Consider the following 57671-nt stretch of genomic DNA (forward strand, 5'->3'; position numbering starts at 1 on the left):
CTACAACAACAGAAGACAAACCAGGTCTTCCATTCACTGGTGAAGCTACAAGTGCTGTACTTGTATTGACAGGTGTGGTAATCTTGTCAGGTACTGTTGTTATGAAACGTAAATTTTCTAAATAATATTAGATAAGTTTCTTTAGAGAGGAGAGAGCATTGCTCTCTCCTTTTTTAAATGTTAAAATGATGGAGTAGTAGATACTATCCTTCCCTTTTCAAGGGGAAACCCCACTTATCACAAAGTCACAAAGCCAACATTACAATACTAGCTAACGTAGCCGGTGGCAAACAACAAACAGAAGTTGGTTAAAAACATAGAGGAGAAATCAATAATGGAAAATTGGTTGACACAATGGCAGAAATTAAAGGAAAAATATCCGAAGGGTGTCCTTTATGTCAGTAGTGCCTTGCTACCAATGACCATCATGCTGGTGGTATGGTTTTTCATGGGGAGTTATCCTTTTGGAAATAAAAGTTTAATGACCGTTGTCTTTGATCAACAGTACATTAGTTTTTATGGATTGCTAAAGAATGCCATTCTATCTGGTGATTTAAGTAGTCTGACATATTCCTTTACTAAATCTATAGGTGGAGATATGGTTGGTGAGTTGGGCTATTATTTGATGAGCCCTTTCAATGTTATTTATGTTCTGCTGCCTTTAAAATATATAGGATTATCTGTTTTTCTAACGATCTGGCTCAGATATGGTGCTTTTGGACTTTCCTTTGCACATCTCTTAATTAAACGTTATAAGGGTGCAGAGTCAAAACGATGGATGGTCCCCTTGTTTGCGACAGCTTATGCCCTGTCGGGTATGTTGGTATCCTACCAGATGAATGTTATCTTTTATGATGCCATGTTCATGCTTCCTCTTGTCATCCTATATCTAGAGCAGTTGTTAGATGGCAAAGCGGCTTATCCATATGCCTTTGTACTAGGCTTAACTGTATTCCTTCAATTCTACATGGGCTATATGATATCGCTATTTGTTGTCTTATATGCCTGCTATTATCTTTCACCTCGTCTTTCTATCGAGGGGACATGGAAAGTAAAACTCAAACATTACGTCCAACCCTTATGGGATGTATTTCTCTACTCTATCCTAGGGGCTACTACGGCTTCAATTTTATTGGTTCCAGTATTTTTCAACTTGATTGAAAGTAAGGGACAAGCAGGAGGAGCCATGACATTTTCCATGGCCTTTCAGATTAATCCCTTAGACATTTTATCCAAACTAACTATCGGGGGCTTTGATGCGCAATCAGGTTGGGCAGCTGGACCAAACCTGCCAAATATCTATATTGGAGCTCTCGGGTTTATCGGCTTTATCTTGTACTTTTTATCAAGAAGGATAGTCAAAGAAAGAAGATGGGCTGCGGGAGTGGTTACTCTCATTTTCTTTACTTCCTTTGTAAATGAATTTGTGAGTAAGATTTGGCATATGGGACAAAATCCTGCCGGATTCTTCTTCCGCTTCTCATGGTTATTCTCTTTCTTCATGCTGCTTCTAGCCTATCAAGCATTAAAAGAGAAATTTAAAATCTCTCGCCGAGGGAAATTGCTATCAGTTGTAGCCCTAGTCTTATCGGCAATCTACCTCTATACTAAAGACTTTACCTATCTACCAAAGAAACAACCTGAGGCTCTAACTCTGTTTATCAATAGCCATTTTATTGCTATTGTGATACTGGTTGTATCAGCTACAGCTATAGGATTTTATCTATACTGGAAACGCTCTGCCAAGTCCCAGAATGAAAAGGAAAGGGTATTGGTGATTGCGGCTGGTTCTGTGGTGGTATTGCTGTTATTATTACAAACAGGTTATCTCTTTTCTCGTGTAGTCTTAACTCTACTCATTTACTTAGCTGTACTGGCCTTGCTACGTCCACGAATGATTCGCTTAGCTGTTGTCTTGTTATCAACTCTGACAGTATTTGAGCTAGGATACAATGCCTATCTATCACAAGTGACCTTTAGTTATGCAAATGTTGATAAATTTGTGGACGGGACGCTCTCGGTTAAACGTGTGACGGATAAAATCCAAGAAAACGCAGATCAACCATTCTACCGAATTGCTACAACCTTTGCCTATTCTCGAACAACTCCATCTCTGATAGGTTATCCAGGTTTGAGTACTTTTAGTTCAAATTTGGAGAGGTCCACTATGAATCACTTTGCCTATATGGGTGATCAAGCGGGCGATGAAGCAATAGAATATGAAAATGGAACTCCTCTAACAGATGCCTTATACGGTGTTCGCTACTATATGGATGTCAAAGACCTGGATCCTACTGAGAAAGAAGCTCATCCTGAGAGAATGTATTTCACACGTTTTGCCAGTCGTTTTGATATGAACCGTTATTTCACGCAGAAGGTCTACGAAGATGAACGTTATACCGTGTACGAAAATCCAAATTCTTTCCCATTAGCCTATGGAACAAATGATTTAGTAAGAAACATCAACTTTGGTAGAAATAACGCTATCCAAAATCAAAATATCATCCTTAACTCTATGGAAGGCGTAAAAAAAGGCGAGGAAAACTACCTCGACTACTTCAAACCATTAGCCTATGGAGATGTTGAAACAGAAAATCTTACTGAGGAAAATGTCGACAAAGAAAAAGGAACTGCAGTCTACAAGCGGGTAGATTCTTCTAAGGATGCAATCGTTCGCTACCGAATTACTCCGCGAACAAACTTGACCTATTACTTCTTCGTACCAGCAAGTCTAAATTCAGAGAAAGATTACTCCGTCCTTCTGAACGGCAAGTGGTTCACTCATTCTAAGAGAAATACGCAACGTCAACTATGGCAAATCGCTGACAATGCAGAGAATCAAGAGTCTGTACTGGAGTTCCGCTTTAAAACAGACAAGGTTGACCTTTCAAATGCAGGAGTTTACCGCGCAGAAATCAGTCAAATTCAAAGTGCTTTAGAAAAGCGGAAGGAACAAGGTCTACAAGTTGAGAAATTCTCGAATACTCATATCGTCGGTTCAGTGAATATTACTGACGACAGTAAATATATGATGACCTCTATCCCTTATAGTGAGGGTTGGAAGGTGAAAGTAGATGGCAAGAATGTCCCTGTGACAAAAGCATGGAACAGCTTTATTTCATTCCCGATTACTTCCGGACAACACAAAGTAGAATTTGTCTTCTCTCAAAAAGGAAGGATTACAGGTGCTGTATTGACTCTCATCAGTCTAACAACGCTTTATATCGTCAGAAGAGATTACAAGAAGGATGATAAAAACCAGCTGAAAGAAAGTCAAGACGCTCCATCAGCTGAGTAAGCAATCTTTTATCAACTATAAAAAAATACGGTCAGGATACCATTCCTGACCTTTTTCTTTTACAAAATGACAAAAATATTAAACTTTTTGACAAATATGCTTGTCAAAAATAAAAAGATATGTTACAATAAAATCAAGATAAGAACAAAGGAGAAAAAAGACATGCTAAAAAATCGTCTAAAAGAGCTTCGGGCTCGCGATGGCCTGAATCAAACAGAGCTGGCCAAACTAGCTGGCGTGTCCAGGCAAACCATCAGTTTGCTAGAGCGGGATGAGTACACACCATCCATCGTCATTGCCCTGAAGATTGCTCAGATATTCCATGAGCCAGTCGAATCGGTTTTCCGCTTAGAGGAGGATGAGTGATGAACAAGTATAAAGTGATTTATTATCTATCTATAGTTGTGTTTATCGTAAATCTTTTGGCTATGATCGGAAGCCTACTTGGTTGGTTTACAATTGTTGAAAGTAAATACCTCTTCTGGATTAACATAGTTTTACTATTAGTCTTTAGATGGGTAGAGAGAAAGATAAAGTTTAAAGAGATCGTAAAAGGAGAAAAGTTATGAAAGAGTTTTTAGCGGGTTTTCAAGTCGATACTGAACACAAAGAACTTGCCGGTGTTTGTGCAGGTTTAGGAAATTATTTTAACATTCAAGCCAATATCGTTCGTTTGGCTACAGTCCTGTTGTTTCTCTCTTCTACAGAGATTGGTATTTTAACAGTTACAGCCTATGCCTATCTAGCAGGTTGGCTTGGAAATGAACCCTTGGGGGATGGAGCAAAAAAAGCTAGAAATCAAGCTATTCTATTACTTGCTGTTTGTTTGATTTTGGTGTCACTTGGAACAGAAGGCTTGACCGCTATTTTTGAATCAGGAAAAGCTTTTGGTCAGTGGTTGTCTGGCTTGTTTTAGAAAGAGGTTTAAAGATGGAAAAGAAACAAATCATTTTTGCACTGAAGATTTTTCTTGCCAGTGCTTTATTAGGAATACTTGCTGGTTTCCTTAGTGTTAATCCTTTAGGTATCAGTCAAGCTCAAGTAATCATTGCCTTGTACTCAATCTTTCTTGGTCTAGGGATGCTTACGGTAATTCTAACCTTTTATTTCATTAGAAAAAGCCATCAGGCTTATCAGAGTTATCAAAGAGAAGAAGAGGACGAAGAAAACGAACAAGACTACCTTGCCATGTATCGTTTCTTAGATTATGGTACAGTAGCTTGGAATGTTTGCCAAATTAGTATGCTATCCTGTCTACTTATAGATTTGGGAGCTTTAGGCCCATCAGTAGCATCCTTGCTTTTGATAGTTTTAGGTATCTGGGCAGGTGTGTACTGTCTCAAAATCACTAGCAAGATTCGTAACTACAAACTTTCTATTATGGCAACTCCCAAGGAAGTTTTAGACTACCTCGATACTTATGATGAGGGAGAAAAACAGGCTGAAATGGAAGAAGCTTACTTGATCTTGTTCAAGGTCAATCAGCTCCTCATTCCTGGTATCTACGTTGTCTTAGTAGTTCTATCAATGGTATTAGGACAAGTTCAGTTGGTTGCTCTGCTGGTGGCAGTTGTTATTCATATGTACATGAATGTGGCACAATTGCGCAAAACAAAACGTTATTTCAAATAGGAGAATATTATGAAAACACTTAAAAATATCGGCTGGTATAGCCTTGCCTTCTTATCATTTCTTATGGTCTATAGTTTTATTCAGGGCGTAGGTTTAGCCGCCTTGATATTGGGAGCACCTAGCTACGTTGCTGTCCCTGTTTATGTCTTATTAGCAGGAATCTTTACCTTCGTTACCTACAAGTGGTATAAGACAGGAACTGTTACAATAGAAAAAACGGCCCTTAACAAATACATCTGGCTACCAGCTTTGGTATGGGTCCTTGTCATTGTTGCAGAAAACTTTTTACCACATGATCCATCAGTCAATCAAAAGATGGTAGAAGAATTGACTCATAATCAACCTCTTTTCTCTTTCTTTATGGTGGTTGTCTTTGCACCTCTGACAGAAGAGTTAACATTTAGAGGTATGTTAGCTCGCTTTGTCTTCCCTCAGCAAGATAACATCAAGCAAACAGCTATCTTTCTTCTTGTAAGTAGTCTCATTTTTGCTCTTGTTCATTTTCCTGGAACTCCACTACAGTTCCTAGTTTATGCTTCACTTGGATTTAGCATGGGCTTGGCTTATATCAGTAAAGGTGGTTTGGCTTATAGTATAGCCCTACATGCTTTGAATAATTTAATCGCATTTTTAATGATAGTCATGCTATAATAGACTCAGGAGGAAATCATGAAACGAGTACTATTATTAGCAGTGATTCAGGCTGTATTTCTCTTCTTTGTCATCGGCCTACTTGTCTATTTCATTAAGGGGGATTTCTTTTATAACAATCTAGCGGTTATCTTTGCTCCTATCGCAGGAGTGATACGATTTGCGACAGCTTATGTGACAGAAATTGTCCTTCCTAAGAAGACAGAAGAGATTGCTGAAAAGCGTAAAAAATAAAGAAAACCCAAATCCAGCGAATGACTTTGCTGGATTTTTTCATTTATAAGAGGAAACTCTCAACTTTTCTGATGATTTTCATGAAGAGCCTGCGCTTTTATGGTAAAATAGTAACAGAATACAAGAGGAGAGAAAACATGAAACGTAGTATGTATGCTGGTCGTGTTCGTGAGGAGCACATCGGACAAGAAATTACCTTGAAAGGATGGGTTGCCCGTCGTCGTGACTTGGGTGGATTGATCTTTATCGACCTTCGTGACCGTGAAGGGATTATGCAGTTGGTTATCAACCCTGAGAAAGTTTCTGCGGAAGTGATGGCAACAGCTGAAAGCCTTCGTAGTGAATTTGTCATCGAGGTTACTGGTCAGGTTGCAGCACGTGAGCAGGCCAATGATAAACTGGCGACTGGAGCGGTTGAACTGAATGTAACGGCTCTTACTGTGCTTAATACAGCCAAAACAACACCATTTGAAATCAAGGATGGCATTGAAGCAAACGATGATACGCGTCTACGTTACCGTTACCTTGACCTTCGTCGTCCAGAGATGTTGGAAAACCTTAAACTTCGTGCCAAGGTAACACATTCTATCCGCAACTACTTGGACGAGTTGGAATTTATCGATGTGGAAACGCCATTCCTTTCTAAGTCAACACCAGAAGGGGCGCGTGACTACTTGGTGCCATCTCGTGTCAATAAAGGGCATTTTTACGCACTTCCTCAAAGTCCGCAGATTACAAAACAGTTGTTGATGAATGCGGGATTTGACCGTTACTACCAAATCGTTAAATGTTTCCGCGATGAAGACCTGCGTGGTGACCGCCAGCCTGAGTTTACCCAGGTCGACTTGGAAACTTCATTCCTTAGTGAGCAAGAAATCCAAGATATCACGGAAGGCTTGATTGCGCGCGTGATGAAGGAAACAAAAGGGATTGAAGTAACACTGCCATTCCCTCGTATGAAGTATGATGATGCCATGGCTCTTTATGGTTCTGACAAGCCTGATACTCGTTTTGAGATGTTGCTTCAGGACTTGACAGATCTTGTCAAAGGTGTTGATTTCAAAGTCTTCTCAGAAGCTCCTGCTGTTAAAGCCATTGTCGTCAAAGGGGCAGCAGACAACTACTCACGTAAAGACATCGACAAGATGACAGAAGTAGCCAAACAGTACGGTGCCAAAGGTCTTGCTTGGGTCAAGGTTGTTGACGGTGAATTAAACGGACCAGTTGCTAAATTCTTGACTAGCATTCAAGGCGATTTAACAAGTGCGCTTGGTCTTGAAGATAAAGACTTGATTCTCTTTGTGGCGGACACGCTTGATGTAGCCAATGCAACACTTGGGGCCCTTCGTGGACGTATTGCCAAAGAACTTGGCTTGATTGATAACGACAAATTTAACTTCCTCTGGGTAGTTGACTGGCCAATGTTTGAATGGTCTGAAGAAGAAGGCCGTTATATGAGTGCCCACCATCCATTTACCCTTCCTCAGGCAGACACTGCTCATGAACTCGAGGGGGATTTGGCTAAGGTTCGTGCTATTGCCTATGACATCGTCTTGAACGGTTATGAGCTTGGTGGTGGTAGCCTTCGTATCAACCAAAAGGAATTACAAGAACGCATGTTCAAGGCTCTTGGGTTCTCAGCAGAAGAAGCAAATGATCAGTTTGGTTTCCTATTGGAAGCTATGGACTATGGATTCCCACCACACGGGGGCTTGGCTATCGGACTTGACCGCTTTGTAATGCTCTTAGCAGGCGAAGAAAACATCCGTGAAGTCATTGCCTTTCCTAAGAACAACAAAGCAACTGACCCAATGACCCAAGCACCATCAACAGTAGCTCTTAAACAACTAGAAGAACTCAATCTACAAGTAGAACAAGATGAAACAAACGAAACAAACTAAGAAGTGGCACTATTATTTGCGTCGCTTTGCTCATCGCGTAAAAATCTTACGTGTCTTACAAGGAATTTCTAAAGAAAAATACGATGAAAAAATCTCAGCTTCTCTGGTATATGGGTTTTTATCAGCTGTAGCCGTCAATTTCTTCTTCCAACCAGGACATGTTTATTCAAGTGGTGCAACAGGTTTAGCACAAATTATCTCAAGCCTTAGTAACTACTGGTTTCATTTCCACATCCCAATCTCTGTCGCTTTCTATTGTATCAATATTCCACTCATGATTTTAGCTTGGCGCCAGATAGGGCATAAGTTCACGATTTTCACCTTTATCACGGTATCCATGAGCTCGCTCTTTATCCAGTTTATACCAGTGGTGGTCTTGACAGAAGATCCTATCATCAATGCCCTATTTGGGGGAGTCGTCATGGGGCTGGGAATCGGATTTGCTTTACGCCACAACATTTCCAGTGGGGGAACCGATATTGTCAGTCTTACCATCCGTAAGAAAACAGGTCGTAACGTCGGAAGCATCTCTTTCTTGGTGAACGGTACAATCATGCTGATTGCAGGATTGACCTTTGGATGGGAATATGCTCTTTATTCTATGATTACGATCTTTGTTTCAAGTCGTGTAACAGATGCAGTTTTCACCAAACAGAAACGCATGCAGGCCATGATAGTCACGAGCAATCCAGATGCAGTCATTGAAAAAATTCATCACAAATTGCATCGTGGTGCGACTGTGATTCATGATGCTGAAGGGACTTATAACCACGAGCGTAAGGCAGTTTTGATAACGGTTATCACTCGTGCGGAGTTTAATGATTTTAAACTAATCATGAAACAAGTTGATCCGACAGCCTTTGTATCTGTATCAGAAAATGTCCATATTCTTGGGCGATTTGTCGAAGTTGAAAACTAGTCGTTCAGGTAAATAGGATACAAAAAAACCAACTCAAAATAGAGAGTTGGTTTTTATTTTTCAACGATTTTGTGGGCAATCAACTGGCGGTAACAAATTTGTTTGTTGTTTTTAGCATCATCGATGATCTGGAGAATAGTTTCAAAGGAAACACGACCAAGCTCCAAACTATTGATATCGACATAGGCCGCCAAGTTGAGCTTGGGATTGATTGAGTCGAAGCTGAGGACAGGGACATCCAGTTGGTGTTTTGCGATGTAATCACAGACCCCTGCAGCAAGGAGACTATCAATGGTAATAATAGCGTCAATATTTGGATTGTGTTTGAAGAGAAGTCTACTAAAGCGATAACCATTATCTTCAAGAAATTCAGTAGCAAAGTAAGTCAGATTAGTATCAAGAGGCAGATTGTGTTCTTGAAGTGCTTGCTCGTAACCTGTCAGACGGTCCTGGGTAACGAAGAGTTTCTTGGTACCACCAATGAAAGCAATGCGACTACAACCTTTTTTGATGAAATATTCGGTCGCATCAAAACCAGCTTGAATATTATCATTGTCAACAAGCGAAATGAAGGGTGATAGTGATTTCCCAAGGATGAGGAAGGGAAATTGTTCTTCAGTAACGAGTTTAACCAAGGGGTCATTTTCTTGGGCATACAAGAAGATAAGACCGTCCACACGTTTTCCGTAGACCATTTGTGAAATGGCGTTTAAACGCTCTTTTTCATCTTTACCAGTCGCAATCTGAATGGCATAGTGATTTTCCGAGGCAACCTGTGCAATCCCTCTAAGAACAGAAGGGAAGAAAGGGTTTTGGTAGAAAACGTCTGAATCATCCGGAAGGACTAAGCCAATAACTTGCGTATAACTGCTAACAAGACTTCGAGCATTTAGATTAGGATGATAATTGAGTTCTTTCATTGCTTTTCGAACTCGTTTTTTGGTTTCGTCACTAATCGTTGATTTGTTTTGAATAACACGGGTTACGGTTGAAGGAGAAACTCCTGCAGCTTTGGCCACGTCTTTAATCGTAACAGGCATAATAATCTCCTACTTTTTGTAGTCTGGATCACGATAATGAGTCTTATAAAAGATAGTGACCAGATATAGAACAAATAAAATGTTTTGAACAGTGATCAAAGTTGCCATATTCTGCCCCAAAAGACCTAGAATCATGGTCAGTAAAGTTGGTAATCCTAAACAGTTCAAAATAAAATGATAGCACTCTTTATAGGTCTTAAATGAGAAGAGACGAGATTTTTTCGTGAAGTAGAGCAGAAGGCTAGCACCTAAAGCTACAATGAAAAAATTAAGTCCAAAGAGAAAACTAGCACCTAAGACCAGGAAGAGGCTGATATAGACGCGGTTCTGTTGATACCAGTCTTTTGAAATAGCCTGAGTCAAGCTTTCCTTGCTTTGGAAACTATCAGTTGTAATAGCGTGATAGCGAATGCTGGTTAGTTCTTTTCCTTGCTTACTGATGACGAGTTGCTCAGGTTCAAAGTTAAGAAGTAATTCTTCAGGGAAACTTGAACTAGCAGTAGCCCCGATTTGTACAGAAGCTTGATGAGGAGTCGAACCAGTATAGCTTAGTTTTCCATCTACAATCTGAGCATTGGTAGCTAGATCCTGAACGACTTCGTCCGTCAATGGAGCATAGACATCATCGATGAACGTCTCTAAAGGATAGGTTTCCTGAGAACTGTTCTGGATAGCAATAGGCACCATGGATAAGCTAATCAAGAAAATACTGGTAAAAATCAGTTGAAACCAGTTTAGACCAAAACGTTGAGATAGGGGCTTACGAAATCCCCAAATACTATTAAAATAAGAAAATGGATATGGTAACATAAATCTCTTTCTATAGGCATTTTTCTATACGAGTATTATATAGAGAAATGTTTTTTATTTCAAGCGGGGATAGTAGAATCCTTGGTAAAAGTGAATGATTGTTATGATTCGTCCACTAACTAACAAGGTAATCTCAGCAAGCTCTTGTTTCTCACCAGACAATCGATGTACAATTTCAAAAATGAAAAAGGGTGGCGGGGGTATATTACCCCTTGTCGCCACCGCTTGTAAGTCCTGAAACGAAGTTCTTTTGCAAGAAGAAGAAAAGTGTACAGATTGGAAGAGCGATGAGGATAGCACCTGCTGAGAAGTAGGCGATCTTCAAGTTCTTCGCATTGCTGACGAATGTTTGTAGACCAACGGCAACTGTATAGTATTCTTTTTCACGAAGCAAGAAACTAGAGAGGATATAGTCTCCGAAAGGTCCCATGAAGGCCCAGAGTGCTTGTACAGCAACCATTGGGCGAACAAGAGGGAGAACGATTTGCCAGAAGCGGCGGAAATGTCCTGCACCATCAAGTTTTGCAGACTCATCAAGAGACATTGGCACGGTGTCAAAGTAACCTTTCATCAACCAAGCATTCATCGGGATACCTCCACCAACGTAGAGGAAGATGAGGAACCAGCTTTGGTTAAGGGCGTTCAACATGAGGGCCATAACGAAGAAGGCAGTCAAAGCGGCCATTGTTGGCACCATTTGGATAATCAAGAAGAAGACCAAACTTTGTTTACGAGCCAAGAAGTTGTAACGGCTGTAGGCATAACCAGCAAGTACGATAATACTTGTCTGAACAACCATAGTGATCAAAGCGATGATCAAAGTGTTGAGGTACCATGTGCCGTACAAGGTTTCTGTAAAGAGCCCTTTGAAGTTATCAAGACTGAAATTAACATTGCTGTCGAGCTTGAAGGCCACAACGTTACCGGCCTTAAAGGCTGACATAATCGTGATTAAAAGAGGATAGATAATAACGATTGAAAGTCCAATTAAGTAAAGATAAGTAAGGGTTTGAGTCAGTCTACGTTTGATTTTGATTGAGTTATTCATCTTAGACGTCCTCCATATCAAATGCGTGTAGTTTCTTGAATGCAATCATAGAAATAGAGATGACAATGATTGAAATAATCAAGGTAACGGCAGCTGCCATAGAGTATTGAGGAGCTGTACCAGTTGTCAAACGGTAGATCCATGAGATCAAGATATCGGTTGAACCAGCTCCACCACCGACACTACCAGGACCACCACCATTGAAGAGATACATGATAGAGAAGTTGTTGAAGTTGAAGGTGTATTGGCTGATCAAAGTAGGTGCCGCAACGGCCAAAATCATTGGGAAAGTGATGTTGCGGAATTTTTGCCAAGCGTTTGCACCGTCGATATAAGCTGCTTCATACAAGTCATTTGGAATAGACTGTAGGATACCGAGAGTCAAGACGTAGATATAAGGGAATCCAAGCCAACCTTGCATCATAATCAAGGCAACCTTAGTCCAAGTTGGGTTTGTCTTCCAAGGAATAAGAACGCCATCTAAGAAAGGAAGAAACTTAGCAAAGATAGGCAATACTTGAGTGTTGATAGCTCCGACACTATCGTTAAACATGTTTGAGAATGTCAAGATAGTGATGAAGGCTGGAACAGCCCAAGGAAGAAGGAAGATAACACCAAAGATACGTTTCCCTTTGATGAATGGTTGGTTAGCAATAATAGCTGTAAAGATACCGAGTACGATTTGCAAAGTAGATGCAGATAAAGCCCAGATAATAGTCCAAGAAAGAACAGAACCGAAGGCTGAACGGAAAGTACTCAAGCTCCAGATGTTTGTGAAATTAGTCAATCCAACCCAATCCAACAATTTATTTGGTGGTAAATGTTGGAAATCATAGTTGGTAAAGGCAATCATCAAGGTTACAATAACTGGGAAGATGATGGCAAATGTCATGGCAACGTAAGATGGAATGATAAGCAAGTAAGGGAATCCATTTTCATAGATACCCTTAATCATATCCTTAAGTGTCAATGGGACAGGGATGCCATTATTGATACGTTTTGCAATAGTATGAGCGTCTTTAATATTGAGAATATAAAAGGCTAGATAAACAATTACAAAAATAGAGTGGAATGCACCACGAATCAACATGAAGAGAGAGTTGTCACGGCCAGGTTTTTCACCAAGCGTGATTAAGTTGCTCAATTCAGGTGCTGCAAGTACTATAAAATAGAGGACAAAAGCCACTGTTACAGCAAGGAAGATAAAACCTTTAGCTTTTTGTTTGTTGTAGATTTGTCCCAACCCAGGAATCAATGAAAGCAAGGCTGCTTTTTTTGGTTGTTGTTCCATGAGTGCTCCTTTCATAAGATACGAGCACTGAGCTCGATGCTAATCAGCAAAATTGCTGAAAACATTGTCAATATATCTAAAAATCAAGGGAGATGTTTAAATTATCTCCCTTGAATCAATCAATTAGTTACCAAATTTTTGTTGGATTGTTTCTTTGATCAATGTTACAGCATCGTTAGCAGCTGTTTTAGCATCTTTCTTACCACTTACAGCTTCAAAGAGCATTGTTTTAGCTGGATCCCAAACTGTTGACATTTGAGAGATGTTTGGCATTGGTTGTGCGTTCTTGAACTGCTCGATAACAGCTGTAGTCAACTCATCGTTTTTACCTTCAGCATAAGCACGAGCTTCAGTGTTAGCTGGGATTTCGTTAGTAGCATCGTAGAATGCTTTTTGTTGTTCAGTTGAAACAAGGAAGTCTACAAATTTTTGAGCGCCTTCAAGGTTCTTAGTGCTTGATGGGATGATCCAAGCTTTACCACCACCAAAGGCTGCGTAGTTTTTGCCGTTTGGAAGAGTTGGGATAGTTGCAACACCGTAGTTTACTTTAGCATCTTTGAATGCTTGAGCTTTCCAAGGACCATCGATGATAGCAGCTGTTTTACCTTCTTGGAATTGAGTTTGGATCAAGTTTCCAGCACCTTCAGTATCTTGCATACCTTTAGGCCATTTTTCGTACCAAGTTTTAGCGTATTCGATTCCTGCGATAGCACCATCGTTAGCAAGACCGATATCTTTAGGATCTTTACCGTTGTCACCAAATACGTAAGCTCCGTTACCAGCAAGAAGTCCGTATGCGTAGTAGAAGTTAGTCCAGTCAGCTAGGAAAGCAGTAGTTTTACCTTCTTCACCAGCGAAAGCGTATTTGCTATCTTTAGCAAGGTTTTCTAAGTCAGCGAATGTTTTTGGAGCTTCTTTGATCAAGTCTTTGTTGTAGTACAGAACAAGTGACTCGATAACAGCTGGAGCACCGTAAACTTTACCACCAACAGTTACAAGAGATTTAGTAGTGTCATCAGTTTTAGCACCGTCGCTCAAAGTTACTTCTGAAAGTTGTCCGTCAGTACCAAGGCTACCTACACGGTCGTATGGAGCCATCATAACGTCAGCGGCTTGACCTGATTGGTTGTCAAGTGAAAGTTTGTCAAGTCCACCAAGTTGGTCACCAGATTTGATGTTAACTTTTGTTCCTGATTCTTTTTCATAAGCAGCAGCAACTTTCTCAGCGTAAGCTTTATATTGGTCTTCAACGTAGAAAGTGATTTCTTGGCTTCCTGATGCAGAAGAATCAGCTGCTTTATCAGCAGTTTTGCTTCCGCAAGCTACCAAAAGCAAGCTAGCAAGAGTAGCAGTACCAAGTACAGCAGCGCTCTTCATGAATTTAGTTGACATAGTGTATTCCTCCTAAAGAATAACAAATTTTAATTTCGAGGAAACGCAAACGTTTTCCCTTATGACCTTAGTATAGCACAAACAGAAAACGGTTGCAAGCGTTTTTTTGAAAAAATTTTAAAAAGCTTGTGACTGGCTAATTCCTAAAATTGTTTGTATAATAGAAGAGAAATAGGAAATCGTGTAAATTTCAATTCAAAAATAATTGCAGGGAAACGATTGCATAAATAGAAGACGAAACAAAGGGAGGGGGAAATTTAAAATATAGGGAATTTCCGATTTCGGAAATAAAAAGTAGGGAAAAAGTTTTTTTTACAAACGCTTGCATTTATTTTAGAAATGGGGTATACTTGACTTAGCGCAAACGTTTGCGCAAAGATTGAAATAATTAACAATATAAACACTTGAGGTGCTAATATGAAAAAACGTCAAAGCGGTGTGTTGATGCACATCTCATCACTTCCAGGAGCATACGGAATCGGATCATTTGGTCAAAGCGCTTATGATTTCGTTGACTTCTTGGTTCGTACAAAGCAACGCTACTGGCAAATCCTTCCTTTGGGAACAACTAGCTATGGAGATTCTCCATACCAATCATTCTCAGCTTTTGCAGGTAATACTCACTTTATCGACCTTGATATTTTGGTGGAGCAAGGTTTGTTGGAAGCAAGTGATCTTGAAGGTGTGGACTTTGGTAGCAACCCAACTGAAGTTGACTACGCTAAAATCTACTATGCACGTCGTCCACTTCTAGAGAAAGCTGTCAAACGTTTCCTTGAAGTCGGAGATGTCAAAGACTTCGAAAAATTTGCTCAAGAAAATCAATCATGGCTTGAACTATTTGCGGAGTATATGGCTATCAAGGAGCATTTTGATAATCTTGCTTGGACAGAATGGCCAGATGCAGATGCTCGTGCTCGTAAAGCTTCAACTCTTGAAAGCTACCGTGAGAAATTAGCTGACAAGCTTGTTTACCACCGCGTAACCCAATACCTTTTCTTCCAACAATGGTTGAAATTGAAAGCATACGCTAACGAAAATCACATCGAGATTGTCGGAGATATGCCTATCTATGTAGCGGAAGATTCAAGCGATATGTGGGCTAATCCACATCTCTTTAAAACGGATGAAAACGGAAAAGCGACTTGCATCGCAGGATGCCCACCAGATGAATTCTCTGCTACTGGTCAGCTTTGGGGTAATCCAATCTATGACTGGGAAGCAATGGACAAAGACGGCTACAAATGGTGGATTGAACGCTTGCGTGAAAGCTTCAAAATCTACGATATCGTTCGTATCGACCACTTCCGTGGATTTGAGTCTTACTGGGAAATCCCTGCTGGTTCTGAAACAGCGGCACCTGGTGAGTGGGTGAAAGGTCCTGGCTACAAGCTTTTTGCAGCCGTTAAGGAAGAGCTTGGTGAGCTAAACATCATCGCAGAAGACCTTGGATTCATGACTGACGAAGTTATTGAACTACGTGAACGCACTGGCTTCCCAGGAATGAAGATTCTTCAATTTGCCTTCAACCCAGAAGACGAAAGTATCGATAGCCCACACTTGGCACCTGCCAACTCTGTTATGTACACAGGAACACACGATAACAATACAGTTCTTGGTTGGTACCGTAATGAGATTGACGATCCAACTCGTGAATACATGGCTCGTTACACGAACCGTAAAGAGTATGAAACAGTGCCACACGCAATGCTTCGCACAGTATTTTCATCAGTTAGCTTCATGGCTATTGCAACCATGCAAGACTTGCTAGAACTAGATGAGTCAGCTCGTATGAACTTCCCATCTACTCTTGGTGGAAACTGGTCATGGCGTATGACAGAGGATCAATTGACTCCTGCTGTCGAAGAAACTTTGCTTGACTTGACTACAATTTATCGCCGAATCAATGAAAATTTGGTAGAATTAAAGAAATAAGACATTATCAGGAGACACAAAAAATGTTACCATTAAAAGAATTTGTACAAAATCGTTACAATAAATCTATCGCAGAATGTAGTAACGAAGAGCTTTACCTTGCTCTTCTTAACTACAGCAAACTTGCAAGTAGCCAAAAACCAGTCAACACTGGTAAGAAAAAAGTTTACTATATCTCAGCTGAGTTCTTGATCGGTAAACTCTTGTCTAACAACTTGATTAACCTTGGTCTTTATGACGAAGTTAAAAAAGAACTTGCTGATGCAGGTAAAGAGTTGATCGAAATCGAAGAAGTAGAGTTGGAACCATCACTTGGTAATGGTGGTTTGGGACGTTTGGCAGCCTGCTTTATCGACTCAATCGCTACACTTGGTTTGAACGGTGACGGTGTTGGTTTGAACTACCACTTTGGTCTTTTCCAACAAGTTCTTAAAAACAACCAACAAGAAACAATTCCTAACGCTTGGTTGACTGACCAAAACTGGTTGGTTCGCTCAAGCCGTAGCTACCAAGTACCATTTGCACACTTCACATTAACATCTACTCTTTACGATATCGATGTACCTGGATACAAAACAGCTACTAAAAATCGCTTGCGTTTGTTTGACTTGGATTCAGTTGACTCTTCTATCATCGAAGATGGTATCAACTTTGATAAGACAGACATCGCTCGCAACTTGACTCTTTTCCTTTACCCAGACGATAGCGACAAACAAGGTGAATTGCTCCGTATCTTCCAACAATACTTCATGGTTTCAAACGGTGCTCAATTGATCATCGATGAAGCAATCGAAAAAGGAAGCAACTTGCATGACCTTGCTGACTACGCAGTTGTACAAATCAACGATACGCACCCATCAATGGTGATTCCTGAGTTGATCCGTCTTTTGACTGAACGTGGTATCGAACTTGATGAAGCAATCTCTATCGTTCGTAGCATGACTGCTTACACAAACCACACAATCCTTGCTGAAGCCCTTGAAAAATGGCCTCTTGAATTCTTGGAAGAAGTGGTTCCTCACTTGGTACCAATCATCAAAGAATTGGACCGTCGTGTTCGTGCTGAATACAAAGATCCAGCTGTTCAAATCATTGATGAAAACGATCGTGTACACATGGCCCACATGGATATCCACTATGGATACAGCGTAAACGGGGTTGCCGCTCTTCACACAGAAATTTTGAAGAACTCTGAGTTGAAACCTTTCTACGATCTTTACCCAGAAAAATTCAACAACAAAACAAACGGTATCACCTTCCGTCGTTGGCTCATGCATGCTAACCCAAGCTTGTCTCACTACTTGGATGAAATCCTTGGCCGCGAATGGCACCATGAAGCTTCTAAATTGGAAGACCTTCTTTCATACGAAGACAAGGCTGCTGTCAAAGAAAAATTGGAAAGCATCAAAGCCCACAACAAACGTAAATTGGCTCGTCACTTGAAAGAACACCAAGGTGTGGAAATCAATACTAACTCTATCTTTGATATCCAAATCAAACGTCTTCACGAGTACAAACGCCAACAAATGAACGCTTTGTATGTTATCCATAAATACCTTGACATCAAGGCTGGTAACATCCCTGCTCGTCCAATCACAGTCTTCTTTGGTGGTAAAGCAGCTCCTGCCTACACAATTGCTCAAGACATCATCCACTTGATCCTTTGCTTGTCAGAAGTGATTGCTAACGACCCAGCAGTTGCACCACACTTACAAGTGGTTATGGTTGAAAACTACAACGTTACTGCAGCAAGCTTCCTTATCCCAGCATGTGATATCTCAGAACAAATCTCACTTGCTTCTAAAGAAGCTTCAGGTACTGGTAACATGAAATTCATGTTGAACGGAGCTTTGACTCTTGGTACTATGGACGGTGCTAACGTGGAAATCGCTGAGTTGGTTGGAGACGAAAACATCTACATCTTTGGTGAAGATTCAGAAACTGTTATCGACCTTTACGCAAAATCAGCTTACAAATCAAGCGAATTCTACGCTCGTAAAGCGATCAAACCATTGGTTGACTTTATCGTGAGTGACGCTGTTCTTGCAGTTGGTAAGATTGAACGCTTGGAACGTCTTTATAACGAATTAATCAACAAAGACTGGTTCATGACTCTTCTTGACTTGGAAGACTACATCAAAGTTAAAGAGCAAATGCTTGCTGACTACGAAGACCGTGACGCATGGTTGGACAAAGTTATCGTTAACATTTCTAAAGCAGGATTCTTCTCATCTGACCGTACAATCGCTCAGTATAACGAAGATATCTGGCACTTGAACTAATACTCTTCGAAAATCTCTTCAAACCGCGTCAACGTCGCCTTGCCGTACTCAAGTACAGCCTGCGGCTAGTTTCCTAGTTTGCTCTTTGATTTTCATTGAGTATAAGATACGAAATTTTATAGTTATTACACTACCTAGCAAAAAAGCGAGTTTCAATTGAAACTCGCTTTTTTTGAATACTTGAGTAGAGATAGACCTCAGATACTATATTAAAATGGGTCAGTTATATAGAGTGGTGGCTTAAAACTATTCCTTATCATTATTTTTATCTGAAAATTGTAAGAAAGTATGTTAAAATAGGAACATATACAAGTAATTGTTTGAATATCATATTAGAATTTGAAGAGGTGCATTATGAGTAATTTAGAGATTGGGAAACGAATTCGTACCTTACGGACTGAAAAGGGATTGAGTAGGGAAGCCTTTTGTGGAGATGAAAAAGAACTGACTGTTCGTCAGTTGGGGCGAATTGAAACAGGAAATAATTTGCCCAGTTTAGCCAAACTAGATTATATAGCTGGAGTGCTAGGAGTTCCAATATCTCAGTTAATTGATGAACGATTGCTAATCGTTCCCAAAGAGTATCTAAAACTAAAAACAAAATTGATTCGTCAATCTATTCATGGAGATGAAGAAAAAATCCGCCAACGTGAGGCTATCTTTGAAGATATTCAAGAACGTTTTTATGACCAACTTCCTGAGGATGAGCAAGTAGCAGTTGAAGTTCTACAAGCCATTGATGATGTGTATGTTTCTGAAAACGCTGAATTTGGAGAAGGTTTAATTGAGGAATATTTTGAACAAACAATGTTACGAACAGAATATTCGACAAATGATCTACTGATATTGTACTTATATTTTTTATCTCTAGCTGTTAATTCAGAACGAGATGAAATAACTTTAAAAAAAGTTTGTTTAAATATTGTATCTCAAACAAACTATGATGATACAAACTATGTTCACTTGCTTCAAAGGGTGCTAATAGGTTTAGTACTTTATCAGCTTGACATTAATTATCATGAATTTATTCCTGAAATATTGAGTATTTTAAGAGAAATTATGATTGAAATCGGAGATACTAGTTTAAAACCAACTGTAGACTTCATTGAAGCAAAATATTACTTATACGGAGAAAAAGATAAAGAAAAAGCCCTACAATACTATGAAAAAGCTATTAACGGAGCAGAATTTTTGAATGATATGAATTTTAAAAATCGAGTGATAGAGGAAAAAAATAAGGATTTTCCATAATTTCAATTTAAAAACAGGACATAAATGTCAGTGGACATAAATGTCCTGTTTTTTTACTCTCATAAGGGATATACTGTTATTGTAAATAAGTTAAGAGAATCGCAATGCTAGAATCATTTCTATTTAACAGGATGTAGATTAGCAGGCGGGAGGAAACTATGGTAAAAACAATTGACTATTATATGGATGAAAAGTTTGTCAAGAAGGACTATCTGATTATCAAAAATAGTCTAGATAGCAGACGCCTATGTAAAGTAACACTTGATGAGAAGCTACTAAAATTAGTTCTCTTGCTTCCAAATGAAATGAGAGAAATCAAAATGGATTCTAACTTAAAGCCTAGAATTAGAGTTATTGACATAACCGATGGTAGTGAGTGAAGTTTCTAAAATAGAAATTAAAATTAGAAAGAGGTAATAAAATGATTAAGGTAGAAAGAGTTACAAAGCGATTTGGAGATAATATTGCTTTAAATCAAATTAGTTTTTCCATATACGAAGGAGAAATTTTTGGATTCCTAGGTCCATCTGGTTCAGGGAAGACAACAATGATCAATATTCTGACAGGACAGCTACAGGCTAACAGCGGAAAGACAGAATTATTAGGAAAAGATTCTCAAAAATTACTTCCGTCAGATTTTGAAGAGTTAGGTTTAGTAGGTGACACAAGTGGTTATTACGAAAAATTAAGTTTGTACAATAACTTGTTACTGTTTGCAAGACTATACGGAATTTCAAAATCTAGAATTGAAGAAATTCTAAAACAAGTTGGTCTGTATGATAGTAAAGACACTCCAGCTGAGAAACTTTCTACAGGAATGCGTCAACGAATGCTTTTAGCTCGTGCTTTAATCAATGACCCTAAAGTTCTATTTTTAGATGAACCTACAAGTGGGTTAGATCCCACCACCTCAAAAAAGATTCATAAATTACTACAGGAGTTAAAGGAAAGAGGAACAACCATTTTCTTAACTACTCATGATATGAATGAGGCGACTTTATTATGTGATAACCTAGCTCTTTTGAATAAAGGCGATCTTATTGAACAAGGAAGCCCAAGCGAAATTATACAAAAATACAACACGGAAAAAAAGGTTGCAGTAACCTATAGTGACTCTACTAAAAAAGTAGTGCGCTTCGAAGACTTGCAGCAAGAAGATTATAAAAAAATGATGACGATTCACTCATGTGAACCAACTTTAGAAGATATTTTTATTAAATTGACAGGAGAAAAATTAGATGTTTAAGAGAATTTTAGCCCTTATCTGGTTGAGGACACAAGTATTATTAACAAACAAAAACACTTTGGTACAGGTAGTATTCCCATTCTTTCTTGTTCTACTCTTCCAAAATTTTATGAATACAGATGGCACTCAAGGGAAAACACTATTGTTCAGTTCTTTAACAATGGCATTCTCATTTTCTTCTGGATCAATGATTTCAAACTCTATTGCAGAGGAGAAAGAAAAAAGAATTTTTAAAACTCTTATCTTAAGCGGAGTTCGCCGTGGAGAATATCTTGTTTCCGTTTTGTTTTATCCTGTAATCTTTGCCTTGACTTCAGTTATTTCTTTCCCTATTATGGTTGAAGTGGATTTCGCAAAAGATTATCCTGTATACCTTGTAGTAGCTTCTCTGGTAGCATTATGTACAATCCTCTTAAATTTAGTGATCGGATCTATTTCAGAGACACAAACTCAGGCTCAGGTTTATGGTTTGATTCCAATGCTTGGCCTCTCATTCTTGCCGATGTTTTCTCAAGTTAGCTCAGAGGTCAAGAAATTTATGGATACAACCTTCTTAGGAGTTTATGTAGATTTCTTTAATAAACCAGATTTCAAGTTGAATTTTGACAGTTTGGGGATCACTTTTGCTTGGGTTGTAGCATTACTTGCTCTTAGTTATTGGGGTTTGAAAAATAAAAAAAGAGTACAGTTTGGAAAACTAACAATCGCTAAACTTCATAAACTAACTTTTTTTAAAGCTTAGTGTTTAGTCCCTATAACCTAGTCTTACGGATGGGGTATAGCGTCAGACAAAAAACCAGCACTTAACAATGCTGGTTTTACTACCTTTAAGCCTCAGGTTTTTCTTAGTTGTTACCTCAAATTTCTTGTATTCGTTTACATACAGTATTATAATAGTAATGTGGTAAAGAAAGAGGGTGTTTTTATGTGGAAAAAATATTTTTCAAAATATAAATGGACTGATTTATTTTGGATTCTTTTTGTAATTTGGTCATGCCTTTATACGGGTAATAGTTCTTCGTTTCCACTGACTCATCAAGAAATCTCTTTTCATGGATGTTGTTATGGGGCATCACTTGCCTTATATCACTTGCTATTTATTGATAAATTTGTCATTTCAAATCGAAAATAAATAGAGAGGTCATAATTTTTTCTCCTTTTCGGAAAGACAGTGAAAAAACGTGTTTTAAACCCGCATCTCAAGAAGAGGTGCGGGCTTGGTTTTATCTCATAAACTAGTTCACAGTGCTTTCCCAACCAGAATCTCTGCTTCGATAGTAATCTCAGTTAACTGACTCCAATCAATCTTGCTTTGGTCGACATGAAAGAGCAGGGGAGTCATGCTGAGTAAGGCTTGGCGTTGCTCTGCTGTGATAGACTTGGTCAAGGAAGCAATCTGACTAGATTGGATGCTGAAGTGTTCTTGGAAGTGTTCCTTGATATCTTGGTTTGAATAATCCTTCTTAGTCAGCTGATCCTGTACCATCTGACGGATTTCCATGAGGTGGTTTTCAGTAGGAATGACCTTGATTAAGATGCCGTCCTTTGATAAGACTCGTCGGAATTCTCCGTAGTTGGCAGGTGAGAAGATATCAAGTAGGATATCCATGCTGGCATCTTTTATAGGAAGACGAGCCAGGTCACCGACAAACCAATTGACCGCCCAGTTGGGTTCGCTTTTGGCAGCAATCTGGATCGAGTCTTTCGAGATGTCAAAGGCGTAAAAGGTTTTTTCAGGGTGCACTTCTTGGAGTTTGCGAGAGTAGAAGCCTTCGCCACAACCGATGTCCAAGATAGTTTTTGCGGATGGTTTAGTCGCTAGTAGGTCCGAGATGCCTTCTAAGATAGCCTGATAAAAGCCAGCTTCTAGGATTTGCTGACGATTTTGAAAGTTTTCCTTGTCGTAGTTGGTCGATTGCTTGATTTGTGGTGCTAGATTGACATAGCCGAATTTTGCTAGGTCAAAAGAATGGCGGTTGCTACATTTGAGGCTAGTCTCTACCAAGGTCAGATTTTCTTGGCAGATAGGGCAGGCAAAGGCACTAGCAGAAGCAAAGCGCTGGAGTTTGGGTTTGAGGTTTGTATTCATAGTTTAAGTGTATCAAAAGAGGCAAATGAAAGCAACTTTAGGAATAAGTAGATGGGAGATTCAGTAGAAATAAAACTAATTCTCCAATTTATGGAATTAAATTGCTTTTATATCTAAATTGCTATATAATAATGATAAGGAGGAAATAAGTATGTTAAAAGAAGTATTAAGCGTCGCAAAAGTTGCGAAAAAATCATCACTCTTTTTGGGTGGTGTCGCATTTGGTACCCTTGGTTTGAAAATCTTGGCAAGTAAGGAAGCTAAAAAAGGTTATTCTAAAGCTTTGGCTAAGGCTTACAAGTTGAAAGACGAGCTAGATGCATCTGTTTCTGTTGTGAAGCAACATGGAGACGATGTCTTGCAAGATGCCAAATATTTGTACGAGCAAGAGAAAAAAGAAGAGCAATTAGATAGCCTTATAGGTGAATAATATGTCTTTTAAAGTGCTACATAGAGGATACCAACATATCCGACTATCATCTTCTTTTTCACTCACCTTGGATATTCAAGACTATCTTCGTTCCTTGGCGAGAGATGAAAAGGGGATTGAGTCTATCCAGTTTTACATGGATCAACAGCACTTTACTCTACGTATAAAAGAAGGCTTTTCTGTATTAGATAATGCAGAAGCCTTTTTAAAAAGAATTGATAAAGGGAAAGTTTCTGAGTTGATGACTCTTCCCATTCGTAGAGAAGAGAGTGCTTATTCTATTGTTTCAGGTGCAGCGATTAAGCGTATACTTTTTCGTAGTTTTGTGCCGTATCCTATTCGCTATATATGGACTTGTTATCAGGCTTTGGGTTATATCAGAGAAGCCTATCAAACACTAGCGCGTAAGGAACTAACGATGGAGGTCTTGGACTGTTCGGCGATTTTATTGTCCTTGTTTATGAATCAATCCAAGACAGCTAGCAATATCATGTTTATGCTTGATTTGGGGAATCATTTAGATCAGTGGTCCTTGAAAAAAACGGCAACAGATTTAGAACAAAGTCTTCTTGCAAAAGAGAGCGATGTATTCTTGGTACAGGGCGATACGGTCGTTAGTATCAAGAGTTCCGATGTTCAAATAGGAGATGTCTTGATCTTATCTCAAGGAAATGAAATTCTGTTTGATGGACAAGTAGTTTCAGGTTTAGGTATGGTCAACGAAAGTTCCTTGACGGGAGAGAGTTTTCCAGTTGAAAAAAGAGAGTCTGATTTGGTTTGTGCAAATACAGTATTAGAAACTGGAGAGTTGCGCATTCGTGTAACCGATAATCAGATGAACAGCCGTATTTTACAGCTGATTGAGTTGATGAAGAAATCTGAAGAAAACAAGAAAACGAAACAACGCTATTTCATCAAGATGGCGGATAAGGTCGTCAAATATAATTTCTTGGGGGCTGGGCTGACTTACCTATTGACAGGTTCTTTTTCTAAGGCTATTTCTTTCCTATTGGTCGATTTCTCCTGCGCTTTGAAAATCTCTACTCCTGTAGCTTATTTGACAGCTATCAAGGAGGGGTTGAACCGTGAAATGGTGATTAAGGATGGAGATGTTCTGGAGAAATACCTGGAAGTTGATACTTTCTTGTTTGATAAGACGGGAACGATCACAACTAGCTATCCGATAGTTGAAAAGGTGTTACCTTTTGGAGACAATAGTGAGGAAGATATTCTCAGAATCAGTGCCTGTCTTGAGGAACACATTTATCATCCTATTGCTAATGCTATCGTCAAGCAAGCCGAGATAGAGGGAATTGAACATGAGGAAATGCATGGGAAACTCCAATATATCGCAAGTAAGGGGATCAAATCTCATATAGATGGCCAACCAGTTCTTATTGGGAATTATGTCTTGATGCAGGATGAACAGATTTATATCAGTTCAGAACAAAATGCTTTAATTGAAGAGTACAAGAGTCACTACAATCTCTTATTCTTAGCCTACCAGAATGAATTGATTGGAATGTTCTGTATTCATACTCCTTTGAGAAAAGAAGCAAAAGCAGCCTTGGAGAAACTTAAGGCACAAGGGAAAAAATTGATTCTGGCAACAGGGGACACCTTGGTTAGAACAGAGGAATTAGTCAAAGATTTGCCCTTTGATCAGGTCTATACAGACTTGAAACCTGATGGGAAATTTGAGTTAGTAGAGGAACTGCAGAAAGCAGGTCACACTATTTTGATGGTTGGAGATGGCTTGAATGACTCAGCGGCTCTAACCCTATCAGATATCGGTGTGGTGATGAATGAGAGTGCAGATATTTCTAAGCAGATGAGCGATATCTTATTGTTAGATAATCGTTTGGATTTCTTCCAAGAGTTGGATTCGCTATCATCATCTTTGCAAACACTCATCAAGAAGAATATTCAAGATACCGTTGTCGTAAATAGTAGTTTGATTGGCTTTGGCTTGTTTAACTGGCTCAGCCCTTCAAATCTTTCTATCTTACATAATCTAACAACCTTACGCATTGTACTGCGTAGCCTGTCTATTAAGGGATAGGTGGGGACTATTCACAGCAAAAAGGAGTTACCTTTCTCGAGGGTAACTCCTTAGTTTATAAGAAAATATTTAATAGGTTAATAAGTCAAAACAAAGTATTTTTTCTTACCGCGACGGATAACGGTCAATTCATTTTCTAATTTATCGCTATCACTCAAGACATAGTCAAGGTCTTGGATGCGGTCGCCGTTGACGTAAATAGCTCCGTTTTGAACATCTTCACGAGCTTGGCGTTTTGAGTTAACCACACCAGATGACACGAGAAGTTCTACGATATTGTGATTTTCATCTGCTTGTACTTGGTAGTTCGGAACGCCACGAAGTCCTTGTTTGAGTTCTTTGACAGAAAGGTTTTTGATATTTCCAGCAAAGAGTTGCTCAGTGATGTTAAGGGCTTCTTTGTAAGCTTCTTCGCCGTGAACCAGAGTTACGACTTCACGAGCGAGGACTTTTTGAGCCAAGCGTTCGTGTGGAGCTGCTTCAAATTGTTTGCGGATGTCTTCAATCTCATCAAGTGACAAGAAAGTAAAGATTTTCAAAAAGCGAACAGCGTCAGCGTCCATAACATTCATCCAGAATTGGTACATTTCGTATGGAGAAGTCTTTTCAGGGTTGAGCCACACAGCGTTCCCTTCAGATTTACCAAATTTCTTACCAGTTGCATCTGTGATGAGTGGAACAGTGATAACGTGACCAGTCTTGTCGGCTTTACGACGAAGCAATTCGGTACCAGCAGTCATATTTCCCCATTGGTCAGATCCACCGATTTGAAGAGTAACATTGTGCTCTTGGTTTAGAACAAAGAAGTCGTACCCTTGCATGATTTGGTAGGCAAACTCAGTGTAAGAAATCCCTGTTTCAATCCGTTTTTTAACAGACTCCTTGCTCATCATGTAGTTGACAGTGAAGTATTTTCCGATATCGCGGAGGAAGTCAATGAAGCTGATGCTGCCAAACCAGTCGTAGTTGTTGACCATGACAGCTTTATTTTCACCATTTTCAAAATCAAGAAAGCGAGAAAGTTGTCCTTGGATAGACTTGACCCAGCCATCTACTGTGTCTTTTGTTTGGAGACTACGCTCAGCATCTTTGAAGGACGGATCTCCGATGAGACCAGTAGCACCGCCAACGAGCGCATAAGGTTTGTGACCTGCTAACTGCAAACGACGACTTGTCAAGATTGCGACAAGGTGGCCTAGGTGAAGGCTGTCAGCAGTTGGATCGTAGCCAGTATAATAAGAAACTTGACCTTCTTCTAGGGCTTTACGCAAAGCTTCTTCATCAGTCGTTTGAAAAATCAACCCACGCTCTTTTAGCTCATCAAAAATGTGCATGTATCTTTTCTCCTTTTTAAAATATTGTTTCTACCTATTGTACCACAAACTTAGCAAATAACCTAGTAAAATCGGGAAGAAAGTTGCTGCTCGGACTTTTTTGGAAACGAGTGAAATATGGTATAATAGCACTAGTTTATTTTCAGAGAAATAGATAAAAATAGTTGAGAAAGGGGCTGAAAGATGTTTCATATTATTGAATTGCCAGAAGTCTTGGCCAATCAAATTGCGGCAGGAGAAGTTATCGAACGCCCTGCTAGTGTAGTTAAGGAACTAGTTGAAAACGCCATTGATGCTGGCTCTAGCCAGATTATCGTTGAAATCGAGGAAGCTGGGCTTAAGAAGATCCAAATAACAGATAATGGTCACGGGATTGCCCACGATGAAGTAGAATTGGCTCTCCGTCGTCATGCGACCAGTAAGATTAAGAACCAAGCGGATCTTTTTCGGATTCGGACCCTCGGCTTTCGTGGTGAAGCCCTGCCCTCTATCGCATCTGTCAGTGTTTTGACTTTGTTGACAGCGGTGGATGGTGCCAGTCACGGGACCAAGCTAGTGGCTCGTGGGGGAGAAGTTGAGGAAATCATTCCAGCGACCAGTCCTGTGGGGACTAAGGTTTGTGTGGAAGACCTCTTTTTCAATACACCGGCTCGTCTCAAGTATATGAAGAGCCAGCAGGCAGAGTTGTCTCATATCATTGATATTGTCAATCGTCTGGGGCTAGCCCATCCTGAGATTTCTTTTAGCCTGATTAGTGATGGCAAGGAAATGACACGAACAGCTGGTACGGGTCAACTGCGTCAAGCCATTGCTGGAATTTATGGTTTAGCCAGTGCTAAAAAAATGGTTGAGATTGAGAATGCTGACCTAGACTTTGAAATTTCAGGCTTTGTCTCATTGCCGGAATTGACACGGGCTAATCGTAACTACATCAGCCTTTTTATCAATGGCCGTTATATCAAAAACTTCTTGCTCAATCGTGCTATTTTAGATGGATACGGTAGCAAGCTCATGGTGGGACGTTTTCCGCTGGCTGTGATTCACATCCATATCGACCCTTATTTAGCAGATGTCAATGTGCATCCAACCAAGCAAGAGGTGCGAATTTCCAAGGAAAGAGAACTGATGGCGCTGGTTTCAGAAGCTATCGCAAAGAGTCTCAAGGAACAGACCTTGATTCCAGATGCCTTGGAAAATCTGGCAAAATCTACTGTTCGCAATCGTGAGAAAGTAGAGCAAACGACTTTGCCACTGAGAGAAAATACGCTCTATTATGAAAAAAATGAACCGACCAGACCGACACAAGCTGAGGTGGCAGACCATCAGGTGAACCTGACTGAAGAGAAACAGGATTTGAATCTGTTTGCTAAGGAAACCTTAGACCAGATGACCAAGCCAGCTAAACTGCATTTTGCAGAGAGAAAGCCAGCTAACTATGACCAACTGGACCATCCAGAGTTAGACCTGGCTAGTCTGGATAAGGCTTATGACAAGTTGGAGCGGGAAGAATCTTCAAGCTTCCCAGAGTTGGAATTTTTCGGACAGATGCATGGGACCTATCTTTTTGCCCAAGGTCGAGATGGGCTCTACATCATAGATCAGCACGCGGCTCAGGAACGGGTTAAGTATGAGGAGTACCGTGAGAGCATTGGCAATGTTGACCAGAGCCAGCAGCAACTCCTAGTACCCTATATTTTTGAATTTCCTGCGGATGATGCCCTTCGTCTCAAAGAAAGAATGTCTCTTTTAGAGGAAGTAGGCGTCTTTCTAGCAGAGTACGGGGAGAATCAATTTATCTTGCGCGAACATCCCATTTGGATGGCAGAGGAGGAAATCGAGTCTGGGATCTATGAAATGTGCGACATGCTCCTCTTGACCAAGGAAGTTTCGATCAAGAAATACCGAGCAGAGCTAGCCATTATGATGTCTTGCAAGCGGTCCATCAAGGCTAACCACCGTATCGATGACCACTCGGCCAGACAACTTCTATATCAGCTCTCTAAATGCGACAACCCATACAACTGTCCCCATGGACGCCCTGTTTTGGTACACTTTACCAAGTCAGACATGGAAAAGATGTTCCGTCGCATTCAGGAAAATCACACTAGCCTACGAGAACTAGGCAAATACTAATACTCTTCGAAAATCTCTTCAAACTGCGTCAGCCTTACCTTGTCTAACTTAAGTTATGCCTACGGTTAGCTTCCTAGTTTATTCTTTGATTTTCATTGAGTATAAATTGAAGGGAAAATTATGTACGAATATCTAAAGGGTATTATTACCAAAATTACTGCTAAATACATCGTTCTAGAAACTAACGGTATCGGCTACATTCTGCATGTGGCTAACCCTTATGCCTACTCAGGGCAAGTCAATCAAGAAGCGCAAATCTATGTGCATCAAGTTGTTCGCGAAGACGCTCATCTCCTTTACGGTTTCCGTTCAGAAGACGAGAAAAAACTCTTTCTCAGCTTGATTTCGGTGTCGGGCATTGGCCCTGTTTCTGCTCTTGCTATTATCGCGGCTGATGACAATGCAGGCCTCGTTCAAGCTATTGAGACTAAGAACATCACCTACTTGACCAAGTTCCCTAAAATAGGTAAGAAAACAGCCCAACAGATGGTATTGGATCTAGAAGGTAAGGTGGTTGTGGCAGGGGACGACCTCCCTGCTAAGGCTGCAGCTCCATCTAGCAGTGACAACCAAGAACTGGAAGAAGCTATGGAAGCCATGCTGGCCTTGGGCTACAAGGCAACAGAGCTCAAGAAAATCAAGAAATTCTTTGAAGGAACTTCTGATACAGCTGAAAACTACATCAAGTCTGCCCTTAAGATGTTGGTGAAATAATGGGGATTGCTCGAATCACTCTAGTTGAAGCAAAGAACAGTAGCAACCATGTCAAGATAAAGTTTAAAAATGGGAAGATTGATAAACTATGGCTACACTGTACCGTTTTTCCATTGTTTTGTAAAAATTGTCAACAGAGCCAAACAGGATTATTCTTGCATAGTGGCTCTCGCTATGGTCAAGTTGGCTCACTTCCTTGTGAATTTTGTGGTGCAGGTATTGCCATAGTAGATCATGACAATATAGTGGAAAGTATAAAAGTGAATGATGAATCTTGTTCTTTCGAGAAACTCTACCTGTTAGGTACAGACTATATTGAATGGTTTGAAGAATGGTATGGGATAACAATGGCTCCAGAAAGCTTATTTGAAGGTTGGACTGATTGGATGTCTGTAGACCAGCTTCGAGAACAGATTGAAACATTAACTGGTATAGAAACAGATGATCAAGCAAGATATCAAACAGATGAAAAATTTAACCCTCTACCACCAGATATTAATCGTTGGATTAATCTATTGGATAAGTCTACTGTTCCCTTGCCTGACTACGTTTCAAAGATAGGAGAATAAGATGCCAAAACGCTGTGGCTGGGTTAAAATGAACAACCCTCTCTATGTAGCCTACCACGATGAGGAATGGGGCCAGCCCCTTCATGATGACCAGGCTCTTTTTGAGTTGCTCTGCATGGAGACCTATCAGGCTGGACTATCTTGGGAAACGGTGCTCAATAAACGTCAAGCCTTCCGAGAAGCGTTTCACGGATATCAAATTCAAGCAGTCGCAGAGATGACTGACTCTGAATTGGAAGCTTTAATGGACAATGTAGCGATCATCCGAAATCGAGCTAAGATTTTTGCGACACGTGCCAACGCCCAGGCCTTTCTACAAGTTCAGGCAGAATTCGGAACTTTTGATGCTTATCTTTGGTCTTTTGTGGATGGACAAACCATCGTCAATGATGTGCCTGACTACAGCCAGGCGCCTGCCAAAACAGCTCTATCTGAAAAATTATCCAAAGATCTCAAAAAACGAAGCTTTAAGTTCACAGGCCCAGTCGCCGTCTTGTCATTTTTACAAGCTGCAGGTCTGGTTGATGACCACGAGAATGATTGTGAATGGAAAAGCGGTAAGTAGTGAGTACAGATAGCGAAAGTATTTGAGAATATAGAAAAAGCTGAGAAATTCATCTCAGCTTTCTTTGTTATAGTCAAAGCAAATGACTTGCTCCGTTGCATCTACATACGCGTGGACTCCAAAGGGAACAATTGCTCTTGGTGTGGCATGGCCAACGTTTAGATTATAGACAATCGGGATAGTGCTATCAATGGTGTCCATTAAAGTCTTCTTATAGTCGTCATAGAAGGTTTCATCCATAGGTTTTCCGACCAAGAGTCCACTGATGACTTCAAATATCCCAGTTTCTTTTAAAGCCTGCAACATTTTTTTGAAATCATCAGGTTCAGGTTTTTCTTCGCTTGTTTCTAGCAGTAGGATCTTTCCTTCCCAGTCGGATAAATCAGTGAAAAGTTTGTATCTTTGGCAGAGGTCTGTGCTATCTGCGTGTAGAGAGTTGTCAAAAATATCATAGAGAGATTCGAGGCAACCACCGAGGATTTCCCCTTCGAATTGGGCATTGCCTTGTAACAAGTCAAAACCTGTATTTGCATGACTGACACGAGGTGTTCCCAAGGCTTTGGGACTAAAATCAGTCCGTTCCTCGTACCAAACGTTACTAGGGCGAATTTCTGAGATTTTTCCAGTCTCAATCAATTCTTTAAAGTAGTGAAGGCTATAGTCCAGCATTTCCTTGTCTAATTCACAAATGTCTGCTAAAAAGGATTGCCCATAAAAAGTCTTGATTCCTAGTTTATGCAACATGAGATGGTTCATGGTCGTATCCGAGAAGCCAAGAAAAATCTTTTGCTTGATAACCTTTTGTAGTTGGTCATTTTCAAAAAGATGGGGCAATAAACGATAGGTATCGTTTCCACCGATGGCGCATAGGATCATGTCGATGCTATCATCAGAAAAGGCCTGAATTAAATCCTCCGCACGAGCTTCGGGATGTTCTTTGATAAAGTCTAAGCCTTTTAGTGAATGAGGTAAAAAGATAGGATTGAGTCCGAGGCCCTTGAGACGTTGGACTCCCAAGTCCACTTCGTGTTTGACAAAGTCTTCTCCGATAATGCCACTAGACAAACTAACAATACCAATAGTAGAAACCATATCTCATCCTCCTAGAAATAAATTGATGCTATTGTATCACAAAAGATGAGGGGAAACAACAAGAATTAGAGTCAGAAGAAGACTTTTAGATCAAGAAAGTAGTAAAAAAGCAACCAATCGTGTGGTTGCTTTTATAGTAGTTAATTTCTTATAGAGCAGTAAGGAAGGTCAGTCCGCCAAGGACAACCCCGGCTGAGTTTGGAATGATTAGAATCCAATCTTTCTTAGGCTCTTTTGTCCATCCGTAAATGACCCAGATTAAGCAAGAAACAGCTGCTGATAAAGGTTGGAATGGTTGAGCTTTATTTCCTTGTAAATTGGCAAAAATTTGGGGGATGTAGGCTATAAATACAATAATTCCGATAAAGGCACCAATTGAACCGACAATTTGATTAATTCTCTGTTTTGTCATATATATTTCTCCTTATTACTTTATTAGTATAACAGAAAAACAACTTGGAATCAAGGATAAAACCTCGGGATTCCAAGGGAAGACTTTACATTAGAATGTTATTAGAAAATGTGTCTACTTCTTTTGAGAATCGAAAAATGATTTGGAGACAGAATAAAAGTAGTGTGTCTACAAAACACACTACTTTTTTTGTTTATCTTAATATCTAGCAGGTCCAGCACTTGCGCTCTTGATGTTGAAACGTTTTTTGAGGTAGAAACGTAGGGCAAGGAGAGCTCCTCCAATGACCAACAAAACAAGAGGTGGTAAGCTAATGTTGATGGCTTGTGGAAGGAAGTTACTCAAGAAGAGGATGAAGACCCAAGCAAACATAGTCGCTAACATAACCAAAAGTGATTTCCAGAATGGAGGACGTTGGCTACGGTCAGTATCTGGTCCGTAGTAGCGGTAGATGAAGTGATAGAGAAGGTAGAAGGCAACTCCACCGAAGGCTCCTACACTGATAAGTGTTACCAATCCGTAAGCCACTGGTTGGTTTGAGAAGAAGCTCATCAAGGCACTAACTACTGCAAATAGTCCTGTAATGAAAAGGGCTGAATCCAACATCATCAATTTTGGATCGTCATTTTCCTTTGGATGTTCTTTTTCGTATTGTTCTTTTTCGCTAAAGCTGTGAGCCCAGTGAGTTGGTGCTCCGTAGATAGAGCGAGCGGTCACACCTTTTGGTTGTTCTTTAAGGATATGAGGAATCACTTCTTCAAGGATAGCCTTGATTTCGGCATCGGTTTTGCCGTCCTTGAGAAATTGCTGGGTTGCAATATGGATAAATTCCTGGTTTTTCTTGGTTAATTCTTTTAAATCAATCTGTGACATAATAACTCCTGTTAGAACCATTTTTTATGGATGAGGTAAAGAGTGAGGGAAACACTCATAGCAAAGGCGATAAAGACGATGAGCCAGAAAGCGTGCGGTTCTCCGTTTAAAGGAATTTCATTATCCTTAAAGTTCATTCCGTAGGCTGAGAAAATCATGGTCGGGATAGACATAACGATGGTCACGAGGGCCAAGGTTTTCATGATATTGTTCTGGTTGTTTGAAATGATAGAGGCAAAGGTCTCTGTCATAGAGTGAAGGACGTTTCCATAGATATCCGCCATCTCGATGGCCTGTTGCGTTTCAATCAAGGTGTCTTCAAGTAAGTCTTCGTCTTCAAGGTATTTCTTAATATTGCTAGTTGCACTGGTCAATTTTTTAATCACGCGCTCGTTTGTCTTAAGAGAGGCCTTGAAGTAGACGATGGTCTTTTCCAACTCCATGAGTTCAATCAATTCTTCGTTTCGAGTAGATTTGTGAAGTTGGGTTTCGATTTGCTCACTCTTGCGTTCGATTGAACGAAGGGCTGTCAGATAAATTTCAGCGTTGCGGTAGAGGATTTGGAAGATAAAGCGTGAACGCATGAAGGTATAGAAATTTCGAAGTCTCCGATTGATAAAGACATCTAGAAGTGGGAGAGGTTCCAAGCAAGTAGTAATAATAGCCTCCTCTGTGATGATAATCCCCAAGGGAATGGTCACATAGTAGGTGCGGTTATTTCTCTCCTCGGTAATGGGAACGTCTACGATGATCAGAGTGTATTCATCTTCAATGGTAATACGAGACATTTCTTCCGCATCGAGTGGTGCACGGAGGTCAGCGATATCAATATCAAAAGCAGAAGCGATTTCCATCGATTCGCTCTGGGTAGGATTGACGAGATTGATCCAAGTGCCCGGTTGGAGCGTATCGATCTCTTTAAATTCAGTTGTTGTTGAGAGAAAGACTTGTTTCATATCTCCTATCCTTTCCTAATCTAATCCGTGTTTCAGTGATTTTTAGCACCGTACTATTATACTACAAAATCGGCTTTTTTGGTAATAGAATTTCACTTTTTTTGGTATAATGGAAAGCAACAATGGACTAGAAAGAAGTAACATGCAAGATAAGATTGTCATCCATGGGGCACGCGCCCATAATTTAAAAAATATTGACGTGGAAATTCCACGTGACAAGCTAGTTGTGGTGACGGGGCTGTCGGGTTCGGGCAAGTCGAGTCTTGCCTTTGATACCCTGTATGCAGAGGGGCAACGCCGCTACGTAGAGAGTTTATCAGCCTATGCTCGTCAGTTTTTGGGCAATATGGAAAAACCAGATGTGGACTCTATCGATGGTCTCAGCCCTGCCATTTCTATTGACCAGAAAACGACTAGTAAAAACCCTCGCTCGACTGTCGGTACTACGACGGAAATCAACGACTATCTCCGTCTCCTCTATGCTCGTGTAGGAACACCTTACTGTATCAATGGACATGGGGCTATCAAGGCTTCTTCTGTTGAACAGATTGTCGACAAGGTTTTGGAATTGCCAGAGCGCCAGCGTCTGCAGATTTTGGCTCCTGTTATTCGTAAGAAAAAAGGGCAACATAAGACTCTGATTGAAAAGATTCAAAAGGATGGTTATGTTCGTGTCCGTGTCGATGGGGTTGTCTATGATGTGACCGAAGTTCCTGAACTTGAAAAGAATAAACAACACACCATCGATGTGGTGGTAGACCGTATTATCATCAAGGAAGGTATCCGTAGTCGACTCTTTGATTCGATTGAAGCAGCGCTTCGTATCGCTGAAGGTTATGTAGTTATTGATACTATGGATGATTCAGAGTTGCTCTTCTCAGAACACTATGCCTGCCCAGTCTGTGGTTTTACAGTTCCAGAACTAGAACCTCGTCTTTTCTCTTTCAATGCTCCGTTTGGTTCTTGTAGCGAGTGTGATGGTTTAGGGATCAAGCTAGAGGTTGATACGGACTTAGTCGTACCAGATGCTAGCAAGACCCTTCGTGAGGGAGCCTTAGCGCCTTGGAATCCTATCTCTTCTAACTATTATCCAAATATGCTAGAACAAGCTATGACAGCCTTCGGAGTGGACATGGATACTCCTTTTGAAACCTTGTCAGAGGAGGATAAGAATCTCATTTTCTATGGTTCAGATGGTAAAGAGTTCCATTTCCACTATGAAAATGAATTCGGCGGAGTTCGTGATATCGACATTCCTTTTGAAGGTGTTATAGGGAATATTAAGCGACGTTACCATGAAACCAATAGCGACTACACCCGCACACAGATGCGTCTTTATATGAATGAGCTAACTTGTGGCACTTGTCACGGTTATCGCCTCAATGATCAGGCCTTATCCGTTCGTGTAGGAGGAGAGAAAGCCCCTCATATTGGAGAAATTTCAGACCTCTCCATCGCAGACCATTTGGAGGTTATTGATCAACTAAGCCTATCTGAAAATGAAGCTATCATCGCTCGTCCTATTCTTAAAGAAATCAAAGACCGCTTGACCTTCCTCAATAATGTCGGACTCAACTATCTGACCCTTTCTCGTTCGGCAGGAACCCTATCAGGAGGGGAGAGTCAGCGTATTCGCTTGGCAACCCAGATTGGTTCCAATCTCTCAGGAGTTCTCTATATCCTTGATGAGCCGTCTATCGGTCTTCACCAGAGGGACAATGACCGTCTGATTGCCAGTCTGAAAAAGATGCGTGATTTGGGAAACACCTTGATCGTAGTAGAACATGATGAAGATACCATGCGAGAAGCCGATTATCTGATTGACGTTGGTCCTGGAGCGGGTATCTTTGGTGGAGAAATTGTCGCAGCAGGAACGCCTAAGCAGGTGGCTCGAAACAGTAAGTCCATTACAGGACAGTATCTATCAGGAAAACGTGCCATTCCAGTACCGACGGAACGCCGTATAGGCAATGGTCGCTTTATCGAAGTGACAGGTGCGCGTGAGAATAACTTGCAAAATATCACTGCTCGCTTCCCACTCGGGAAATTCATTGCGGTGACAGGGGTCTCTGGCTCAGGGAAGTCGACACTTATTAACAGCATCCTCAAAAAAGCCATTGCTCAAAAGCTTAATCGCAATTCAGATAAACCTGGAAAGTTTAAGACTATCTCAGGGATTGAGCATATCGATCGTCTGATAGACATTGACCAGAGTCCAATTGGACGAACACCGAGGTCTAACCCTGCTACCTATACAGGTGTATTTGACGATATTCGTGACCTCTTCGCTCAGACAAATGAAGCCAAGATTCGTGGCTATAAGAAGGGTCGTTTTAGTTTTAATGTCAAGGGCGGTCGCTGTGAGGCCTGCTCGGGTGATGGTATTATCAAGATTGAAATGCACTTCTTGCCAGATGTATACGTAGCTTGTGAAGTCTGCCACGGAACCCGCTACAACAGTGAGACCCTAGAAGTTCATTATAAAGAAAAAAATATCTCGCAAGTTTTAGATATGACCGTCAACGATGCGGTGGAATTTTTCAAACACATTCCGAAAATTCAACGCAAACTCCAAACGATCAAGGATGTAGGACTAGGTTATGTGACCTTGGGACAACCAGCTACGACACTTTCTGGCGGAGAGGCTCAACGTATGAAGCTGGCTAGTGAGCTCCATAAACGCTCGACCGGTAAGTCCTTCTACATTCTAGATGAACCGACAACTGGTCTTCATACCGAGGATATCGCGCGTCTACTAAAGGTCTTGTCTCGCTTTGTAGATGATGGTAATACAGTTCTCGTGATTGAGCACAATCTGGATGTCATCAAAACAGCAGACCATATCATAGATTTAGGTCCAGAAGGCGGTGTCGGTGGCGGAACCATTATCGCAACAGGAACACCAGAGGAAGTAGCGGCCAATGAAGCTAGCTATACAGGACAGTATTTGAAAGGAAAGTTACATCATGAATAAACGTGTGCAAGCATTTCTCGATAAAATGCAAGAAAAAGAACTAGATGGAATCATTATCAATAACCTTAAAAATGTCTACTATTTGACAGGATTTTGGGGTTCAAATGGAACAGTCTTTATCAGTCGTGACCGTCAAATTTTGGTGACGGATGCCCGCTATATCATCGCTGCTAAGCAGGAAGTAACTGGTTTTGAGATTTTTGCAGAACGTGACGAGTTGGCTACTATCGCAAAAATTGCAAAAGACATGGGTCTTTCTCGTATCGGGTTTGAAGATGAAATCTCGGTTTCTTATTACCACCGCATGCAAGCCGCTTTTGAAGGTTTGGAATTAATTCCTCAGACACAGTTTGTTGAAGCGCTTCGTATGATAAAGGACGAGACAGAGATTGCAACTATTCGTAAGGCTTGTTCAATATCAGACCAAGCTTTCCACGATGCCCTTGAATTTATCAAGCCAGGGAAGACTGAAATTGAAATTGCCAACTTCCTTGATTTCCGTATGCGTGAGCTGGGAGCGGCAGGTTTGTCTTTTGACACAATCTTAGCGAGTGGCATCAACTCTTCTAAACCCCATGCTCACCCAATGCACAAGCCAGTAGAACTAGGCGAAGCTATCACTATGGACTTTGGATGCCTTTACGAGCATTATGTGAGTGATATGACTCGTACCATCTACCTAGGCCATGTCAGCGACGAACAAGCAGAAATCTACAACACCGTTTTGAAGGCTAATCAAGCTCTGATTGACCAAGCTAAGGATGGCTTAGGTTTCCGTGACTTTGATAAAATCCCTCGTGATATTATTGTGGAAGCAGGCTATGGAGAATACTTTACTCACGGTATCGGGCACGGTATCGGACTTGATATCCACGAAGAACCTTACTTTAGCCAAACTTCCAAAGAAGTTATCAAAACTGGTATGGTCTTGACTGATGAACCTGGTATTTATATTGAAGGTAAATACGGAGTTCGTATTGAAGATGATATCTTGATTACAGATACAGGTTGTGAGTTATTAACCCTTGCTCCAAAAGAATTAATCGTAATCTAAGAAAAATGAGATAAATCGTTGACTTTTACTAGTTAAAGGTTTATACTGAAAGGCGAAAACGGTAGGTGAGGCTACCATAGGGATACGGATGACTACCGCAAAGCAGTGGAGACACTACTCGTTGGTCAACAGTCCTGGTCGCGAAGGTCAAGACTAAGCTCATTACATCGCCCTATGGAGTTAAAGCTTGAACGAAAACAGATAATCAGTTTTTTAGTCCTGCCATTTTATGGCAGGATTTTCTGCTGTTTTAAAACAAAGAAAGGAGACAAACGATGCAAATTGACGATCATCCAGAACCGCACATACACACCCAATCGCTGATTTGTGTCGTTCTGTCCCTATAAAGTGATTGGTCTCTGTGTATGATACTCTTCGAAAATCAAATTCAAACCACGTCAACGTCGCCTTGCCGTACTCAAGTACAGCCTGCGGCTAGTTTCCTAGTTTGCTCTTTGATTTTCATTGAGTATGAAATCACTATTCATACAGATAGGAGAAACCAATGAAAACTACAAAAGAAAGACTAGCAGTAGCTATTCAAACTCCATTAAAAGATAGTCTAGCTTTTTACAATACAAGTCTAAAAGGCTTAGACCAAGAACAAGTTGAAGAAAACCGTGACCTATATGGTGAAAACACTATTACCAAGGGTCAAGAGGATTCCATCTTTAAAAAGATTTATGAGTCCATTATCAATCCTTTCACAATCATTTTGCTTGTGATTGCCTTTATTTCTCTCGTTACAAACGTTTGGCTTGCCAAACCTGGCCAAGAGGACCCTACGACCTCTATTATTATCGTTGTCTTGATTTTGATTTCAGGAGGCATCCGTTTTGTCCAAGAGTTGCGGAGCGACAAGGCGACAACCAATCTTTCAAAAATGATTGTCAACACTGCAACTGTTATTCGCGATGGTCTTGAACAAGAGTTGCCAATCGATGAGTTGGTTGTGGGAGACCTCGTGAAATTGAGCGCTGGAGACATGATTCCGGCAGATGTTATCTTATTCGAATCCCGCGACTTTTTCGTTCAACAGTCAGGTTTGACTGGAGAAAGTGATGCAGTTGAAAAGCTAGCTTTAAATAAAGCCACTGGTCAAAATGTGGATAGCCTCTTAGAAGCAGAATCCTTGGCCTTTATGGGGACAAACGTTATCTCAGGAAGTGCTACAGCGATGGTCTTAGCAGTTGGGGATGACACCATGATGGGAGCTATTGAGCAAACTCTTAACACCTATGATGAGCCAACTTCTTTTGAACGTGAAATGAACAGCATTTCCTGGCTCTTGATCCGCTTGATGCTTGTCATGGTTCCGATTGTGTTTTTTGCAAATGGATTAACCGATGGAGACTGGCTAGAGGCGGGAGTATTTGCCTTGAGCGTGGGTGTCGGACTGACACCAGAAATGCTGCCAATGATTATTACAGCCAGCTTGGCCAAAGGTTCCATTATCATGGCCAAGGAAAAGGTGGTCATCAAAAAACTCAATGCTATCCAGGACTTAGGAGCAATCGATATCCTATGTACGGATAAAACTGGAACTCTAACGCAAGATGAGATTGTCCTAGAATACCCTTTGGATATCCATGGTGATTTGGATATGGCAGTCTTAAGAAGAGCTTATCTAAATTCACATTTTCAAACAGGTTTGAAGAACTTGATGGACCGTGCCATCATCAGTAGAACTGAAAAAGAAGCCAAGGAACATGTTATCCTACAAAATCTAGACACCAGCTTCCAAAAAATCGACGAACTACCATTTGATTTTGAACGTAGACGCATGAGTGTTATCGTCAAAGATGATAGCAATGTTGTTAGTATGGTGACCAAAGGCGCCTTGGAAGAAATGTTGACCATTTCGACACATGTGGAATATCGTGGAGAAATAATCCCTATTACGGAAGGTATTCGCCAAGAAGTACTGGCAGAAGTTGGTCAATTAAACCGTCAAGGTTTACGTGTATTAGGTGTTGGTTACAAGTCAGGTCTACGTGAAGATTATGCCTATGCTGTGACTGATGAAAGTGACATGATCCTTACAGGTTACCTTGCCTTCTTGGATCCACCAAAACCATCTGCAGCACCCGCTATTCAAGCTCTACTTGAGCATGGTGTCAAAACAAAAATTTTAACTGGGGATAATGAAAAAGTAACCCAAGCCATCTGTGAAAAGGTTGGTTTGGATGTTGAACATATTCTTTTGGGAGCTGATATCGACCAAATGACAGACCAAGAATTGGCAGAAGTTGTTGAAAAAGTAACAGTCTTTGCTAAATTGTCACCTGACCAAAAAGCGCGTATCATTCTACAGTTAAAGAGAAATGGTCATGGAGTTGGTTATATGGGTGACGGTATTAATGATGCCCCATCTATGAAGGTGGCAGATGTCGGTATTTCTGTAGATACAGCAGTGGATATTGCCAAAGAAACAGCAGATGTTATTTTGCTAGACAAGGATCTCATGGTCCTTGAAACTGGTATCGTTGAAGGCCGTAAGGTCTACGCCAACATGACCAAGTACATCAAGATGACCGTTAGTTCAAACTTTGGGAATATCTTCTCACTCCTTGTTGCAAGTATTTTCTTGCCATTTTTACCAATGGCTCCTGTTCATCTCATTGTCCTAAACCTAGTCTACGATTTATCTTGTGTGGCATTGCCGTTTGATAACGTGGATCAAGACTTCCTAAAACAACCCCATACATGGGAAGCAAAATCCATTACGCGATTTATGGTTTGGATGGGTCCAATATCATCTATCTTTGATATTTTGACCTTTATCTTCCTCTACTTTATCATTGTTCCTTTGGTGACAGGTTATCATTATGTTCATGGTTCTGAATCTGCCCTTCAGTTTATTATCTTGTTCCAAACAGGATGGTTCATCGAATCTATGTGGTCTCAAACCATGGTCATCCATATGCTTCGTACAGCAAAAGTTCCTTTTGTACAAAGCAGACCAGCTTGGCTTGTGATTTTGACAACCTTGATTGCCGCAATTTTCGTAACTAGTCTGCCTTATGGACCGCTAGTAAATATTCTTCGTTTAGCTCCATTAGGACTTCCTTATTTCTTCTTCCTAACCTGTATTATTTTCTTGTACATGTTTAGCGTCACAGTTATTAAGAAATTTTACATTAGGAAGTACAAAGAATGGTTATAGTTCGGTTTTTGTCAAGAAAAAAGATAGAAAACTGGGGAAAAAGTTAAATTTTTTTAAAAATAGGTCGCAAGTCGGATGTTTTTTATGGTATAATAGAATAAACTGATAGTAACATGTAGCGAAAGGGGTAGGTACATGATCAAAATTTATACAGTCTCAAGTTGTACTAGCTGTAAAAAAGCGAAAACCTGGCTCAATGCCCACCAGTTAAGTTATAAAGAACAAAACCTCGGTAAAGAGGGGATTTCTAGAGAAGAATTATTAGATATTCTAACAAAAACAGACAATGGAATTGCGAGCATTGTATCATCAAAGAATCGCTACGCTAAAGCTCTTGGAGTTGATATCGAAGATTTGAGTGTCAATGAAGTGCTCACCTTAATAATGGAAACACCACGTATCCTAAAAAGTCCAATTCTTGTTGACGAGAAACGTTTACAAGTTGGCTATAAAGAAGATGACATTCGTGCCTTCTTGCCACGCTCTGTCCGCAATGTAGAAAATGCAGAAGCACGTTTACGTGCAGCACTATAAAACATAAAGGCTGGGAGTGACTCCTGGCCTTATTTGATAGGTAAATAAGGAAAAACGAACATGAAGAAGATAGTTATCGGTACAGTTGCGCTCCTATTTTTGCTAGCTGGCTGTGGACAGAAAAAAGAGTCTGCGGCACCTTCTAAAGATACAACGACAGAAGCTCTTCAATCAACTTTGCCTGTTCTAGAAAATGCCAATAACAATACAGTTGTAACAAAGACGCTTGTTCTACCTGCTGACGAAAATGGGGTTCAACAAACCCAGACCATTACCTATAAGGGCAAACAGTTCTTGACCTTAACGATTCAGCAAAAACGACAAGTTTCAGAAGACCTCAAGAACTTTATTGCAGAGCATGGATTAGAGGAAGCAAAAAAGGCATTGAAAGAAGGAGAAGACAAGGATGAATCGGTCCAAGAAGTACGGAAAATTCCTGGATTTAACCTTGAAACCAATCTTTTAAGTGAAACCGAGATTGAAACAAAAACAAGTTATGATTTTCAAGTTCTAGACGTTAAAAAGGCAAGCGAAAGCGAATATTTAAAAAATGTGGGATTAGAAAATCTACTAAAAAACGAACCAGAAGAATATATTGAAAATCGAGTTGCAAGTGGCGCGACTGTCCAGTAAGGAAGTCACAGAAAATCAGCAAAATCAGGCTGTGTCATTTGTAGAATGGCTGTGAATGTGCTATAATAGTACTATTCTAAGGAAAGAGGGTGTTAGAATGGGATTTACTGAAGAAACCGTACGTTTTAAATTGGATGATTCCAATAAAAAAGAAATTAGTGAAACATTGACAGAAGTCTATGCTTCATTAAATGAGAAGGGGTATAACCCTATTAACCAAATTGTGGGCTATGTTCTCAGTGGAGACCCAGCCTACGTTCCTCGTTACAATAACGCAAGAAATCAAATCCGTAAATACGAACGCGATGAGATTGTTGAAGAATTGGTCCGCTACTACCTTAAGGGACAAGGAGTCGATCTATAACCAATGAGAATTATGGGATTGGACGTTGGTTCCAAAACAGTAGGAGTAGCGATTAGCGATCCGTTAGGGTTTACAGCACAAGGGCTCGAAATCATCCAAATCAATGAAGATCAAGGAGAGTTCGGCTTTGAACGACTCAAGGAATTGGTTGACACCTATAAGGTAGAGCGCTTTGTTGTTGGTTTACCTAAAAATATGAACAATACCAGTGGACCTCGGGTGGAAGCCAGTCAAGCGTATGGAGCAAAACTGGAAGAACTCTTTGGCTTGCCAGTGGAGTACCAGGATGAGCGCCTGACCACGGTTGCTGCTGAGCGCATGTTGATTGAGCAAGCAGATGTTAGTCGCAATAAGCGTAAAAAAGTTATTGATAAATTAGCAGCTCAGTTGATTTTGCAAAATTATTTAGATAGAAAATTTTAAGACAGAGGAGAAACTATGTCACACGATCACAACCACGATCACGAAGAACGTGAACTTATTACACTTGTAGATGAGCAAGGAAACGAAACTTTATTTGAAATCCTTTTGACTATTGACGGAAAAGAAGAATTTGGTAAAAACTATGTTCTTCTTGTACCAGTTAATGCAGAAGAAGATGAAAACGGTGAAGTTGAAATCCAAGCATACTCATTCATCGAAAATGAAGATGGAACTGAAGGTGAATTGCAACCAATCCCTGAAGATTCAGAAGATGAATGGAACATGATTGAAGAAGTCTTCAACAGCTTTATGGAGGAGTAAAAACGTTCGGGGAACGTTTTTAGCCCAACTCCTAGAAACTAGAAAGAGTTGGAACATCCGGAGGATGTTTTTAGCCCTGCGCTAGAAAATAGAAACGCAGGTAGTCTGGGAGACTGTATCACCCCAGCTCCTTGGAATAAGAGAGAGCTGGTAAGTCCAGTGGACGTTTTTAGCCCCCCACTAAAATAAAATTTAGCTAGGAACTAGCAAAAACAGTAAAAAGCGAAGAGAATCTTCGCTTTTTTGTTAAGGAGATAAGCATGTTTGAAGTAGAAAAATGGCTCCATAGTCGAATTGGATTGAATTTTAGATCAGGCTTGGGACGGATGCAAAGAGCAGTAGATTTACTGGGGAATCCTGAGCAAACCTATCCGATTATCCATGTAACGGGTACTAATGGGAAGGGGTCAACCATTGCCTTTATGAGGGAACTCTTTGTTTCTCATGGCAAGAAGGTTGGGACCTTTACTTCGCCACACATTGTTAGCATCCATGATCGTATTTGTATCAATGGCGAACCCATTTCGAACGCAGATTTTATTCGTTTAGCAGATCAAGTCAAAGCAATGGAGCAAAGACTTTTAGAAGCCCACGATCAGCTATCTTTTTTTGAGTTGTTGACCTTGATTGCTTTGCTTTATTTTAAAGAGCAAAAAGTAGATTTGGTCCTACTGGAAGTTGGGATAGGTGGACTTCTTGATACTACCAATGTCGTGACAGGAGAAATTGCAATCATCACATCAATCGGCCTCGATCACCAGGAGACCTTGGGCGATAGTCTAGTAACAATTGCAGAGCAGAAAGCTGGAATTTTTAAGCCCGGGAAGTCAGCTGTGATTGCAAATTTAGCACCGGAAGCCCAACTCGTTTGTCAAAGGACAGCCACTGATTTGGATGTAAGTCTCTACCAAGCTAATAAAGATTTTTCTTTCCGAAATGGGAACTTTTCTTCTTCTCTAGCTGACTTTAACCACCTAATATTGGGACTGGAGGGAGCATATCAGGAGGAAAATGCAGGTCTTGCCTTGCAGGCTTTTCTACTATTTATGGCACAAAGAGACGAGAAAGTAGATCAAGAAGCAGTACGTGCTGCCTTGCAAGCTACTAAATGGGCTGGAAGACTAGAAACTGTCACTGAGCACATCTATCTAGATGGGGCTCACAATTTACCAGCTCTAGAGCGTTTGGTTGAGTTTATCCAAGAAAAAATCCAGCAAGGGTATCAGCCTCAAATCTTATTTGGTGCCCTAAAGCGGAAAGATTATAGTGGAATGCTTACTTATTTAACAGAGCATTTACCTGATGTAGCTCTCTATGTTACGAGTTTTGACTATCAGGGTTCCTTGGAGGAGCAGGACTTGGGAGATTATCAGAAGGTTGCTTCCTATCGAGAGTTTTTAGATGGCTTTGAAAGTTCTGTAGGGGAGAAAGAGTTACTGTTTGTGACAGGTTCTCTCTACTTTATATCAGAGGTCCGTGCATACCTCATGGGTTATGAATCTATTGATTGACCTCCCTTCCCTTATTTGATATAGTTGAGGTGGAATGTTTCAGCAGCTTTTGCTACTTTTAGCCACCAAAAGAAAGGAGCTATTATGTCATTTAAAAAAATCACACTTTCTCTTGCCACTTTGGCAAGTCTTAGTCTTTTAGTTGCTTGTTCAACAAAAGAACAAACAACTTCGACACCACAAGCAAGCACTAGTTCAGAAGTGATAACAAGTCAGGTATCTGAGTCAACAACAGCTAGCGCTACGAATGCTACAACCGTCAATATGGATGGTACCTATAAGGGGCAGGACGAGGGTGATAGCATTACGCTTGTCGTTACTGGTAATACCGGAACGTGGACAGAAGTGGAAGCGGATGGAGTACAGGAAGTTAAGAAGGTAACCTTTGAACCAGAAAATCAGAAAGTCATCATCGGAGACGACGTCAAGATTTATGTGGCAGAAGAGAACCAGATTATTATCGACGACATGGACCGTGAGGTTTCAGATCGTATTGTTTTAAAAAAATAGATATTTTAAAGGATTTGGATCTGGATAAAACAGGTGCAAATCCTTTTTTTATGGATAATTATATGAAAAAAAGTTCTTTACTCAATGGCCCGTATTTTAGCCAAAAGTATAGAACTACTGATTTATAGGTTATGATTTATAGGAATCGTTCTTGTAAAAAGTGAGCGACTCCGTCTTCTTCATTGGTTAATGGTAATTGCTCGTCTGCGAAAGGTAAGAGAGCAGGATTTGCATTTTTCATAGCATAGCCTTTACCTGCAAAAGAAAGCATTTCTTGGTCATTGTGTTCGTCACCAAAGGCAATCAAATTCTGTTTGTCGATATTCATGACATTGAGAAGGTATTCGAGGGCAAAAGCCTTGTGGACACCTTTTGGAGTACATTCTAGAATGTTCAAAGGGCCACCCCAAGTGTTAATATTGAGTTGGTGTTTGTAAAAGCTGTTCATCTCTTCTGCTAGTGCATATTTATCGTCGGCCCTAGTTTGTAATAAAATACAGTTAGGCCCCTTGGTCACTAAGTCAGACTTGAATTGATTTTCAGGGCGAAAGTTTTCAACACCAAATAATTTGGGATCGGCGATTTCTTGGTCTGGGGCCGTAATGTAAAACTTTTTACGATATTCACCAGCGATAAAGTCTGCCTCAATCTCCTTTTTTCGTTTTACGATATCCAAGAGGTATTTTTTGTCCACAGTCAGACACTTTTCATGTTTCCAAGTCTTACCGGGCAGATGAGTAAGTGAACCGTTGAAGTTAATCATAGGCGTTTCGAGTTCAAGTTGGTTATAAAAATCTTTGGCCATTCGGTAAGGGCGACCAGTTGCAATAACGACTTGGTGGCCTTTTTTAGAGATTTTCTTAATTGTTTCAATAGTAAAGTCAGAAAGTTTGCTTTCAGAGTTGAGTAGAGTTCCGTCTAAATCGACGGCAATCATTTTTTTAGTCATAAAATCCTCCCGAATCTAGTTTCAGATAAGATGTTTTCTATTATATCAAAAAGTGGCTAGAAAAGCTGACAATAAGTAAAACGAAGAATAGCATCGGATAAGATTTTTATAATTCAGTAAAAATACCTTGAAAAGATGAATGATTAATGATATAATAGACATATTGTTCGTAAAATGACAAAGGAGATTAAAAATGGACAAATTATTTAAACTAAAAGAGCACGGGACAGATGTCCGTACAGAGGTGCTTGCTGGTTTAACAACTTTCTTTGCAATGAGTTATATTCTCTTTGTAAACCCTCAAATGCTTTCGCAAACAGGAATGCCTGTTCAGGGTGTATTCTTGGCAACAATCATCGGTTCTGTAGTAGGAACTTTGATGATGGCTTTCTATGCTAACTTGCCATACGCACAAGCTCCAGGTATGGGACTTAATGCTTTCTTTACATTTACGGTTGTATTCGGAATGGGCTATACTTGGAAAGAAGCTCTTGGTATGGTCTTCATCTGTGGGATTATTTCACTGATTATCACATTAACAAATGTTCGTAAAATGATCATTGAGTCTATTCCTACAACACTTCGTTCAGCAATTTCAGCTGGTATTGGTGTTTTCCTTGCTTATGTTGGTATCAAGAATGCTGGCCTTTTGAAATTCTCAATTGACCCCGGTACTTATACTGTAGCAGGTGAAGGAGCAGATAAGGCTCAAGCAGCGATTACTGCAAATGCAGCAGCTGTTCCAGGATTGGTAGATTTCAATACTCCAGCAGTATTGGTAGCTATTGCAGGTCTTGCTATTACGATCTTCTTTGTTGTCAAAGGTATTAAAGGTGGGATCATCCTTTCTATTCTAACAACGACAGTTCTTGCGATTGCGGTTGGTCTTGTTAATTTGTCAGGAATCGATTTTGCTAGCAACAATCTTTCAGCAGCAGTTAACGACCTAGGAACTTTATTTGGTGCAGCCCTTGGTTCAGAAGGTTTGGGTTCTCTGATTTCAAATACTTCACGTTTACCTGAAACCTTGATGGCCATTCTTGCCTTCTCATTGACTGATATTTTTGATACAATTGGTACTCTTATCGGTACAGGTGAAAAAGTTGGGATCATCGCATCAAGTGGTGAGAACAATGAATCAGCTAAATTGGATAAGGCTCTATATTCTGACTTGGTGGCGACATCAGTTGGTGCCATTGCAGGTACATCAAACGTTACAACTTATATTGAGTCAGCAGCAGGGATCGGTGCTGGTGGACGTACTGGATTGACAGCCTTAGTTGTTGCTATCTGTTTTGCTCTATCAAGCTTCTTTAGCCCACTTCTTGCCATTGTGCCTTCAGCTGCGACAGCACCAATTTTGATTATCGTCGGAATTATGATGCTCTCTAACTTGAAAAACATTCCTTGGGATGATATGTCAGAAGCTATTCCAGCCTTCTTCACATCTATCTTTATGGGATTCAGTTACTCCATTACACAAGGAATTGCCGTTGGTTTCCTAACTTACACTTTAGCGAAGATTGTTAAAGGTCAAGTTAAGGAAGTGCATGTGATGATTTGGATTTTAGACGCTCTGTTCATCTTGAACTACATCAGCATGGCTCTTAACTAATGATAAAAACTTAAAAAAAGAAGGAGGAAACTCCTCTTTTTTTATTACTAGAAATGTCGCAAAAGAAAACTTTTTGGTATAATAATAGCATGCACACAAAAAATGAAGATGAACTAATCGCTCTTGGACAAGAGTTGGGTAGTCTACTTGAAAAAAATGATGTATTGATTTTAACTGGTGAATTAGGTGCTGGAAAAACCACATTAACAAAAGGTCTGGCTAAAGGACTAGGAATTCATCAAATGATCAAAAGTCCTACTTATACCATTGTTCGAGAATATGAAGGCCGCCTACCCTTATATCACTTGGATGTTTACCGCATCGAAGGAGATGCAGATTCAATCGACCTTGATGAATTTCTTTTTGGTTCAGGTGTGACGGTTATTGAGTGGGGACACCTATTAGGCGAGGCTCTCCCATCAGACTATCTGGAATTAGAAATTCTTAAAGATGGTGAGGGACGTGAAGTTGTCTTTCATGATCATGGTCAACGAGCGACAGAACTTTTGAAGAGGCTTACGAATGGAGTATGATTTATTAATTCGTGAAGCAGAAGTTGAGGATGCTACAGAACTTATTGCACTTTTGGATCAGATTGGTCATGAATCTAGCTTTACCAGTCTGGATGAAAATGGAATTGCAATGAGTGAATCTGAGATGCAGCGTTTTATTAACAAGCAGGCCCAGTCGGATAATCAGATTACTTTACTAGCTTATTTGAATGAAGAATTGGCAGGAGTGATCAATATAACGGCTGATCAACGTCCGCGAGTTCGGCATATTGGGGATATCTTTTTGGGTATTAAAAAAGCCTATTGGAGAAATGGTCTCGGTAGTATCTTGATGGAAGAAGCTATTGAATGGGCCCAATCGAGCGGAAGTATTCGACGTTTACAATTGACAGTTCAAAAACGAAATCTGGCAGCTGTTCATCTATATAAAAAGCTGGGCTTCATCATTGAAGGCCAACAGGAACGCGGCGCTTGTATAGAAGGAGGAGAATTTCTTGATGTTTACCTGATGGGTCGACTGATAGACGAATAAATGTATGGCAAAAAAAATAATCGGAATGTTTTTAGGCTTTGTTCTTGTGACAGTGCTTGGTGTGGGAGCTTATGCCTATACTATCTACCAACAAAGTACACAGACTTTAGCCAAAACTTATAAACAAATCGGAGAAGAAACCAAGGTTATCGAGGCAACTGAACCATTGACAATCCTATTGATGGGGGTTGACACGGGGAATGTTGAACGTACAGACCCATGGGCAGGAAATAGTGATTCAATGATCTTGGTAACAGTGAATCCGAAAACCAAGAAAGTCGTTATGATGAGTTTGGAACGTGATATTCTGACACAAATCCAACAACCAGATGGTAGTGTTAGAGAAGCTAAACTCAACGCTGCCTATGCTGATGGTGGGGCAGAGCTTGCCATTTCGACCATTCAAAAAATGATGAATATCCATATCGACCGCTATGTGATGGTCAATATGCACGGTCTTCAAAGAATGGTTGATGCTGTCGGAGGTATCACAGTAAACAACACTCTAGGTTTCCCAATCTCTATCCAAGACCAGGAACCATTTAACACGATTTCTATCGGTGTTGGGGAACAAACCCTAAATGGTGACGAGGCGCTAGTATATTCACGCATGCGCTATCAGGATCCAGAGGGAGACTACGGTCGTCAGAAACGTCAGCGCGAAGTTATCCAAAAGATTGTTGAAAAAATTCTTAGTTTGAATAGTGTCAGCCACTACCAAGAAATTTTGAAGGCTCTTAGCGATAACATGCAGACAAATATCGAGATTACGACAACAACGATTCCTCAGTTGATGGGCTACCAAGATTCCTTTAAGAATATTGAGTCTCAGCAATTGCGTGGAGAGGATGCAATGATTGATGGGACATCTTACCAAATCGTGACATCTGAGCATATGTTAGAAATGCAAAATCTCTTACGTCGTTCATTGGGCAAACCAGAAGTTACCGAATTGGAGACAAATGTAGTCTTGTATGAAAATATTTATGGTCATTTGCCACAAACGGCTGGTTCCGTTGTAAATCAAGAGCAACAAATACAACCAGAACAATAAGAAATGAATACTAAAATCGTAGGAATTTTCCTGCGATTTTTTCAAAGAAATCCGAATAGATAGGTAGGAGGAAAAAATGAAAGCGGAAATCATAGCTGTTGGAACAGAGATTCTAACAGGTCAAATTGTCAATACCAATGCTCAGTTTTTATCTGAAAAGTTGGCTGAAATCGGTGTTGATGTCTACTTCCAAACGGCTGTAGGTGATAATGAGGCTCGTCTCTTATCCTTGTTGGAGATTGCTAAGAATCGTAGCAATCTGGTTATCCTAACAGGAGGATTGGGACCGACAGAGGATGATTTGACCAAACAAACCTTGGCCCATTTTCTAGGGCGTGATTTAACTTTTGATGCTCAAGCACAGGCTAAGCTAGATGAGTTTTTTGCTCATCGACCGGACTATGCCCGAACTCCAAATAATGAACGCCAAGCTCAAATCGTTGAGGGTTCGATCCCGCTACCTAATGAAACAGGACTAGCAGTCGGAGGCATGATTGAGGTAGCTGGCGTGACCTATGTCGTCCTACCAGGGCCGCCAAGTGAACTGAAACCCATGGTTTTAAATGAACTGTTGCCAAGATTGACAACTGGAGCTAAGTTGTACTCACGTGTGCTTCGTTTCTTTGGCATTGGCGAGAGCCAGCTAGTAACGATTCTATCGGATTTGATTGAAGAGCAGACAGATCCAACCTTGGCCCCTTATGCAAAAACGGGAGAAGTGACTCTGCGTTTGTCTACCAAGGCTACTAGTCAAGAAGAAGCAAGAAAATCTTTGGATCGTCTTGAGGTTCAAATTCTTGCCCGCCAGACTTTTGAAGGTGTTGCTTTAAAGGATATTTGCTATGGTTATGGTGAGGAAACGAGTCTAGCTAGTGTAGTTGTTGAGGAGTTGAAAAAGCAGCATAAAACCATAACGGCTGTGGAAAGTTTGACAGCAGGGCTTTTTCAAGCAACTCTTGCAGACTTTTCGGGAGTGTCAGCTATCTTCAAAGGTGGTTTTGTCACATATAGTCTAGAAGAAAAAGCTAAGATATTAGATATTCCACAAGCAGAGTTGGAAAAACATGGAGTAGTGTCAGCCTTTACGGCGGAAAAAATGGCAGAGCAATCACGGCTTAAAACCCAGTCGGACTTTGGAGTTAGCTTGACAGGTGTGGCTGGTCCGGATAGTCTAGAAGGGCATCCTGCAGGTACAGTTTTTATCGGTTTGTCTCAAGCATCAGGCACTGAAGTTGTTCAGGTCAATATAGCTGGAAGAAGTCGAGCAGATGTTCGTAAAATTGCAGTCATGCATGCTTTTAACTTAGTTCGCAAAGCTTTATTAAGTGACTGACTTTTGATATAATAGAAGAAGGTTCTTAGAATCATTAAAATATAGGAGAACAAAATGGCGAAAAAACCAACAAAAAAATTAGATGAAATTGGGAAAAAATTTGGAGCTGACCGTGAAAAAGCTTTGAATGATGCGCTTAAATTGATTGAAAAAGACTTCGGTAAGGGTTCAATCATGCGTTTAGGTGAACGAGCAGAGCAAAAAGTACAAGTGATGAGTTCAGGCTCTTTGGCCCTTGATATTGCACTTGGTTCAGGTGGTTATCCTAAGGGACGTATCATTGAAATCTACGGTCCAGAATCATCAGGTAAGACAACAGTAGCCCTTCACGCTGTAGCACAGGCGCAAAAAGAAGGCGGAATTGCCGCCTTTATCGATGCGGAGCACGCTCTGGATCCAGCTTATGCGGCAGCACTTGGAGTGAACATTGACGAATTACTCTTGTCACAACCAGACTCAGGTGAACAAGGTCTTGAAATTGCAGGGAAATTGATTGATTCAGGTGCAGTTGACCTTGTCGTTATTGACTCGGTTGCAGCTCTTGTTCCTCGTGCGGAAATCGATGGAGATATCGGAGATAATCACGTTGGTCTTCAAGCTCGTATGATGAGTCAAGCTATGCGTAAACTCGGAGCTTCTATCAATAAGACAAAAACAATTGCAATCTTCATCAACCAGTTGCGTGAAAAGGTTGGAGTTATGTTTGGTAATCCAGAAACAACTCCTGGTGGGCGCGCCCTTAAATTCTATGCTTCAGTTCGTTTAGACGTTCGTGGAAGCACACAAATTAAGGGAACTGGCGACCAAAAAGATACTAACGTCGGTAAAGAAACGAAGATCAAAGTTGTGAAAAACAAGGTTGCTCCACCGTTCAAAGAAGCTCTTGTTGAAATCATGTATGGTGAAGGGATTTCTAGAACTGGTGAACTCTTGAAGATTGCTAGTGATTTGGATATTATCCAAAAAGCAGGTGCTTGGTACTCATACAAGGGTGAAAAAATCGGACAAGGTTCTGAAAATGCGAAGAAATACTTGGCAGATCACCCAGAAATCTTTGATGAAATCGACCACCAAGTTCGTGTTCAATATGGTTTGATCGAAGAGGAAGAAGGTTCTAAAGCAACTTCAGTAGCTGATACGGACTCTAACAAAGAAGTGACTCTTGATTTGGGCGATGCTCTTGAAATCGAAATTGAAGAATAAAAAATAAAAGTAGCAGAAAAACTGCTACTTTTTTTATTTTGTGTTGACTAGTGTTCACTAAAGCGTCGGTATTCGATGCGAAAGTCGAAGTAGTTCTCTTCTTGCAATTTTTGAAAGATGTTCCGATAGGCCTCTTCATCAAAGTGGTCGCCACGATAGAGAATTTCAAAGCTCATTCCCTCGTATTCCAAGAAGGCGTTGGCAGTTTTAAAGCCATTTTGCAAGTAGAAGTCCATGCGGGCCTTTCGTTGTTCGAGATTATCACAGTCTTCGTCCAATCGCTCCACTTCAAGAATCATGGTACGCTGGTAAAAATCAATGAGTTTTTCAATGATTTCTCTCCCGTAGCCATGACTGCGGAGATGGGGCATAATGGCAAAAAAGCTGATGTAGAATGCTTTTTGGTTAGCGATAGCAAAAGCAAATCCAACAAATTCTTCTTCGTTATAAAAGGCGAAAAAGTGGGCGTCATCTCTATCCTGGTAACTTAAAAATTCCTCCAAAGAGACGCGTTCTTCTTCAGGGAAGGCTTCCTTGTTTAATTGTTCCACTTTCTCAAGGTCTGGGAATACATCTGTAATTAACTGACTTGTTAAGCTCATACATACCCTCCTTTTCTGTCACGATTATACCAGATTGTATACATATAGGCAACGCTTTCTTAAGGAAACTCCCTTGTTCCTCAACTTGAAAGCTGATATAATAGCCATATGAATAAAAAATCAACGGTGGACCTAATTCATGGTCCTATCCTTCCTTCACTGATTAGTTTTGCTTTACCGATTCTATTGTCCAACATCTTTCAGCAACTCTACAATACAGCTGATATTTTGATTGTTGGGCGTTTTTTAGGACAAAATTCCTTGGCGGCAGTCGGAGCTACGACAGCCATTTTTGATTTGATTATTGGATTTGCCCTCGGAGTCGGAAATGGGATGGGAGTTGTTATTGCCCGTCTTTACGGTGCTCGTAATTTTGCTAAAATTAAAGAAGCTGTAGCTGCGACTTGGATTTTAGGTGCTATCCTGAGTGGTCTTGTCATGTTGATGGGGTTCTTCGGCCTTTATCCGCTCTTACAATATCTCGAAACACCTGCAGAAATTCTCCCCCAATCTTATGAATATATTTCCATGATTGTTAGCTGTGTGGGAGTTAGTTTTGCTTACAATCTCTTTGCAGGATTACTGCGCTCAATTGGTGATAGCCTTGCTGCGCTTGCTTTCCTTATTTTTTCAGCTATCGTTAATGTGATTCTGGATTTGTATTTTATTACACAATTGCAGTTGGGAGTTCAGTCTGCGGGTCTTGCAACCATTATCTCGCAAGGTTTGTCAGCAATCCTCTGTTATTTCTATATTCGCAAGAGTGTTCCAGAGCTTCTTCCAGGTCTCAAACATTTCAAATGGAATAAGGATCTTTATGTGGATCTCTTGGAACAAGGTCTAGCCATGGGCTTGATGGGGTCAATTGTCTCTATCGGAAGCGTCATCTTGCAATCCTCTGTTAATGGCTTTGGAGCAGTGATTATCAGCGCTCAAACGGCAGCGCGTAGAATCATGGCCTTTGCCCTATTGCCAATGACGGCTATTTCGGCTTCGATGACGACTTTTATCTCTCAAAACTTTGGGGCAAAACGTCCAGATCGTATCGTCCAAGGTCTTCGTCTAGGGAGCTATTTGAGTATGGCTTGGGCAACCTTTGCTTGTGTGTTCCTATTTTTTGCAAGTCCTAGCCTAGTTTCTTTCTTAGCGAGTTCAACAGATGGTTACTTGATTGAAAATGGAACCTTGTACCTACGTATTAGTTCTGTTTTCTATCCGTTTTTGAGTCTTTTATTGATTTATAGAAATAGTTTGCAGGGACTCGGTCAAAAACTCTTACCCCTCATATCTAGTTTTATCGAGTTTATCGGGAAAATTGTTTTCGTCGCTTGGATTATTCCTTGGGCAGGTTATACAGGTGTGATTCTATGTGAACCGCTACTTTGGCTGGTTATGACTGCACAGCTTTATATCTCACTCTCTCAGCACCCTTGGATAAAAGAAGGCAAGAAAATCTTGGCTGTCGGCGGACAATCCTAGCTTCATTTATAAAAGAAAAATCCATTTCCTCTAGTGAAAATCGACTAGACTTGTGTTATAATAAGAAAGATTAAAATGTGAAAAAAGGAGATTCCTAATGGGACGTAAATGGGCCAATATCGTAGCCAAGAAAACGGCTAAAGATGGAGCTAACTCTAAAGTATATGCAAAATTTGGTGTAGAAATCTATGTAGCAGCTAAAAAAGGTGATCCAGATCCAGAATCAAACTCAGCTTTGAAATTCGTTATCGATCGTGCCAAACAAGCGCAAGTGCCAAAACACGTTATTGATAAGGCTTTGGATAAGGCTAAAGGAAATACAGACGAAACCTTTACAGAAGGGCGTTACGAAGGGTTTGGGCCAAATGGTTCAATGTTGATCGTTGATACCTTGACTTCAAACGTTAACCGTACAGCTGCCAATGTCCGTGCTGCCTTTGGTAAAAACGGCGGAAACATGGGAGCTTCAGGTTCTGTATCTTACCTCTTTGACAACAAAGGTGTTATCGTCTTTGCAGGTGATGATGCTGATGCGATCTTTGAGCTTTTGCTTGAAGCAGATGTCGATGTAGACGATGTAGAAGCAGAAGAAGGAACAATCACTGTTTACACAGCTCCAACTGACCTTCACAAAGCTATTGTGGCTTTGCGTGAATCTGGTATCGAAGAATTCCAAGTAACAGAACTTGAGATGATTCCTCAATCAGAAGTTGAGTTGTCAGGTGAAGATTTAGAAACATTCGAAAAACTATACAGCGTACTTGAAGACGACGAAGATGTCCAAAAAATCTATACCAATGTAGATGGATTCTAATAGAAAAGCGAACAGGCTTAATATCTGTTCGCTTTTTTGTTATGTTAAACTTTCACTCCATCATCAGTTTGCTCTTTTCTATCCAAGCCTAGGGCAAATTTACGGATGAGAAGAAACTGGCCGTTTTCCTGCTTTGCGAAAGTGAGTACAACTGTCTTGGTGTTTGAACCGAGGGATAGATAGGTGATTTTCTTAATGTCGTAGTCACCTGAGGTTGACTCAATTTCAGAATCTGGTAGTCCATGCTTGCTGATGATATCTTTGTAGTTGGAGCCACCTTTTCCTCTGTTTGCAGTGTCTCCCTCTATCAAAGCATCGAACTGCTCCTGGGTCCAAGAGAAGGTATCGGTATCTTTGATATCCTCTTCATCATGTCTATAATCTGGTGATTTTCCAAATTTCTCATCTTCCGTTAAAGAGGTCAGACTTCTGTAGGGGTGACGAAAGTTTTTAGCCAAGTCAGTAAAGACACCAGAAGGTAATACTTGCGTCATTAAGACAAGAAAAATGGATAGAATACCTAGGCTTGTTCCGATGATAGCCAATATTTTACGATTTTTGAGATTAAGGCCGATACCAAAAATGCCTAGGGCGATAGCAATAATGGCAAAGAAAAAGGCTAAAATGCTAATGATTGGTAGCCAGGAACCAAGAAGGGCCAGGGTTCCAAAGATGATGGCAAAGATTCCTAAAATTTTCTCTTCTTTATGTTTCATTTGTAAGTTTCTCATTTCTAATCAGGGTGTATTCTTATAGGTGTGAGATAGTGTTTATTATAGATAAAATAAGAGCTGATGTCAATTTCTGCTTAGATAGTTCTCATTGAAACTTAAATGTTCTTATGAGAACTATTTTTACTTAGAAGGGAGAAAGAATGGATAAACCGATGTTGGTCTTTAAACGTTTTTCAATCCCCAGTCTATTGACTCGGACGACTAATGATATCACGCAGATTCAAATGCTCTTTACCATGGGACTCCAAGTGGTCACTCGTGGTCCTATCATGGCTATTTGGGCCATTGGGAAAATCCTTGGCATGTCAGAATACTGGATTTGGGCAGTAGTGGTGGAGTCATTGTCAACGATCCGCAATGCTGACTTGATTCTGGTCATGAAAGAAGGAAACATCATCGAGCAAGGCAATCATGAAGAGCTTATGGCTCAGGCTGGTTTCTATGCAGACCTCTACAATAGTCAATTTACAGAAGACGAAGCAGAAGAATAAATCAAAAGAAGGCTTGACGGCCTTCTTTTTCTGCACTATACTAGAGTAGGAGATGCTAGCAGACTCGTTCTGTCAGGCTTCTTGTGTAAAATCTAGAAACAACGAGAAAACAGATGAAAAACTATCAAGAGTGGTACGAGAAGAGGAAATCAAGTCTTCTTCGACACCCACAACTATTGCAATTGATGCGAGTCTTTAATCGCATGATGACAGTTCTGATGCCCTTGGCTTACTTGACACTGTTGGGAACAAACTTTGTAAGTAAAGGGGTTGGGAAAGAACTTTCTGCCTATATTTTAGTTCCAGCTTTAGGCTTTCTCCTATTGACGCTAGTTCGTAAGTGGATCAATCAACCACGACCTTATGAAACTTGGGAAATTGTCCCGCTACTAGATAAGGACAGCTCTGGGAATTCAATGCCTAGTCGCCACGTCTTTTCGGCAACCATCATTTCCATGGCTTGCTTGCATGCAAATCTTCCTGTGGGGTTGGTTTTATTGGTCTTATCAGCTCTTCTCGGTCTTGTGCGAGTCTTAGGAGGTGTTCATTATCCAAAGGATGTTTTAGTTGGCTACGCCTGTGGCCTCCTATTGGGAATTTTTTTCTTTATTTTCTAAAAAGCAAAGCAAGTGGGCTTGGCCTCGTAACCACTTACGGGTCAAAAGTGACCACTTGCTTTTTTGCCCTTGTAAAGTCTTCTGGCC

General features: G+C 40.4%; 55 protein-coding genes, 1 pseudogene and 1 riboswitch. Of the genes and pseudogenes, 42 read left to right on the forward strand and 14 right to left on the reverse strand.

The window, feature by feature from the left end:
- Positions 1-334 precede the first annotated feature (334 nt).
- From pgfM1 to HMPREF2957_RS06750, 9 genes are all read left to right on the forward strand, one after another.
- Positions 335-3298: a glycosyltransferase PgfM1 gene (gene pgfM1 / locus HMPREF2957_RS06710; protein WP_070678301.1), complete on the forward strand. Its 2964-nt coding sequence runs from the start codon at positions 335-337 to the stop codon at positions 3296-3298.
- A gap of 162 nt (positions 3299-3460) precedes the next feature.
- The gene (locus HMPREF2957_RS06715; RefSeq protein ID WP_000916944.1) at positions 3461-3664 is read left to right on the forward strand and encodes a helix-turn-helix transcriptional regulator; all 204 of its coding nucleotides are present in this window, start codon (positions 3461-3463) and stop codon (positions 3662-3664) included.
- Positions 3664-3867, forward strand: a complete 204-nt coding sequence (locus HMPREF2957_RS06720) for a hypothetical protein (protein ID WP_070678304.1) — start codon at positions 3664-3666, stop codon at positions 3865-3867. Before HMPREF2957_RS06715 ends, HMPREF2957_RS06720 begins: the two co-directional genes overlap by 1 nt.
- Positions 3864-4214, forward strand: a complete 351-nt coding sequence (locus HMPREF2957_RS06725; protein WP_070678307.1) for a PspC domain-containing protein — start codon at positions 3864-3866, stop codon at positions 4212-4214. Before HMPREF2957_RS06720 ends, HMPREF2957_RS06725 begins: the two co-directional genes overlap by 4 nt.
- Before the next feature lie 14 nt (positions 4215-4228).
- On the forward strand, positions 4229-4930 hold the full coding sequence (locus HMPREF2957_RS06730) for a DUF3169 family protein (protein ID WP_070678309.1): 702 nt from the start codon (positions 4229-4231) through the stop codon (positions 4928-4930).
- Positions 4931-4939: 9 nt separating this feature from the next.
- Positions 4940-5581 carry a CPBP family intramembrane glutamic endopeptidase gene (locus tag HMPREF2957_RS06735; RefSeq protein WP_070678311.1) on the forward strand — a complete coding sequence of 214 codons (642 nt, stop codon included), beginning with the start codon at positions 4940-4942 and terminating at the stop codon, positions 5579-5581.
- Between the two features lie 18 nt (positions 5582-5599).
- On the forward strand, positions 5600-5815 hold the full coding sequence (locus HMPREF2957_RS06740) for a hypothetical protein (protein WP_070678314.1): 216 nt from the start codon (positions 5600-5602) through the stop codon (positions 5813-5815).
- A 137-nt stretch (positions 5816-5952) separates the two neighbouring features.
- The gene (gene aspS, locus HMPREF2957_RS06745; RefSeq protein ID WP_070678316.1) at positions 5953-7716 is read left to right on the forward strand and encodes an aspartate--tRNA ligase; all 1764 of its coding nucleotides are present in this window, start codon (positions 5953-5955) and stop codon (positions 7714-7716) included.
- Positions 7694-8635 carry a YitT family protein gene (locus tag HMPREF2957_RS06750; protein WP_070678319.1) on the forward strand — a complete coding sequence of 314 codons (942 nt, stop codon included), beginning with the start codon at positions 7694-7696 and terminating at the stop codon, positions 8633-8635. Before aspS ends, HMPREF2957_RS06750 begins: the two co-directional genes overlap by 23 nt.
- Before the next feature lie 53 nt (positions 8636-8688).
- Here the strand turns inward: HMPREF2957_RS06750 and HMPREF2957_RS06755 are convergent, their stop codons facing one another.
- The 5 genes from HMPREF2957_RS06755 to HMPREF2957_RS06775 form a co-directional block, all read right to left on the reverse strand.
- Positions 8689-9675: a LacI family DNA-binding transcriptional regulator gene (locus HMPREF2957_RS06755; protein ID WP_070678322.1), complete on the reverse strand. Its 987-nt coding sequence runs from the start codon at positions 9673-9675 to the stop codon at positions 8689-8691.
- 9 nt (positions 9676-9684) lie between these two features.
- On the reverse strand, positions 9685-10485 hold the full coding sequence (locus HMPREF2957_RS06760; RefSeq protein ID WP_070678325.1) for a DUF1189 domain-containing protein: 801 nt from the start codon (positions 10483-10485) through the stop codon (positions 9685-9687).
- 205 nt (positions 10486-10690) lie between these two features.
- Entirely contained in the window at positions 10691-11533 is an 843-nt protein-coding gene (locus HMPREF2957_RS06765; protein WP_070678328.1) for a sugar ABC transporter permease, read from the reverse strand.
- 1 nt (position 11534) lies between these two features.
- Positions 11535-12824: a carbohydrate ABC transporter permease gene (locus HMPREF2957_RS06770; RefSeq protein WP_315940888.1), complete on the reverse strand. Its 1290-nt coding sequence runs from the start codon at positions 12822-12824 to the stop codon at positions 11535-11537.
- Between the two features lie 123 nt (positions 12825-12947).
- Positions 12948-14216: an extracellular solute-binding protein gene (locus tag HMPREF2957_RS06775; protein ID WP_070678334.1), complete on the reverse strand. Its 1269-nt coding sequence runs from the start codon at positions 14214-14216 to the stop codon at positions 12948-12950.
- Between the two features lie 417 nt (positions 14217-14633).
- Here HMPREF2957_RS06775 and malQ point away from each other — a divergent pair, with 417 nt between their 5' ends.
- The 7 genes from malQ to HMPREF2957_RS09480 all read left to right on the forward strand — a co-directional run bounded on the left by malQ (position 14634) and on the right by HMPREF2957_RS09480 (position 22062).
- Complete coding sequence (gene malQ / locus HMPREF2957_RS06780; RefSeq protein WP_070678336.1) at positions 14634-16151, forward strand: 4-alpha-glucanotransferase; 1518 nt, start codon at positions 14634-14636, stop codon at positions 16149-16151.
- Positions 16152-16174: 23 nt separating this feature from the next.
- A complete protein-coding gene (glgP, locus tag HMPREF2957_RS06785; RefSeq protein ID WP_070678338.1) occupies positions 16175-18433 on the forward strand; it encodes a glycogen/starch/alpha-glucan family phosphorylase in 2259 nt (752 codons plus the stop codon).
- Between the two features lie 354 nt (positions 18434-18787).
- Positions 18788-19684 (forward strand): helix-turn-helix domain-containing protein, encoded by an 897-nt coding sequence (locus tag HMPREF2957_RS06790; RefSeq protein ID WP_070678341.1) that lies wholly within the window; start codon positions 18788-18790, stop codon positions 19682-19684.
- A gap of 158 nt (positions 19685-19842) precedes the next feature.
- Positions 19843-20064 carry a hypothetical protein gene (locus HMPREF2957_RS06795; protein WP_070678345.1) on the forward strand — a complete coding sequence of 74 codons (222 nt, stop codon included), beginning with the start codon at positions 19843-19845 and terminating at the stop codon, positions 20062-20064.
- A gap of 41 nt (positions 20065-20105) precedes the next feature.
- Positions 20106-20930: an ABC transporter ATP-binding protein gene (locus HMPREF2957_RS06800; RefSeq protein WP_070678348.1), complete on the forward strand. Its 825-nt coding sequence runs from the start codon at positions 20106-20108 to the stop codon at positions 20928-20930.
- Positions 20923-21672 (forward strand): ABC transporter permease, encoded by a 750-nt coding sequence (locus tag HMPREF2957_RS06805; RefSeq protein WP_070678351.1) that lies wholly within the window; start codon positions 20923-20925, stop codon positions 21670-21672. Before HMPREF2957_RS06800 ends, HMPREF2957_RS06805 begins: the two co-directional genes overlap by 8 nt.
- A 183-nt stretch (positions 21673-21855) precedes the next feature.
- Entirely contained in the window at positions 21856-22062 is a 207-nt protein-coding gene (locus HMPREF2957_RS09480; RefSeq protein ID WP_083312347.1) for a hypothetical protein, read from the forward strand.
- A gap of 108 nt (positions 22063-22170) precedes the next feature.
- Here the strand turns inward: HMPREF2957_RS09480 and HMPREF2957_RS06810 are convergent, their stop codons facing one another.
- Positions 22171-23019 (reverse strand): putative RNA methyltransferase, encoded by an 849-nt coding sequence (locus HMPREF2957_RS06810; protein ID WP_070678352.1) that lies wholly within the window; start codon positions 23017-23019, stop codon positions 22171-22173.
- 151 nt (positions 23020-23170) lie between these two features.
- On the opposite strand from HMPREF2957_RS06810, the gene HMPREF2957_RS06815 reads away from it, so the two are divergent.
- Entirely contained in the window at positions 23171-23449 is a 279-nt protein-coding gene (locus HMPREF2957_RS06815) for a DUF6110 family protein (RefSeq protein ID WP_000910903.1), read from the forward strand.
- A 1-nt stretch (position 23450) separates the two neighbouring features.
- Positions 23451-25511 carry a heavy metal translocating P-type ATPase gene (locus HMPREF2957_RS06820; RefSeq protein WP_070678355.1) on the forward strand — a complete coding sequence of 687 codons (2061 nt, stop codon included), beginning with the start codon at positions 23451-23453 and terminating at the stop codon, positions 25509-25511.
- Positions 25512-25588: 77 nt separating this feature from the next.
- Here HMPREF2957_RS06820 and tyrS read toward each other — a convergent pair whose 3' ends face one another.
- A complete protein-coding gene (gene tyrS, locus HMPREF2957_RS06825; protein ID WP_000546896.1) occupies positions 25589-26845 on the reverse strand; it encodes a tyrosine--tRNA ligase in 1257 nt (418 codons plus the stop codon).
- Between the two features lie 183 nt (positions 26846-27028).
- Between tyrS and mutL the strand changes: the two genes are divergently transcribed.
- The 4 genes from mutL to HMPREF2957_RS06845 all read left to right on the forward strand — a co-directional run bounded on the left by mutL (position 27029) and on the right by HMPREF2957_RS06845 (position 30826).
- Positions 27029-28978: a DNA mismatch repair endonuclease MutL gene (gene mutL / locus HMPREF2957_RS06830; RefSeq protein ID WP_070678356.1), complete on the forward strand. Its 1950-nt coding sequence runs from the start codon at positions 27029-27031 to the stop codon at positions 28976-28978.
- Between the two features lie 120 nt (positions 28979-29098).
- Positions 29099-29692, forward strand: a complete 594-nt coding sequence (gene ruvA / locus HMPREF2957_RS06835) for a Holliday junction branch migration protein RuvA (protein ID WP_070678359.1) — start codon at positions 29099-29101, stop codon at positions 29690-29692.
- A complete protein-coding gene (locus tag HMPREF2957_RS06840; RefSeq protein WP_070678362.1) occupies positions 29692-30261 on the forward strand; it encodes a hypothetical protein in 570 nt (189 codons plus the stop codon). Before ruvA ends, HMPREF2957_RS06840 begins: the two co-directional genes overlap by 1 nt.
- A gap of 1 nt (position 30262) precedes the next feature.
- Positions 30263-30826 carry a DNA-3-methyladenine glycosylase I gene (locus HMPREF2957_RS06845; protein WP_070678365.1) on the forward strand — a complete coding sequence of 188 codons (564 nt, stop codon included), beginning with the start codon at positions 30263-30265 and terminating at the stop codon, positions 30824-30826.
- Positions 30827-30880: 54 nt separating this feature from the next.
- Here HMPREF2957_RS06845 and HMPREF2957_RS06850 read toward each other — a convergent pair whose 3' ends face one another.
- From HMPREF2957_RS06850 to HMPREF2957_RS06865, 4 genes are all read right to left on the reverse strand, one after another.
- Entirely contained in the window at positions 30881-31918 is a 1038-nt protein-coding gene (locus tag HMPREF2957_RS06850) for a S66 family peptidase (protein WP_070678368.1), read from the reverse strand.
- Between the two features lie 148 nt (positions 31919-32066).
- Positions 32067-32330, reverse strand: a complete 264-nt coding sequence (locus HMPREF2957_RS06855; protein WP_049496815.1) for a SemiSWEET family transporter — start codon at positions 32328-32330, stop codon at positions 32067-32069.
- A gap of 198 nt (positions 32331-32528) precedes the next feature.
- Positions 32529-33203, reverse strand: coding sequence for a DUF1129 domain-containing protein (locus HMPREF2957_RS06860; protein ID WP_070678371.1), 675 nt, complete (start codon positions 33201-33203; stop codon positions 32529-32531).
- 11 nt (positions 33204-33214) lie between these two features.
- A complete protein-coding gene (locus HMPREF2957_RS06865; RefSeq protein ID WP_004250490.1) occupies positions 33215-34159 on the reverse strand; it encodes a magnesium transporter CorA family protein in 945 nt (314 codons plus the stop codon).
- 142 nt (positions 34160-34301) lie between these two features.
- On the opposite strand from HMPREF2957_RS06865, the gene uvrA reads away from it, so the two are divergent.
- From uvrA to HMPREF2957_RS06915, 10 genes are all read left to right on the forward strand, one after another.
- On the forward strand, positions 34302-37133 hold the full coding sequence (uvrA, locus tag HMPREF2957_RS06870; RefSeq protein WP_070678375.1) for an excinuclease ABC subunit UvrA: 2832 nt from the start codon (positions 34302-34304) through the stop codon (positions 37131-37133).
- Positions 37126-38187 carry a M24 family metallopeptidase gene (locus HMPREF2957_RS06875; RefSeq protein ID WP_070678379.1) on the forward strand — a complete coding sequence of 354 codons (1062 nt, stop codon included), beginning with the start codon at positions 37126-37128 and terminating at the stop codon, positions 38185-38187. Before uvrA ends, HMPREF2957_RS06875 begins: the two co-directional genes overlap by 8 nt.
- A 53-nt stretch (positions 38188-38240) precedes the next feature.
- A riboswitch (M-box (ykoK) riboswitch) is annotated at positions 38241-38394 on the forward strand.
- 298 nt (positions 38395-38692) lie between these two features.
- Positions 38693-41353, forward strand: coding sequence for a magnesium-translocating P-type ATPase (gene mgtA / locus HMPREF2957_RS06880; protein ID WP_070678382.1), 2661 nt, complete (start codon positions 38693-38695; stop codon positions 41351-41353).
- Between the two features lie 135 nt (positions 41354-41488).
- Positions 41489-41887, forward strand: a complete 399-nt coding sequence (gene spx / locus HMPREF2957_RS06885) for a transcriptional regulator Spx (RefSeq protein ID WP_006149601.1) — start codon at positions 41489-41491, stop codon at positions 41885-41887.
- A 60-nt stretch (positions 41888-41947) separates the two neighbouring features.
- Positions 41948-42520 (forward strand): SP0191 family lipoprotein, encoded by a 573-nt coding sequence (locus tag HMPREF2957_RS06890; RefSeq protein WP_070678385.1) that lies wholly within the window; start codon positions 41948-41950, stop codon positions 42518-42520.
- 97 nt (positions 42521-42617) lie between these two features.
- Positions 42618-42884 carry an IreB family regulatory phosphoprotein gene (locus HMPREF2957_RS06895; RefSeq protein ID WP_004250500.1) on the forward strand — a complete coding sequence of 89 codons (267 nt, stop codon included), beginning with the start codon at positions 42618-42620 and terminating at the stop codon, positions 42882-42884.
- 3 nt (positions 42885-42887) lie between these two features.
- Positions 42888-43307 carry a Holliday junction resolvase RuvX gene (ruvX, locus tag HMPREF2957_RS06900; protein WP_070678388.1) on the forward strand — a complete coding sequence of 140 codons (420 nt, stop codon included), beginning with the start codon at positions 42888-42890 and terminating at the stop codon, positions 43305-43307.
- 15 nt (positions 43308-43322) lie between these two features.
- Complete coding sequence (locus tag HMPREF2957_RS06905; protein WP_000017624.1) at positions 43323-43628, forward strand: DUF1292 domain-containing protein; 306 nt, start codon at positions 43323-43325, stop codon at positions 43626-43628.
- 260 nt (positions 43629-43888) lie between these two features.
- On the forward strand, positions 43889-45139 hold the full coding sequence (locus HMPREF2957_RS06910) for a bifunctional folylpolyglutamate synthase/dihydrofolate synthase (protein WP_070678391.1): 1251 nt from the start codon (positions 43889-43891) through the stop codon (positions 45137-45139).
- 84 nt (positions 45140-45223) lie between these two features.
- Positions 45224-45649 (forward strand): SP_0198 family lipoprotein, encoded by a 426-nt coding sequence (locus tag HMPREF2957_RS06915; protein WP_070678394.1) that lies wholly within the window; start codon positions 45224-45226, stop codon positions 45647-45649.
- 136 nt (positions 45650-45785) lie between these two features.
- Here the strand turns inward: HMPREF2957_RS06915 and HMPREF2957_RS06920 are convergent, their stop codons facing one another.
- Positions 45786-46598, reverse strand: a complete 813-nt coding sequence (locus HMPREF2957_RS06920; RefSeq protein WP_006149640.1) for a Cof-type HAD-IIB family hydrolase — start codon at positions 46596-46598, stop codon at positions 45786-45788.
- Positions 46599-46791: 193 nt separating this feature from the next.
- Between HMPREF2957_RS06920 and HMPREF2957_RS06925 the strand changes: the two genes are divergently transcribed.
- From HMPREF2957_RS06925 to recA, 6 genes are all read left to right on the forward strand, one after another.
- Complete coding sequence (locus tag HMPREF2957_RS06925; RefSeq protein ID WP_006149223.1) at positions 46792-48213, forward strand: NCS2 family permease; 1422 nt, start codon at positions 46792-46794, stop codon at positions 48211-48213.
- An 89-nt stretch (positions 48214-48302) separates the two neighbouring features.
- Positions 48303-48746: a tRNA (adenosine(37)-N6)-threonylcarbamoyltransferase complex ATPase subunit type 1 TsaE gene (tsaE, locus tag HMPREF2957_RS06930; protein WP_070679037.1), complete on the forward strand. Its 444-nt coding sequence runs from the start codon at positions 48303-48305 to the stop codon at positions 48744-48746.
- Entirely contained in the window at positions 48736-49257 is a 522-nt protein-coding gene (locus tag HMPREF2957_RS06935) for a GNAT family N-acetyltransferase (RefSeq protein WP_070678397.1), read from the forward strand. Before tsaE ends, HMPREF2957_RS06935 begins: the two co-directional genes overlap by 11 nt.
- Before the next feature lie 4 nt (positions 49258-49261).
- Positions 49262-50311, forward strand: a complete 1050-nt coding sequence (gene brpA / locus HMPREF2957_RS06940) for a glycopolymer--peptidoglycan transferase LytR (protein WP_070678401.1) — start codon at positions 49262-49264, stop codon at positions 50309-50311.
- 76 nt (positions 50312-50387) lie between these two features.
- Entirely contained in the window at positions 50388-51644 is a 1257-nt protein-coding gene (locus HMPREF2957_RS06945; protein ID WP_070678403.1) for a competence/damage-inducible protein A, read from the forward strand.
- Between the two features lie 54 nt (positions 51645-51698).
- On the forward strand, positions 51699-52847 hold the full coding sequence (gene recA / locus HMPREF2957_RS06950) for a recombinase RecA (protein ID WP_070678406.1): 1149 nt from the start codon (positions 51699-51701) through the stop codon (positions 52845-52847).
- A 47-nt stretch (positions 52848-52894) separates the two neighbouring features.
- On the opposite strand, the gene HMPREF2957_RS06955 is transcribed toward recA, so the two are convergent.
- Positions 52895-53449, reverse strand: coding sequence for a GNAT family N-acetyltransferase (locus HMPREF2957_RS06955; protein WP_070678410.1), 555 nt, complete (start codon positions 53447-53449; stop codon positions 52895-52897).
- A gap of 108 nt (positions 53450-53557) precedes the next feature.
- Here HMPREF2957_RS06955 and HMPREF2957_RS06960 point away from each other — a divergent pair, with 108 nt between their 5' ends.
- On the forward strand, positions 53558-54928 hold the full coding sequence (locus tag HMPREF2957_RS06960; RefSeq protein ID WP_070678414.1) for an MATE family efflux transporter: 1371 nt from the start codon (positions 53558-53560) through the stop codon (positions 54926-54928).
- 97 nt (positions 54929-55025) lie between these two features.
- Positions 55026-55742 carry a YebC/PmpR family DNA-binding transcriptional regulator gene (locus HMPREF2957_RS06965; RefSeq protein WP_004250532.1) on the forward strand — a complete coding sequence of 239 codons (717 nt, stop codon included), beginning with the start codon at positions 55026-55028 and terminating at the stop codon, positions 55740-55742.
- Between the two features lie 44 nt (positions 55743-55786).
- Here HMPREF2957_RS06965 and HMPREF2957_RS06970 read toward each other — a convergent pair whose 3' ends face one another.
- Positions 55787-56458: a CD20-like domain-containing protein gene (locus HMPREF2957_RS06970; protein WP_070678417.1), complete on the reverse strand. Its 672-nt coding sequence runs from the start codon at positions 56456-56458 to the stop codon at positions 55787-55789.
- Positions 56459-56814: 356 nt separating this feature from the next.
- Here HMPREF2957_RS06970 and HMPREF2957_RS06980 point away from each other — a divergent pair.
- Together HMPREF2957_RS06980 and HMPREF2957_RS06985 are read left to right on the forward strand one after the other, a co-directional pair.
- Positions 56815-56967, forward strand: a pseudogene (locus tag HMPREF2957_RS06980) (ABC transporter ATP-binding protein); the annotation flags it as partial.
- 113 nt (positions 56968-57080) lie between these two features.
- Positions 57081-57584: a phosphatase PAP2 family protein gene (locus HMPREF2957_RS06985; RefSeq protein WP_070678423.1), complete on the forward strand. Its 504-nt coding sequence runs from the start codon at positions 57081-57083 to the stop codon at positions 57582-57584.
- Positions 57585-57671: the final 87 nt, after the last annotated feature.

Origin of the sequence: Streptococcus sp. HMSC062D07 (genome assembly GCF_001814215.1) — a bacterium.
Classification (GTDB): Bacteria; Bacillota; Bacilli; order Lactobacillales; family Streptococcaceae; genus Streptococcus; species Streptococcus infantis_I.

What these genes read in the sequence shown, in the direction of transcription:
- HMPREF2957_RS06935 (WP_070678397.1), top strand. Translation starts at nt 48,736, where the DNA reads ATGGAGTATGATTTATTAATTCGTGAAGCAGAAGTTGAGGATGCTACA.
- pgfM1 (WP_070678301.1), top strand. Translation starts at nt 335, where the DNA reads ATGGAAAATTGGTTGACACAATGGCAGAAATTAAAGGAAAAATATCCG.
- HMPREF2957_RS06800 (WP_070678348.1), top strand. Translation starts at nt 20,106, where the DNA reads ATGATTAAGGTAGAAAGAGTTACAAAGCGATTTGGAGATAATATTGCT.
- HMPREF2957_RS06715 (WP_000916944.1), top strand. Translation starts at nt 3,461, where the DNA reads ATGCTAAAAAATCGTCTAAAAGAGCTTCGGGCTCGCGATGGCCTGAAT.
- HMPREF2957_RS06925 (WP_006149223.1), top strand. Translation starts at nt 46,792, where the DNA reads ATGGACAAATTATTTAAACTAAAAGAGCACGGGACAGATGTCCGTACA.
- HMPREF2957_RS06775 (WP_070678334.1), bottom strand. Translation starts at nt 14,216, where the DNA reads ATGTCAACTAAATTCATGAAGAGCGCTGCTGTACTTGGTACTGCTACT.
- HMPREF2957_RS06810 (WP_070678352.1), bottom strand. Translation starts at nt 23,019, where the DNA reads ATGAATACAAACCTCAAACCCAAACTCCAGCGCTTTGCTTCTGCTAGT.
- HMPREF2957_RS06945 (WP_070678403.1), top strand. Translation starts at nt 50,388, where the DNA reads ATGAAAGCGGAAATCATAGCTGTTGGAACAGAGATTCTAACAGGTCAA.
- uvrA (WP_070678375.1), top strand. Translation starts at nt 34,302, where the DNA reads ATGCAAGATAAGATTGTCATCCATGGGGCACGCGCCCATAATTTAAAA.
- HMPREF2957_RS06970 (WP_070678417.1), bottom strand. Translation starts at nt 56,458, where the DNA reads ATGAAACATAAAGAAGAGAAAATTTTAGGAATCTTTGCCATCATCTTT.
- HMPREF2957_RS06815 (WP_000910903.1), top strand. Translation starts at nt 23,171, where the DNA reads ATGTTAAAAGAAGTATTAAGCGTCGCAAAAGTTGCGAAAAAATCATCA.
- HMPREF2957_RS06955 (WP_070678410.1), bottom strand. Translation starts at nt 53,449, where the DNA reads ATGAGCTTAACAAGTCAGTTAATTACAGATGTATTCCCAGACCTTGAG.
- tyrS (WP_000546896.1), bottom strand. Translation starts at nt 26,845, where the DNA reads ATGCACATTTTTGATGAGCTAAAAGAGCGTGGGTTGATTTTTCAAACG.
- HMPREF2957_RS06915 (WP_070678394.1), top strand. Translation starts at nt 45,224, where the DNA reads ATGTCATTTAAAAAAATCACACTTTCTCTTGCCACTTTGGCAAGTCTT.
- mutL (WP_070678356.1), top strand. Translation starts at nt 27,029, where the DNA reads ATGTTTCATATTATTGAATTGCCAGAAGTCTTGGCCAATCAAATTGCG.
- HMPREF2957_RS06960 (WP_070678414.1), top strand. Translation starts at nt 53,558, where the DNA reads ATGAATAAAAAATCAACGGTGGACCTAATTCATGGTCCTATCCTTCCT.
- brpA (WP_070678401.1), top strand. Translation starts at nt 49,262, where the DNA reads ATGGCAAAAAAAATAATCGGAATGTTTTTAGGCTTTGTTCTTGTGACA.
- mgtA (WP_070678382.1), top strand. Translation starts at nt 38,693, where the DNA reads ATGAAAACTACAAAAGAAAGACTAGCAGTAGCTATTCAAACTCCATTA.
- spx (WP_006149601.1), top strand. Translation starts at nt 41,489, where the DNA reads ATGATCAAAATTTATACAGTCTCAAGTTGTACTAGCTGTAAAAAAGCG.
- HMPREF2957_RS06760 (WP_070678325.1), bottom strand. Translation starts at nt 10,485, where the DNA reads ATGTTACCATATCCATTTTCTTATTTTAATAGTATTTGGGGATTTCGT.
- recA (WP_070678406.1), top strand. Translation starts at nt 51,699, where the DNA reads ATGGCGAAAAAACCAACAAAAAAATTAGATGAAATTGGGAAAAAATTT.
- HMPREF2957_RS06895 (WP_004250500.1), top strand. Translation starts at nt 42,618, where the DNA reads ATGGGATTTACTGAAGAAACCGTACGTTTTAAATTGGATGATTCCAAT.
- HMPREF2957_RS06765 (WP_070678328.1), bottom strand. Translation starts at nt 11,533, where the DNA reads ATGAATAACTCAATCAAAATCAAACGTAGACTGACTCAAACCCTTACT.
- aspS (WP_070678316.1), top strand. Translation starts at nt 5,953, where the DNA reads ATGAAACGTAGTATGTATGCTGGTCGTGTTCGTGAGGAGCACATCGGA.
- ruvX (WP_070678388.1), top strand. Translation starts at nt 42,888, where the DNA reads ATGAGAATTATGGGATTGGACGTTGGTTCCAAAACAGTAGGAGTAGCG.
- malQ (WP_070678336.1), top strand. Translation starts at nt 14,634, where the DNA reads ATGAAAAAACGTCAAAGCGGTGTGTTGATGCACATCTCATCACTTCCA.
- HMPREF2957_RS06805 (WP_070678351.1), top strand. Translation starts at nt 20,923, where the DNA reads ATGTTTAAGAGAATTTTAGCCCTTATCTGGTTGAGGACACAAGTATTA.
- HMPREF2957_RS06720 (WP_070678304.1), top strand. Translation starts at nt 3,664, where the DNA reads ATGAACAAGTATAAAGTGATTTATTATCTATCTATAGTTGTGTTTATC.
- HMPREF2957_RS09480 (WP_083312347.1), top strand. Translation starts at nt 21,856, where the DNA reads ATGTGGAAAAAATATTTTTCAAAATATAAATGGACTGATTTATTTTGG.
- HMPREF2957_RS06725 (WP_070678307.1), top strand. Translation starts at nt 3,864, where the DNA reads ATGAAAGAGTTTTTAGCGGGTTTTCAAGTCGATACTGAACACAAAGAA.
- HMPREF2957_RS06890 (WP_070678385.1), top strand. Translation starts at nt 41,948, where the DNA reads ATGAAGAAGATAGTTATCGGTACAGTTGCGCTCCTATTTTTGCTAGCT.
- HMPREF2957_RS06910 (WP_070678391.1), top strand. Translation starts at nt 43,889, where the DNA reads ATGTTTGAAGTAGAAAAATGGCTCCATAGTCGAATTGGATTGAATTTT.
- HMPREF2957_RS06845 (WP_070678365.1), top strand. Translation starts at nt 30,263, where the DNA reads ATGCCAAAACGCTGTGGCTGGGTTAAAATGAACAACCCTCTCTATGTA.
- HMPREF2957_RS06790 (WP_070678341.1), top strand. Translation starts at nt 18,788, where the DNA reads ATGAGTAATTTAGAGATTGGGAAACGAATTCGTACCTTACGGACTGAA.
- HMPREF2957_RS06865 (WP_004250490.1), bottom strand. Translation starts at nt 34,159, where the DNA reads ATGAAACAAGTCTTTCTCTCAACAACAACTGAATTTAAAGAGATCGAT.
- HMPREF2957_RS06875 (WP_070678379.1), top strand. Translation starts at nt 37,126, where the DNA reads ATGAATAAACGTGTGCAAGCATTTCTCGATAAAATGCAAGAAAAAGAA.
- HMPREF2957_RS06965 (WP_004250532.1), top strand. Translation starts at nt 55,026, where the DNA reads ATGGGACGTAAATGGGCCAATATCGTAGCCAAGAAAACGGCTAAAGAT.
- glgP (WP_070678338.1), top strand. Translation starts at nt 16,175, where the DNA reads ATGTTACCATTAAAAGAATTTGTACAAAATCGTTACAATAAATCTATC.
- HMPREF2957_RS06850 (WP_070678368.1), bottom strand. Translation starts at nt 31,918, where the DNA reads ATGGTTTCTACTATTGGTATTGTTAGTTTGTCTAGTGGCATTATCGGA.
- HMPREF2957_RS06730 (WP_070678309.1), top strand. Translation starts at nt 4,229, where the DNA reads ATGGAAAAGAAACAAATCATTTTTGCACTGAAGATTTTTCTTGCCAGT.
- HMPREF2957_RS06770 (WP_315940888.1), bottom strand. Translation starts at nt 12,824, where the DNA reads ATGGAACAACAACCAAAAAAAGCAGCCTTGCTTTCATTGATTCCTGGG.
- tsaE (WP_070679037.1), top strand. Translation starts at nt 48,303, where the DNA reads ATGCACACAAAAAATGAAGATGAACTAATCGCTCTTGGACAAGAGTTG.
- HMPREF2957_RS06750 (WP_070678319.1), top strand. Translation starts at nt 7,694, where the DNA reads ATGAAACAAACGAAACAAACTAAGAAGTGGCACTATTATTTGCGTCGC.
- HMPREF2957_RS06735 (WP_070678311.1), top strand. Translation starts at nt 4,940, where the DNA reads ATGAAAACACTTAAAAATATCGGCTGGTATAGCCTTGCCTTCTTATCA.
- HMPREF2957_RS06820 (WP_070678355.1), top strand. Translation starts at nt 23,451, where the DNA reads ATGTCTTTTAAAGTGCTACATAGAGGATACCAACATATCCGACTATCA.
- HMPREF2957_RS06740 (WP_070678314.1), top strand. Translation starts at nt 5,600, where the DNA reads ATGAAACGAGTACTATTATTAGCAGTGATTCAGGCTGTATTTCTCTTC.
- HMPREF2957_RS06755 (WP_070678322.1), bottom strand. Translation starts at nt 9,675, where the DNA reads ATGCCTGTTACGATTAAAGACGTGGCCAAAGCTGCAGGAGTTTCTCCT.
- HMPREF2957_RS06985 (WP_070678423.1), top strand. Translation starts at nt 57,081, where the DNA reads ATGAAAAACTATCAAGAGTGGTACGAGAAGAGGAAATCAAGTCTTCTT.
- HMPREF2957_RS06840 (WP_070678362.1), top strand. Translation starts at nt 29,692, where the DNA reads ATGGGGATTGCTCGAATCACTCTAGTTGAAGCAAAGAACAGTAGCAAC.
- HMPREF2957_RS06860 (WP_070678371.1), bottom strand. Translation starts at nt 33,203, where the DNA reads ATGTCACAGATTGATTTAAAAGAATTAACCAAGAAAAACCAGGAATTT.
- ruvA (WP_070678359.1), top strand. Translation starts at nt 29,099, where the DNA reads ATGTACGAATATCTAAAGGGTATTATTACCAAAATTACTGCTAAATAC.
- HMPREF2957_RS06920 (WP_006149640.1), bottom strand. Translation starts at nt 46,598, where the DNA reads ATGACTAAAAAAATGATTGCCGTCGATTTAGACGGAACTCTACTCAAC.
- HMPREF2957_RS06855 (WP_049496815.1), bottom strand. Translation starts at nt 32,330, where the DNA reads ATGACAAAACAGAGAATTAATCAAATTGTCGGTTCAATTGGTGCCTTT.
- HMPREF2957_RS06905 (WP_000017624.1), top strand. Translation starts at nt 43,323, where the DNA reads ATGTCACACGATCACAACCACGATCACGAAGAACGTGAACTTATTACA.
- HMPREF2957_RS06795 (WP_070678345.1), top strand. Translation starts at nt 19,843, where the DNA reads ATGGTAAAAACAATTGACTATTATATGGATGAAAAGTTTGTCAAGAAG.